64 protein-coding genes and 1 tRNA gene (1 of these 65 running past the window's edge) are annotated in these 55384 nt (G+C 50.3%); 42 read left to right on the top strand and 23 right to left on the bottom strand.

Annotated elements, in window-relative coordinates; genetic code table 11:
- Positions 1-64 precede the first annotated feature (64 nt).
- From NYR02_RS00875 to NYR02_RS00855, 5 genes are all read left to right on the top strand, one after another.
- Positions 65-1075: a hypothetical protein gene (locus NYR02_RS00875; protein ID WP_260974508.1), complete on the top strand. Its 1011-nt coding sequence runs from the start codon at positions 65-67 to the stop codon at positions 1073-1075.
- Between the two features lie 2 nt (positions 1076-1077).
- Positions 1078-2070: a putative solute-binding protein gene (locus NYR02_RS00870; protein ID WP_260974507.1), complete on the top strand. Its 993-nt coding sequence runs from the start codon at positions 1078-1080 to the stop codon at positions 2068-2070.
- A 93-nt stretch (positions 2071-2163) separates the two neighbouring features.
- A complete protein-coding gene (locus tag NYR02_RS00865; RefSeq protein ID WP_260974506.1) occupies positions 2164-4290 on the top strand; it encodes a TRAP transporter large permease subunit in 2127 nt (708 codons plus the stop codon).
- A gap of 275 nt (positions 4291-4565) precedes the next feature.
- The gene (locus tag NYR02_RS00860) at positions 4566-6113 is read left to right on the top strand and encodes a hypothetical protein (RefSeq protein WP_260974505.1); all 1548 of its coding nucleotides are present in this window, start codon (positions 4566-4568) and stop codon (positions 6111-6113) included.
- Between the two features lie 116 nt (positions 6114-6229).
- Positions 6230-7897 (top strand): DUF2586 domain-containing protein, encoded by a 1668-nt coding sequence (locus tag NYR02_RS00855; protein ID WP_260974504.1) that lies wholly within the window; start codon positions 6230-6232, stop codon positions 7895-7897.
- A gap of 73 nt (positions 7898-7970) precedes the next feature.
- Here the strand turns inward: NYR02_RS00855 and NYR02_RS00850 are convergent, their stop codons facing one another.
- Positions 7971-8684, bottom strand: coding sequence for a cyclic di-GMP-binding domain-containing protein, MshE-related (locus NYR02_RS00850; RefSeq protein WP_260974503.1), 714 nt, complete (start codon positions 8682-8684; stop codon positions 7971-7973).
- A gap of 476 nt (positions 8685-9160) precedes the next feature.
- Between NYR02_RS00850 and trxB the strand changes: the two genes are divergently transcribed.
- Positions 9161-10114 (top strand): thioredoxin-disulfide reductase, encoded by a 954-nt coding sequence (trxB, locus tag NYR02_RS00845; RefSeq protein ID WP_260974502.1) that lies wholly within the window; start codon positions 9161-9163, stop codon positions 10112-10114.
- Between the two features lie 45 nt (positions 10115-10159).
- Here trxB and NYR02_RS00840 read toward each other — a convergent pair whose 3' ends face one another.
- From NYR02_RS00840 to NYR02_RS00830, 3 genes are read right to left on the bottom strand one after another with little or no spacing between them, the layout of a single operon-like run.
- A complete protein-coding gene (locus NYR02_RS00840) occupies positions 10160-11098 on the bottom strand; it encodes a M48 family metallopeptidase (RefSeq protein WP_260974501.1) in 939 nt (312 codons plus the stop codon).
- A 1-nt stretch (position 11099) separates the two neighbouring features.
- Entirely contained in the window at positions 11100-11555 is a 456-nt protein-coding gene (locus NYR02_RS00835) for a YbjQ family protein (RefSeq protein WP_260974500.1), read from the bottom strand.
- Positions 11555-11875 (bottom strand): YbjQ family protein, encoded by a 321-nt coding sequence (locus NYR02_RS00830; RefSeq protein ID WP_260974499.1) that lies wholly within the window; start codon positions 11873-11875, stop codon positions 11555-11557. Before NYR02_RS00830 ends, NYR02_RS00835 begins: the two co-directional genes overlap by 1 nt.
- A 414-nt stretch (positions 11876-12289) precedes the next feature.
- Between NYR02_RS00830 and NYR02_RS00825 the strand changes: the two genes are divergently transcribed.
- Genes NYR02_RS00825 through NYR02_RS00815 form a run of 3 tightly spaced genes read left to right on the top strand, consistent with a single transcriptional unit; the run spans position 12290 to position 14704 of the window.
- Complete coding sequence (locus NYR02_RS00825; RefSeq protein ID WP_260974498.1) at positions 12290-13528, top strand: hypothetical protein; 1239 nt, start codon at positions 12290-12292, stop codon at positions 13526-13528.
- Complete coding sequence (locus NYR02_RS00820; RefSeq protein WP_260974497.1) at positions 13521-14231, top strand: OmpA/MotB family protein; 711 nt, start codon at positions 13521-13523, stop codon at positions 14229-14231. Before NYR02_RS00825 ends, NYR02_RS00820 begins: the two co-directional genes overlap by 8 nt.
- The gene (locus tag NYR02_RS00815; RefSeq protein WP_260974496.1) at positions 14228-14704 is read left to right on the top strand and encodes a hypothetical protein; all 477 of its coding nucleotides are present in this window, start codon (positions 14228-14230) and stop codon (positions 14702-14704) included. Before NYR02_RS00820 ends, NYR02_RS00815 begins: the two co-directional genes overlap by 4 nt.
- 3 nt (positions 14705-14707) lie before the next feature.
- Here the strand turns inward: NYR02_RS00815 and NYR02_RS00810 are convergent, their stop codons facing one another.
- The 9 genes from NYR02_RS00810 to NYR02_RS00770 all read right to left on the bottom strand — a co-directional run bounded on the left by NYR02_RS00810 (position 14708) and on the right by NYR02_RS00770 (position 24061).
- Positions 14708-15565 (bottom strand): LEA/WHy family protein, encoded by an 858-nt coding sequence (locus NYR02_RS00810; RefSeq protein ID WP_260974495.1) that lies wholly within the window; start codon positions 15563-15565, stop codon positions 14708-14710.
- Between the two features lie 228 nt (positions 15566-15793).
- On the bottom strand, positions 15794-17155 hold the full coding sequence (locus NYR02_RS00805) for a hypothetical protein (RefSeq protein WP_260974494.1): 1362 nt from the start codon (positions 17153-17155) through the stop codon (positions 15794-15796).
- A 92-nt stretch (positions 17156-17247) separates the two neighbouring features.
- The gene (locus tag NYR02_RS00800) at positions 17248-18294 is read right to left on the bottom strand and encodes a hypothetical protein (RefSeq protein ID WP_260974493.1); all 1047 of its coding nucleotides are present in this window, start codon (positions 18292-18294) and stop codon (positions 17248-17250) included.
- Between the two features lies 1 nt (position 18295).
- Positions 18296-19483 carry a tyrosine-type recombinase/integrase gene (locus NYR02_RS00795; protein ID WP_260974492.1) on the bottom strand — a complete coding sequence of 396 codons (1188 nt, stop codon included), beginning with the start codon at positions 19481-19483 and terminating at the stop codon, positions 18296-18298.
- Positions 19461-20789 carry a hypothetical protein gene (locus NYR02_RS00790; RefSeq protein WP_260974491.1) on the bottom strand — a complete coding sequence of 443 codons (1329 nt, stop codon included), beginning with the start codon at positions 20787-20789 and terminating at the stop codon, positions 19461-19463. Before NYR02_RS00790 ends, NYR02_RS00795 begins: the two co-directional genes overlap by 23 nt.
- A gap of 49 nt (positions 20790-20838) precedes the next feature.
- On the bottom strand, positions 20839-21273 hold the full coding sequence (locus NYR02_RS00785) for a hypothetical protein (RefSeq protein WP_260974490.1): 435 nt from the start codon (positions 21271-21273) through the stop codon (positions 20839-20841).
- A 22-nt stretch (positions 21274-21295) separates the two neighbouring features.
- Positions 21296-22105, bottom strand: a complete 810-nt coding sequence (locus tag NYR02_RS00780; RefSeq protein WP_260974489.1) for an HNH endonuclease — start codon at positions 22103-22105, stop codon at positions 21296-21298.
- 26 nt (positions 22106-22131) lie between these two features.
- Positions 22132-23487 (bottom strand): SIR2 family protein, encoded by a 1356-nt coding sequence (locus NYR02_RS00775; protein ID WP_260974488.1) that lies wholly within the window; start codon positions 23485-23487, stop codon positions 22132-22134.
- 43 nt (positions 23488-23530) lie between these two features.
- Positions 23531-24061, bottom strand: a complete 531-nt coding sequence (locus tag NYR02_RS00770; protein ID WP_260974487.1) for a S24 family peptidase — start codon at positions 24059-24061, stop codon at positions 23531-23533.
- A 344-nt stretch (positions 24062-24405) separates the two neighbouring features.
- Here NYR02_RS00770 and NYR02_RS19565 point away from each other — a divergent pair, with 344 nt between their 5' ends.
- The 8 genes from NYR02_RS19565 to NYR02_RS00735 all read left to right on the top strand — a co-directional run bounded on the left by NYR02_RS19565 (position 24406) and on the right by NYR02_RS00735 (position 29050).
- Positions 24406-24621 (top strand): helix-turn-helix transcriptional regulator, encoded by a 216-nt coding sequence (locus NYR02_RS19565; RefSeq protein WP_420864285.1) that lies wholly within the window; start codon positions 24406-24408, stop codon positions 24619-24621.
- A gap of 1 nt (position 24622) precedes the next feature.
- Complete coding sequence (locus NYR02_RS00765; RefSeq protein ID WP_260974486.1) at positions 24623-24883, top strand: hypothetical protein; 261 nt, start codon at positions 24623-24625, stop codon at positions 24881-24883.
- 12 nt (positions 24884-24895) lie between these two features.
- Entirely contained in the window at positions 24896-25213 is a 318-nt protein-coding gene (locus tag NYR02_RS00760) for a helix-turn-helix transcriptional regulator (RefSeq protein ID WP_260974485.1), read from the top strand.
- A gap of 2 nt (positions 25214-25215) precedes the next feature.
- On the top strand, positions 25216-25497 hold the full coding sequence (locus tag NYR02_RS00755) for a hypothetical protein (protein WP_260974484.1): 282 nt from the start codon (positions 25216-25218) through the stop codon (positions 25495-25497).
- A gap of 146 nt (positions 25498-25643) precedes the next feature.
- Positions 25644-25898, top strand: coding sequence for a hypothetical protein (locus tag NYR02_RS00750; protein ID WP_260974483.1), 255 nt, complete (start codon positions 25644-25646; stop codon positions 25896-25898).
- A 6-nt stretch (positions 25899-25904) separates the two neighbouring features.
- Positions 25905-27779: a replication endonuclease gene (locus NYR02_RS00745; RefSeq protein WP_260974482.1), complete on the top strand. Its 1875-nt coding sequence runs from the start codon at positions 25905-25907 to the stop codon at positions 27777-27779.
- 9 nt (positions 27780-27788) lie between these two features.
- Positions 27789-28079, top strand: coding sequence for a hypothetical protein (locus tag NYR02_RS00740; RefSeq protein WP_260974481.1), 291 nt, complete (start codon positions 27789-27791; stop codon positions 28077-28079).
- Complete coding sequence (locus NYR02_RS00735) at positions 28076-29050, top strand: hypothetical protein (protein WP_260974480.1); 975 nt, start codon at positions 28076-28078, stop codon at positions 29048-29050. Before NYR02_RS00740 ends, NYR02_RS00735 begins: the two co-directional genes overlap by 4 nt.
- Before the next feature lie 406 nt (positions 29051-29456).
- Here NYR02_RS00735 and NYR02_RS00730 read toward each other — a convergent pair whose 3' ends face one another.
- On the bottom strand, positions 29457-29759 hold the full coding sequence (locus tag NYR02_RS00730; protein WP_260974479.1) for an addiction module antidote protein: 303 nt from the start codon (positions 29757-29759) through the stop codon (positions 29457-29459).
- A gap of 97 nt (positions 29760-29856) precedes the next feature.
- Positions 29857-30159 carry a type II toxin-antitoxin system RelE/ParE family toxin gene (locus NYR02_RS00725; protein WP_260974478.1) on the bottom strand — a complete coding sequence of 101 codons (303 nt, stop codon included), beginning with the start codon at positions 30157-30159 and terminating at the stop codon, positions 29857-29859.
- A gap of 72 nt (positions 30160-30231) precedes the next feature.
- On the opposite strand from NYR02_RS00725, the gene NYR02_RS00720 reads away from it, so the two are divergent.
- Positions 30232-30864 carry an AbiU2 domain-containing protein gene (locus NYR02_RS00720; protein ID WP_260974477.1) on the top strand — a complete coding sequence of 211 codons (633 nt, stop codon included), beginning with the start codon at positions 30232-30234 and terminating at the stop codon, positions 30862-30864.
- A 9-nt stretch (positions 30865-30873) separates the two neighbouring features.
- Here NYR02_RS00720 and NYR02_RS00715 read toward each other — a convergent pair whose 3' ends face one another.
- From NYR02_RS00715 to NYR02_RS00705, 3 genes are read right to left on the bottom strand one after another with little or no spacing between them, the layout of a single operon-like run.
- Positions 30874-31218, bottom strand: a complete 345-nt coding sequence (locus tag NYR02_RS00715) for a hypothetical protein (RefSeq protein WP_260974476.1) — start codon at positions 31216-31218, stop codon at positions 30874-30876.
- Positions 31219-31237: 19 nt separating this feature from the next.
- Positions 31238-32293 (bottom strand): phage portal protein, encoded by a 1056-nt coding sequence (locus NYR02_RS00710; RefSeq protein WP_260974475.1) that lies wholly within the window; start codon positions 32291-32293, stop codon positions 31238-31240.
- On the bottom strand, positions 32293-34164 hold the full coding sequence (locus tag NYR02_RS00705; protein ID WP_260974474.1) for a terminase large subunit domain-containing protein: 1872 nt from the start codon (positions 34162-34164) through the stop codon (positions 32293-32295). The genes NYR02_RS00710 and NYR02_RS00705 overlap by 1 nt, the downstream gene beginning before the upstream one ends.
- Positions 34165-34388: 224 nt before the next feature.
- Here NYR02_RS00705 and NYR02_RS00700 point away from each other — a divergent pair, with 224 nt between their 5' ends.
- The 23 genes from NYR02_RS00700 (at position 34389) to NYR02_RS00595 (ending at position 51416) form a co-directional block, all read left to right on the top strand.
- Positions 34389-35273: a GPO family capsid scaffolding protein gene (locus NYR02_RS00700; protein ID WP_260974473.1), complete on the top strand. Its 885-nt coding sequence runs from the start codon at positions 34389-34391 to the stop codon at positions 35271-35273.
- 58 nt (positions 35274-35331) lie between these two features.
- Positions 35332-36402 (top strand): phage major capsid protein, P2 family, encoded by a 1071-nt coding sequence (locus NYR02_RS00695; protein ID WP_260974472.1) that lies wholly within the window; start codon positions 35332-35334, stop codon positions 36400-36402.
- 64 nt (positions 36403-36466) lie between these two features.
- A complete protein-coding gene (gene gpM, locus NYR02_RS00690; protein ID WP_260974471.1) occupies positions 36467-37231 on the top strand; it encodes a phage terminase small subunit in 765 nt (254 codons plus the stop codon).
- A 114-nt stretch (positions 37232-37345) separates the two neighbouring features.
- The gene (locus NYR02_RS00685) at positions 37346-37822 is read left to right on the top strand and encodes a head completion/stabilization protein (RefSeq protein ID WP_260974470.1); all 477 of its coding nucleotides are present in this window, start codon (positions 37346-37348) and stop codon (positions 37820-37822) included.
- Positions 37819-38277, top strand: a complete 459-nt coding sequence (locus NYR02_RS00680; RefSeq protein WP_260974469.1) for a phage tail protein — start codon at positions 37819-37821, stop codon at positions 38275-38277. The genes NYR02_RS00685 and NYR02_RS00680 overlap by 4 nt, the downstream gene beginning before the upstream one ends.
- On the top strand, positions 38274-38963 hold the full coding sequence (locus NYR02_RS00675; protein WP_260974468.1) for a hypothetical protein: 690 nt from the start codon (positions 38274-38276) through the stop codon (positions 38961-38963). Before NYR02_RS00680 ends, NYR02_RS00675 begins: the two co-directional genes overlap by 4 nt.
- A gap of 13 nt (positions 38964-38976) precedes the next feature.
- Positions 38977-40146: a DUF2586 domain-containing protein gene (locus NYR02_RS00670; protein ID WP_260974467.1), complete on the top strand. Its 1170-nt coding sequence runs from the start codon at positions 38977-38979 to the stop codon at positions 40144-40146.
- Between the two features lie 4 nt (positions 40147-40150).
- Entirely contained in the window at positions 40151-40615 is a 465-nt protein-coding gene (locus tag NYR02_RS00665; protein WP_260974466.1) for a phage protein, read from the top strand.
- Between the two features lie 15 nt (positions 40616-40630).
- Positions 40631-41110: a hypothetical protein gene (locus NYR02_RS00660; RefSeq protein WP_260974465.1), complete on the top strand. Its 480-nt coding sequence runs from the start codon at positions 40631-40633 to the stop codon at positions 41108-41110.
- Positions 41097-41351 carry a hypothetical protein gene (locus NYR02_RS00655; RefSeq protein WP_260974464.1) on the top strand — a complete coding sequence of 85 codons (255 nt, stop codon included), beginning with the start codon at positions 41097-41099 and terminating at the stop codon, positions 41349-41351. Before NYR02_RS00660 ends, NYR02_RS00655 begins: the two co-directional genes overlap by 14 nt.
- A gap of 9 nt (positions 41352-41360) precedes the next feature.
- Entirely contained in the window at positions 41361-41606 is a 246-nt protein-coding gene (locus NYR02_RS00650; RefSeq protein WP_260974463.1) for a hypothetical protein, read from the top strand.
- A gap of 19 nt (positions 41607-41625) precedes the next feature.
- Entirely contained in the window at positions 41626-41895 is a 270-nt protein-coding gene (locus NYR02_RS00645; protein WP_260974462.1) for a putative phage tail assembly chaperone, read from the top strand.
- Positions 41892-42080: a DUF6890 family protein gene (locus NYR02_RS19560; protein WP_420864288.1), complete on the top strand. Its 189-nt coding sequence runs from the start codon at positions 41892-41894 to the stop codon at positions 42078-42080. Before NYR02_RS00645 ends, NYR02_RS19560 begins: the two co-directional genes overlap by 4 nt.
- Entirely contained in the window at positions 42077-43975 is a 1899-nt protein-coding gene (locus tag NYR02_RS00640; RefSeq protein WP_260974461.1) for a phage tail tape measure protein, read from the top strand. Before NYR02_RS19560 ends, NYR02_RS00640 begins: the two co-directional genes overlap by 4 nt.
- Before the next feature lies 1 nt (position 43976).
- On the top strand, positions 43977-44306 hold the full coding sequence (locus NYR02_RS00635; protein ID WP_260974460.1) for a DUF2590 family protein: 330 nt from the start codon (positions 43977-43979) through the stop codon (positions 44304-44306).
- The gene (locus tag NYR02_RS00630; protein ID WP_260974459.1) at positions 44306-45517 is read left to right on the top strand and encodes a baseplate J/gp47 family protein; all 1212 of its coding nucleotides are present in this window, start codon (positions 44306-44308) and stop codon (positions 45515-45517) included. Before NYR02_RS00635 ends, NYR02_RS00630 begins: the two co-directional genes overlap by 1 nt.
- Positions 45517-46059, top strand: a complete 543-nt coding sequence (locus tag NYR02_RS00625; RefSeq protein ID WP_260974458.1) for a phage tail protein — start codon at positions 45517-45519, stop codon at positions 46057-46059. The genes NYR02_RS00630 and NYR02_RS00625 overlap by 1 nt, the downstream gene beginning before the upstream one ends.
- A gap of 2 nt (positions 46060-46061) precedes the next feature.
- Complete coding sequence (locus NYR02_RS00620) at positions 46062-47909, top strand: phage tail protein (RefSeq protein ID WP_260974457.1); 1848 nt, start codon at positions 46062-46064, stop codon at positions 47907-47909.
- A complete protein-coding gene (locus NYR02_RS00615) occupies positions 47909-48304 on the top strand; it encodes a phage tail assembly chaperone (RefSeq protein ID WP_260974456.1) in 396 nt (131 codons plus the stop codon). The genes NYR02_RS00620 and NYR02_RS00615 overlap by 1 nt, the downstream gene beginning before the upstream one ends.
- A 325-nt stretch (positions 48305-48629) precedes the next feature.
- Entirely contained in the window at positions 48630-49136 is a 507-nt protein-coding gene (locus NYR02_RS00610) for a hypothetical protein (RefSeq protein ID WP_260974455.1), read from the top strand.
- The gene (locus NYR02_RS00605; protein ID WP_260974454.1) at positions 49133-49684 is read left to right on the top strand and encodes a baseplate complex protein; all 552 of its coding nucleotides are present in this window, start codon (positions 49133-49135) and stop codon (positions 49682-49684) included. The genes NYR02_RS00610 and NYR02_RS00605 overlap by 4 nt, the downstream gene beginning before the upstream one ends.
- A 137-nt stretch (positions 49685-49821) precedes the next feature.
- A complete protein-coding gene (locus NYR02_RS00600) occupies positions 49822-50418 on the top strand; it encodes a hypothetical protein (RefSeq protein ID WP_260974453.1) in 597 nt (198 codons plus the stop codon).
- Positions 50415-51416 (top strand): hypothetical protein, encoded by a 1002-nt coding sequence (locus NYR02_RS00595; protein ID WP_260974452.1) that lies wholly within the window; start codon positions 50415-50417, stop codon positions 51414-51416. The genes NYR02_RS00600 and NYR02_RS00595 overlap by 4 nt, the downstream gene beginning before the upstream one ends.
- A 559-nt stretch (positions 51417-51975) precedes the next feature.
- Here the strand turns inward: NYR02_RS00595 and NYR02_RS00590 are convergent.
- The 5 genes from NYR02_RS00590 to flgA form a co-directional block, all read right to left on the bottom strand.
- Positions 51976-52051, bottom strand: a tRNA-Arg gene (locus NYR02_RS00590).
- A 46-nt stretch (positions 52052-52097) separates the two neighbouring features.
- Positions 52098-52838, bottom strand: coding sequence for a flagellar brake protein (locus NYR02_RS00585; protein WP_260974451.1), 741 nt, complete (start codon positions 52836-52838; stop codon positions 52098-52100).
- Between the two features lie 22 nt (positions 52839-52860).
- Positions 52861-53331: a flagellar protein FlgN gene (gene flgN / locus NYR02_RS00580; RefSeq protein ID WP_260974450.1), complete on the bottom strand. Its 471-nt coding sequence runs from the start codon at positions 53329-53331 to the stop codon at positions 52861-52863.
- Positions 53332-53345: 14 nt separating this feature from the next.
- The gene (gene flgM / locus NYR02_RS00575) at positions 53346-53672 is read right to left on the bottom strand and encodes a flagellar biosynthesis anti-sigma factor FlgM (protein ID WP_260974449.1); all 327 of its coding nucleotides are present in this window, start codon (positions 53670-53672) and stop codon (positions 53346-53348) included.
- Between the two features lie 63 nt (positions 53673-53735).
- Positions 53736-54446 carry a flagellar basal body P-ring formation chaperone FlgA gene (gene flgA, locus NYR02_RS00570; protein WP_260974448.1) on the bottom strand — a complete coding sequence of 237 codons (711 nt, stop codon included), beginning with the start codon at positions 54444-54446 and terminating at the stop codon, positions 53736-53738.
- A gap of 97 nt (positions 54447-54543) precedes the next feature.
- Between flgA and NYR02_RS00565 the strand changes: the two genes are divergently transcribed.
- A protein-coding gene (locus NYR02_RS00565) for a chemotaxis protein CheV (RefSeq protein WP_260974447.1) crosses the window boundary here: on the top strand, positions 54544-55384 show its 5' portion. Its footprint extends 86 nt past the window's final position; 841 of the gene's 927 nt are visible here — the first part of the coding sequence; its start codon is at positions 54544-54546; the stop codon falls past the right edge of the window.

The following is a 55384-nucleotide window of genomic DNA, read 5'->3' as shown; positions in this document are numbered from 1 at the left end:
CCCATCAGGATGGCTGCCATCCTGAACAGAATAAAAAAAATTACTCATCAGAAATGGGGGCGTCATGTCTTTCCTTGCGCGTATTACGCTGGCGGTGCTGGCGATCAGCAGCATGTCCGGCTGCAGTATGATCTACAAAACAACCGGCTGGTTTGCATACGATTACACCGAAGAGTATGCGATTCCCTATACCATGAAAAGCAGCGACCCGGAGATGGCCTGTGGCATGACAACCGCCATGGCACCGACGCTGATGTCGTTCTCTGAATTAACCTTCCCACCTGACCGCGCCGCCGTGACCATGTACATGATGTCCGGCTCCTGTGCGGAAGAAAAAGCCCACGAAGAAGCACTGACCTATGTGCGCGCCTTCAAAAGCCAGAACATTGCCGAAGCCAAAGATGCGCGTATTCGTGAGAAGCGTGCCTTTGCCGTCGCCGCCAGCCGTCAGTACATGGCGTATCAGCACATGGTGGCCGAATTCGGTGAGCCGGGTGACGAGTGCCCGGACCTGAGTGAAAGCGAAGAAGTGTATTGGGTCCTGGGTTCTATCGCTGGCATGCAGTCGGTGATGAGTGATCTGCGTTCACAGAGCAGCGTTAACGTACCGAAAGACATCGCCATGAAAGCCGTACGTGGTCTGCAGTGTGTGGATAACGTGCGCTGGTGGGGCCTGCCGCAGGCGTTACAGGCCGGTATCTGGGTGATGATGCCGGATACCGCGCCGAAGGGCACCGATCCATGGCAGGAAATGGCTAACGCCAGCCGTATTGCCACTGCCTCTGGCGTGCGTATGGCCCATGCCATCGAAGTGGTGATTGCCGACGGTTCTGGCAACACCGAGCAGCTGCGTGATGCTATCCGCCGCCATGCTGCGTCGCTGAAGACCACTTCGAGCAATCCGGATTACCGCATGATGGATATTATGGCCAGCCGTCAGATTACGGCGGTATCCGACCGTCTGTGGACGGAAGCAACCGGTGCGCGCACACCAACCGGTGGTCTGGGTACGTTCTGGGACGATGTTCAGCCAAAAGCGAACACCCTGGACATCGACGATTTGTTGGAGGATTGAGTATGTTGCGGGCATTACTGCTGATCGCACTGAGCGCCAGTCAACTGGCCTGGGCTGAGCTGGAAAAACGTACCTTCTGTGTGTACGACCCACTGGGTGCCAATGGGTCTATTTACGGCATGACCAAGGACTACAGCACCATTGCGCTGGAGTGGGGCGTTGATTTTCATCTGCGCGCGTATACCGACGAAAAAATCGCGGTGGATGATTTTAAAGCTGAGCAGTGTGACGCGGTGCTGATGACCGGCGCGCGTGCACGTCCGTTTAATAAATTCACCGCCACAGTAGAAGCGATTGGTGGTGTGCCGAGCGATGACGTGATGCGTACTCTGGTGAATACCATAGCCTCACCAAAAGCGGCAAAGTTTATGACCGAGGGCCGTTACGAAGTGGCAGGCATTCTGCCGGCGGGTCCGATATATCTGTTCCTACGTGACCGTACGGTCGATTCTGTGGAAGAACTGTCGGGTAAGCGTATCGCCACCATTGAATATGATGAGCCGTCGATGAAGCTGGTTAATCATGTCGGTGCATCGGTGGTGCCGTCTAACTCGGCGAATTTCTCCGGCAAGTTTAATAATGGCAGTGTCGATGCCGCTTATGCACCGGCGGTCGCTTATAAGCCGCTGGAAATGTACAAAGGTCTGGGCACAAAAGGCGGCATCCTGCGTTTTAATCTGGCGTATCTGGATTTCCAGCTGATTTTGCACAAGGATCGTTTCCCTGCCGATTTCGGCCAGAAATCTCGCCTGAAAATCGCCAGCGTATTTGATCGTATGCGCGGCTTTATCGATAAAGACACCGCTGAAATTGATCCGAAATACTGGGTTGATCTGAGCAAGGATGATCACGACAAATACAATCAGATGCTGCGCAATGTACGTATCTCTTTGCGTGATGAGGGTGTTTATGACGCCAATATGCTGCGTCTTATGCGCAAGCTGCGCTGTGCTGAAACGCCAGCCGCCGCTGAGTGTGTAGAAAAACTCGAATAACAATAAACAGCCGGCAACACCGCGGCTCCGTCCGGATCTGCGGTTGCGGATACCCTGCGCGCCGGCAGCAGTAATTTTCAGAGGTATTCATCCATGGAGCAGACAGTACGTGTAGGCAACCGCACGGCGTACGAATGGCTCGCCGCGTTACCCGCATTTCTGGTGTTGGTATTTGTTGTCATCCTGAACAGTAGTCACGCGTTGCATGCTCAATTGCTGCAATTAGGTGAGGGTGTTTGGGATGGGTATTTCCAGTTGCGTACCGACCCGGTGCTGCCTTCCTGTAACCCAACCATGGATATTGATGCGCAGCTGGCGCGTCTGGTGGCGGAAGCCAATGCTCAGCAGGATGATGAGTGGGATTTATTTGAAGAAGAGCCCGCCGATCCGGCGGTTATGCGTCAGTCGTTGTTGGCGGCGCAGGAACAGTGCCTGCAGAAACATGCACTGTATGAAAGTACCGTTGACCGGGTAACACCGGCCGTACGGGTGTTTCGTGCGATTGAATTAAGCGTGGCTGAGTTCGGTGAATTTGGCTTAAGTGCCCAGCGCATTATGCTGGCGGTGCTGGTACTGATTTGTGGCCTGACCGCGCTGTTCCGTCGACACCATATTGCTCTGCGCCCCATGGAAACGGCGATGGATTACCGCGTCGCTTCCGGTGCACAACTGCTGGCCAGTGCGATTCTGTTTTACTCGGTTTACAGCTTCCGTGAAGTGGCGTTTTCGGCCGGTGTGGAAGTCACCACCCAGCACAGCATTCTGCATCATCTGTGGATTGTGGGTTTTGCCTTTATTCTGCTGCTGAGTCTGTATCAGTTTCTGTTTATTCCGAAAGACGCCAAGCCCGGCGGCAGCTTCCTGAAAGCACAGCTGGCCGTACCGCTGTATGCCACCATGTGCATTATTTCCGGTGTCTATTTTATTTCCGCCGGACACAGTGCTGGTATTGGTATTTACCTGAACCAAATGATGGAACTGTCGCAGCTGTTCCTGAATGTCGGTCTGTATGTGTGGATTGGTATGCTGCTGAAGCGCACCGAGCTGGCTCAGGTGGTTTTTAATCTGTTCCGCCCATTCAATCTGCCACCGGAAATGCTGGCGGTGGCGGTGGTTGCCGTGGCTGCGATCCCGACCGCTTATACCGGTGCTTCAGGGATTTTCGTGATCGCCGTTGGCGGCCTGATTTATAACGAAATGCGCCGCGCCGGTGCCCGTCGTCAGTTGTCACTGGCAGCCACGGCGATGTCGGGTTCATTGGGTGTGGTTCTGCGTCCTTGTCTGCTGGTGGTCATTATTGCGGCACTGAATAATGAAGTGACCACCGATCAGTTGTTTGGCTGGGGCGTGAAAGTATTCTTCCTGACCACGCTGCTGTTTGCACTGATGGCGCTGGCGACTCGTCAGGGACCGATGCGCCTGGATACTCCGGATAATGTTTTTCCGCAGTTTTTACAGGCCCTGAAACCGCTGGTTCCTTATGTCTTTATTATCGGCATTACGCTGATTATTTATGCGGTTGCTCTGAACGCTTATCTGGATGAGTTTTCTGCACCGTTTATTCTGCCGGTGCTGCTGCTGGTGATTCTGATCTATGAGCGTCTGGGGCAGGAAAAAGCGGCGCTGAAACGCGAAAATCTGAATATTGAATACGTCGAAAACCGTCTGGAGCAATCCTGGAGTGATCTGCGCCGTGGTAACGATTCCATCGAAAAAACCATCCGCGAAGCGACCACCGAAACGACTGGTCATATCGGTGCACTGCTGATGCTGATGGGCTTGTCGGTGAGTATCGGTGGGGTGGTTGAGCGTGCCGAACTGATGAGCATGGTGCCAACCAGTTTTGAATCGATCTGGGTGGCGATGGCGCTGCTGGTCGCCATTCTGGTGGTCATCGGTATGGTGATGGACCCGTACGGTGCAGTGATTCTGGTCAGTGCCACCATTGCCACTATTGCCTACGACAGTGGTATTAATCCGGTGCATTTCTGGATGGTTACGCTGGTGGCCTTTGAGCTGGGGTATCTCACACCGCCGGTGGCGCTCAACCACTTGCTGACGAGGCAGGTGGTCGGGGAAGAAGAGGTTCGGCTGGCGAAAGAAGAAAGCGCCGGTATGAGCTTCTGGTATCGTCACGAGCGGATTCTTCTGCCGCTGACCACCATGGCCATTGCCCTGACTATTGTTGCCTTTGTGCCGCTGGCTATTGGTTACGACTGAGGGCGAGTTGTAAACAATCAAGAACAGAAGAACGGGAGCAACAGCTCCCGTTTTTTTATCCTCTTGTGTCTGTGCAGGTCAGATAATCCGGCAGTAAACAGCCATGAAGAATTCATCTGTCAGTCGCGCTTTTGTCATCTGATTCTGCGCTTCAGGTGGCTCTTCAGGCCAGTTGGCAATTGAGTACCACATCGGCCCGAATCGTTCACTTTTCACGCTGTACTATGGTTCCAGTATTGTCTAATCTCAGGCGCTCTCACCTGAGGATAATAACAATGAAATGGATCCGCTGTTTGCTGGCTCCGCTGTTCCTGGCAGCTATGACTGTTCAGGCGGCGACCGAAACGATGACGCTGGCGGCTGATGCCGATGCTGGTGTGCAATTCCCTATCAATATTCAAACAGTCACCGGCCAGGGCAGCGATGGGGATACGTTCCTGTCGGTAACCGCGGATGTGTTCGGTGCGGTTGAATCGGCCATTAACACCACCGTTGCCGATGTACAGGCAAGCTTCTTTGAATGGAGCTACAACCGTGGTGTCGGCACCATCCCCAATACCTGTCCGGCTGGCTACGACGCCAATGCCGGTCTGTGTGCTGAGCAATGCCCGGCGGGCTTTGATTCAGTGGCCGGCGTGTGCTGGGAGCAATGTCCGCAAGGCTGGTCAGATGGCGGTGCCCTGTGTACCAAGTGGGGCTGGTTACCGGAAACCCGTGCCAAGCAGTCCTGGGTTCAGCCACGCATTGCTATGCAGTGTGCGTCAGGTTCTGTGAACGAAGCCGGTCTGTGCTACGAGCCTTGCGCTGATACCTTTACCGGTGTTGGCCCGCTGTGTTTTGGCCGTTTTGCCAATAACGACAGTGCCGGGCGTATACGCCAGCAGGCGGATGCACAGCAGGCCGAAATATTGGCGAATCTCGGTGAAAGCGGCATTGTGGTGCCGGAAGGTCAGCAGCCACAGCTGAAGACCGATATGTCGTTTGCGCCGATCGTCTGTGGTCTGGAAGCGGTTGAAGGTGCCTTCGGTCTGCCAGTCCCTGATCCGGTAAGCATTGGCGGTCTGGCTGTGGATGCAGCCGGTGATGCGATTGTGAATGCGATCTCTGATTCGGTCAGCAGTGGTGCCTGGTTTGTGCCCAGTCTGGCACAGACGGTAGTGCTGGATTTCTCTGCTCAGGCTGGCTGTGAAGATGATGGTGTGGTTGCAAAAGCGTCACTGAATTTCAAGCCCAGCGTGACGGTAAAAGCCAGCACGCGCATGTTCGACAGTGTGCTGCACAATATGGCCGGTGTGGATCTGGGTATTATGAGCGTGTCTGTGTATGAGCTGATCCCGTTCCGTGTGTACGGCACCGTGGGCAGCACCATGAGCACCGATGCGACGCTGACCTCGGTGGTTGACCGCAGTCTGCCACCGCTGATGATCGATGGTAAGCAGCATGCCAACAGCACCGCACTGGCGGTCACTCCGGGTATGGATCTGTGGCTGTCGGCGGAAGCATATCTGCGCGTGACCAGTATTCTCAGCTTTATTCCGGATCTGCTGCAGCTGGGCGCCGAATTCAAAGTCTGGGTGCTGGAACTGGCCATGCCATATCAGCTGGAAGAAGGCCTGCGTAATGGCACGGAAGGCTATGAAATGTACAAGCAGGAATCGCTGCACAGCCTGCTGTCTTCCGGCCGGGGTTATGTCGATACGTTCCTGCGTGTCTTCGGTATCGAAACCAATGCCTTCGGTGATAATGCCGATGTGCAGTGGGACGGTTACCACGAAGATAAAACGCTGTTCGATAAAGAAGCCAGCCGTCCGGTTGCCTTCTGATCCGCGTGTTTTACAGACGTTTATAAGCGGTCTTTTATAAACGAATCCTGAGGCCCTTCCTGTGAAGGGCCTTTTGCTTTGCCGAATGAGTTTGTTGTTATGGAGTGCCGGTTCTGATGCGTTGGTTGATCCGAATACTGTTGTCTCTGGTCGCTTTGCTGATATTAGCGGGCGCGGGGTTTTATTTGTATGTGCAGAGCTTGCCGACCAAACCGCCGGCTTTTGTCAGTGCCGCTGATCTGCAGAGTGGTCAGGCCTCAATGCCGCTGAATTGTGCAGCCGGCAGTGCGCTGAATGCGGCTTACCGGGTGCGGGTGGAAGTTCAGTCGCGTCTGAATGGACAGCCGGTGTATGCCTCCAGTCTGAGTTTCCGTACGCAGTTACAGCAGGCCAATGCGGATCTGATCCGCGCTGTGGCTACGGATATCCGCGTCGATGAAGGCGACGGTGCAGAGGCATTGCCAGACCTGCCGTACCTCAGCCGGGTAGAAAGTGGTCAGGGCGCTGTGTTTGTGGCGTTTAATGATCTCGGCTTGATGGAGCAGCATCCGTTGGCGGTGATCAGTCAGTTACTGAAAGGGTTGTCGGTGGGCAAGGAGGGAGAAACTTACCGTTACGCCTACGATTCATTACAGCGTTTATACCGTTACCGCCATACGCCGTCGGCAACCGAGCGGGCAGTATTCAGCACCGGTACCGGCTTATCGTTGCTCAGCCGTGATTTTGATGCTCATCGCAGCGACTGGCGTATTGTCAGCGATGGTGGTTGCTTGCCGCAGCAGCTGGTCTCCACCGAGCGTCAGGCGTTACAGATTGCAGGCCAGCAGGGCTTTATTGAATTCCGCCTTCAGGCCGAAGGGATTCCGCTGTATGCCGATCTGAGCCGTTATGTTTTCAGCGCCAGTGCCAATGCAACGCAGCGCTGGCAGATGCGTCAGGTCAGTACGGCTGATTTTGCCGCGCCGGTGACATCTGCTGAGGATATGTGGTCGGTGTTTGCCGGATTCGCCGAAGAGCGTAACAGCGCGCGCCTGATCCGTGCGGCGGAATATCTGCTGGATCATCTGTCGCCCTACGAACTGGCGGAGGCTTTACAGGGGGTGGGGCCAGAACTCAGCGATGAAGCGGGGCGTGATCTGATTTTCGCCCTCGGTATTACCGGTCGGCCGGAAGCAGAAGATTTTATGCTTGATGTGCTGCAGGCGTTACCACAGGGCGCCGGTGAAGCGGCAGACATGCAGAAAGTACGTTTAATGGTAGCGCTGTCAGGCAATGGTCGGGTTACGCCGCGGGCGTATTCGGCTCTGGATTCGTTAGCGCGTAACGCCCAGGAAAGCGTTAATGTGCAGGCTAATGCGCTGATCAATATGGGCAGTATGGTGCGTCAGCTTGAGCGTCAGGGCACGGACAGCCGCAGCCAGCAACAGCAGTTGAGTCAGCTGTTGAGTGAACGCATGGACGGGCCGCAGGCGGCATCGGCCATTATGGCCGCCAACAACGGCGGGCTGACGAATCTGGATGGCGATATTATTGCGCATCTGGCTTCATCCTCCAGTCGTGAGCGTTATGCTGCCGGGATGACGTTAAGCCGTAATCCGCAACATTACCCACTGCTGCTGGAACACCTGCAGGGGGAATCATCCAATCTGGTGAACCAGACCATTCTGGCGAATCTGGATGTCAGTAAACTCAGTCAGGTGCAGCGCAATCAGCTCGATACCCTTGCCAGTCGTAGCGCTGACGCCGACAAAGCCAGGCTGATTCAACAGTTTCTTTCCCGCTGACGGTTGCCCTGCGTAGCCTGATTGCCATAAAAAAACGCCGCAGATGCGGCGTTTTTTGTTGCTCTGCTTGTTATCAGCGCAGCTGAATTTTTACGCTGGTGCCAGCACCAAAGCTGATGTCACGGATAATCACATCGCCCATATGCTGGCCTTCCGAGCCAGCAACCCTGACATTGCGGAAGGCAATCTGTTTAATGCTGGTGGGCATTTGCACCTGCAGTGAACCGTCGGCATTAATCGTTGTGCGCGGACCGGCTTCGTATTGAACACCGGAGACTTCCATATCGGCATCCAGCAGATTGGTACCTGGAATTAACGAGGAGGCCAGTGTTTCCAGTGTGGTGATCGCGGCGTCATCATCGCTGCCAAGATCGGTATTCACGATATCGAGCAGGCGCTCGTAGTTGGTCATGGCGCCCTGAGCGGTAATGTCAGACATTGCACTGTCTGACATCATTTGCATGCCGCTGCGCTCTGTAATCTGCTGCTCAGCAATGGCGGTGTTGTCATCGACGGCGGCATTAGCGTTAGCCATAAACGGCTGAATCGGACCAAGTAATACGGCACTGATGGCGGCAATCAGACGATAACGGGATTGTTTCTTCAGTGCTTTGCTGAGCTGACGTTCGGTTAACCAACCGTTGTTGACCAGCACTTCACCAAGACGCATACCACTTTGGGCCTGCAGGGTGAGGGCTTCATCCAGTTGCTGGCGGGTGATCATGCCTTTATGAATGAGCAGGGTGCCCAAGCGTGAACGTTGCTGTATTTCCTGGCGCTTTTGCATACTAGCCGACCTTTTATGGGTTCTTGTTATTCCGTACCCCGATATGCTGCCCCAGTGACTCAGGCGGAACAACAAAAGGACTTTGACGGAAACGTGTTTCGTATCAGGTGGCCTCTGTAACTTATTGATATACAACAAAAATACAAAAGCAGGCCAAATTGTAACTGAACGTTATCGGGAGAGGTTGGCGCCTTCCCCCATAGTGCGAGTATAGACACGATTAACAGCGCTGCCGGAGATCGGGCTGGCGATAGGCAGGATGGATCAGGACATTGACAATATTTATTTAACCCAGGGGCTCTTTACCGCTACTCTGCGTGCAATTGTCGTGGCTGGTCTGCAACAGTAGGGTTATCGTGGTCAGGTAAACACTCTGTATCGGGCATTTAAATCGTCCATTGATTTATCCCGGCCGCATTGCTCCCTATAATGGCCCACCATTGAACATCGAATACTGATATTGGAGACGCATCAGCATGAGCGCAGCACGCCACGTAAAGTTATTGATTCTGGGTTCCGGCCCTGCCGGTTACACCGCTGCGGTTTACGCCGCGCGCGCTAACCTGAACCCGGTGATCATCACCGGCATGCAGATGGGTGGTCAGCTGACCACAACCACCGAAGTCGACAACTGGCCAGGCGACGCTATGGGCGTTCAGGGACCAGAGCTGATGGAGCGTATGAAAGCCCATGCCGAGCGTTTTGAAACCGAAATTGTTTTTGACCAGATCAGCGAAGTGGATGTGCAGCAGCGTCCTTTCCGTCTGAAAGGTGACAGCGGTGAATACACCTGTGATGCGCTGATTATTGCTACTGGCGCCAGCGCCAAGTATCTGGGTCTGGACAGTGAAGAAGCTTTCAAAGGCAAAGGTGTTTCTGCCTGTGCGACCTGTGATGGTTTCTTCTACCGCAAAAAACGCGTCGCCGTGATTGGTGGTGGTAACACCGCCGTGGAAGAAGCGCTGTACCTGTCGAACATCGCTTCTGAGGTGGTGGTGATTCACCGTCGTGAAGGTTTCCGCTCAGAGAAAATCCTGGCCGATAAACTGATGGATAAAGCGGCTAACGGTAACGTGACGATTCACTGGAACAGCGAGCTGGACGAGGTGCTGGGTGATGACATGGGCGTAACCGGGATGCGTATCAAAAACCGTGAAACCGGCGCTACCCAGAACATCGACCTGGAAGGTATCTTCGTAGCCATCGGTCATTCACCAAACACCGGTATTTTCGAAGGTCAGCTGGAAATGAAAGACGGCTATCTGGTGGTACAGAGCGGCAGTAATGGTAATGCGACCCAGACCAGCGTCGAAGGCGTATTTGCGGCCGGTGATGTGTCCGACCACATTTATCGTCAGGCCATTACCTCCGCCGGTACCGGCTGTATGGCGGCACTGGATGCGGAGCGTTATCTGGATAACCTGAAGTAATTTTTAACTTCTGATCGTATAAAAACCCGGCTTCGGCCGGTTTTTTTATGGCTGCGTAATCTGATCTGGTTCTTTGCTGCCAGCTCCGTCATTTAATTGCAGCAGTGTGGGCAGTGGCGTCGGTTGGCTGGTAGTTACAGACGCGGCGGCTGAACCGGCCTGGCTGATTTGTTGCAGGCGTTCGCTGGTTAATGGGTGGGTCTGGAACATCAGCGCCCAGCGGTTCTCGTCGCGCTCGGCCAGCATATTGCGGAAGAATTCATCCGCGCCCAAACTGTGGCCATAATGGCGCTGCAATATCTCAAGCGCGCGCTGATCGGCGCTGCGTTCCATATCCCGGCTGAAACTTAACAGCGTCAGCAGGCTGGTGTGCTGGCCAATCAGGCTGGCGGCACCTTCACCGCCGATTACGCTGCCCAGTAACGAGATCGCCAGTTGTTCCAGTGCCAGCGTTATCGGGTGGCGTTGCTCTACGTGGGCGTATTCATGCGCCAGTACCATGGCCAGCGCATTTTCTGACGACACCTGGGTTAACAGGCCGCGGGTCACGAAGATATGACCGCCGAGGGTGGCAAAAGCGTTGGGTGTGTCTTCATGCGCTAACCAGTGCAGCCTGACTTTTAATGGTGAGCTTTGTTGGCTGAGCAGTCGCTCCAGCAGTTGTTGCAGTGCTTGTTGGCGATCTTTTGCGCTTTCTGTGAGCGCTGACCCGCTGTCGGTTTGCGGCGGCAGAGCGGTGGCAATGGCATCGGGTGTTGCGGCGAACCAACGACTCTCCCAGGAATAAGGGATTTTTGGCCCCAGCCACTGTGCGCCCCAGCCCAGCAGTAACGTCAGCACAAACATCAGGGCCAGCAGTGCGCCAGCCAGCAACAGGAAGTCTTTTAACGGATGTTCGTTACGATTATTAATATGCTCCGGCAGGCGAGGGTTGCCTGGTGGCAAGCCGGAGCCGGTGGATATGCGTGGGCGCGGGACGCTCATTTCAGCGTCCGTGAACAGGAATCAACGCGGTGCCATAAGCCAGTACTTCCACCGACCCTAAGCCCTGACCGGCATTTTGAGCGATACGGCTGGTCTCGAATTTGAGGTTAAACACGGCTTCGGCTCCGAGATTTCTGGCGTCTTCCTGCATACGCAGAATGGCTTCGCGGCGGGCTCGGTCGAGCAGACTTTCATAGGCGCCAACGCGTCCACCAAACAAGCCACGCAAGCCTGCGGCTACGGTTTTAAAGTAATCCACCGAGATCACCACAGAGCCGGTAACCAGTGTGCTGCCATGGTTCTGAAAATGAATCGGCGGCATGCGGTCAGGCATGACCAGTAAACTGCGCAGCGCATCCTCACGGGCAATAATGCTGCGATAGTGGCGGGATTCTGCCAGCCGGCCAAAACCGTAGCCCAGCGCCAGCAGCGTCAGAAAAACAAGCAACTGACCCATCAGCGATCCTCCACAATGACCGCTGTACCGTAGACGAATATTTCTGAGGCGCCGGCGGCAATGGATGAGGTCGAAAAGCGCACATTGATGACGGCATTCGCCCCTAACGTGCGGGCCTGTTCGCTCAGGCGTTGCAGAGCCTCATCGCGGGATTCGGACAATAGCTCGGTGTAACCTTTGAGTTCACCACCAAAAATATTCTTCAGTCCGGCCATAATGTCACGGCCTGCGTGTTTGGCGCGTACCGTGCTGCCCTGCACCAGTCCCAGGTGCGTGGTGATCTTTTTACCCGGCACGACTTCCATATTGCTGATCAGCATACTGATTCCTTGTTTCAGAAAGGCCTTATTAAGCCCTGCGTAATGTAAAAAGGGAATATAGGGATACTCTGAATAACTCTGCACAGCTCTGCGCGAGTCCCGCAGCTCTTCAGAACAAGGCGGCGAATGCAGCGAAATGACGCGTCCTTTTCAAATTCGCCAACACCTTTCTGGTGGGCTGCAGGCCGCGCCCATTAGGGATTGCGGGGTGTCCCTGACTCTTCGTCGCCTATTTTTGACTTGACCCGTCAGGCCTGCAATCCGGCTTCGTGATTCAGAAACACCCCGCAATCCAGAGCGGGTAACGAGTTCTTCAGAGGGTCCCTGGTGGTTTTTATAGCCGGGAAGCAAAACAATCAACATGAACTAGACTTGTTGGGAATAAACCTCACTCTGGCCAGAGAGCAGATACTCATGATGGAGCAGTTTTCCGGATGGACCTTAGGGCTGATGATCGCGATTGCGGCGTTGTCCTTGTTCTTCCATTTTTATCGCTATTCCAACCGCACCGCTGAAATTGCCCCCAATATTCTCACCAGCATCGGTATTTTCGGGACATTCCTCGGGGTTGCACTGGGCTTATGGCACTTCGACACCACCGATATTCAGGGCAGTGTGCCGAAACTGATGGATGGCCTGAAAACCGCATTCTGGTCTTCTATTGTGGGACTGCTGGGCGCCCTGACGCTTAAGATCCGCGCGGCGCTGGCACAGACCGGACGGCGTGAAGTGAATCAGACCCGTGTCGCGACGATTGATGACCTGGACGCCTCGCTGAAACACATCGCCGATCAAATGAACCCAGAGCAGGAAAACGGCCTGCAGCATCTGTTGCAGCGTCAGCATCTGCAGACTCTGGAACGCATGAATCAGGTGATCGGCGCCCTCGACAGTTATCAGGAACGCATGGCCGAAGCGAACGCCAAAGCGCTGGTTCAGGCGATTGAAGCCGTTATGCGCGAGTTTAATACCAAAATTAATGAGCAGTACGGCGACAATTTTAAACGCCTGAACCAATCGGTTATTGCCATGCTGGAATGGCAGCAAAATTACAAAGACCAATTAAATACCCTGATTACCGAACAGGAGCGTACGTCGGGTTCCATGCAGGAAGCCAGTCAGGCGTTTGAGTACATGGTGAAGCATGCGAATGCTTTTAATGGTATTTCTGAGTCGCTGCAGGACTTGCTTAATGGCCTGGAAGCGCAGCGTTCTAATCTGCAATCACAGCTGGGCAGTCTGGCGGATCTGGTTAATCACGCCGCAGACGGTTTACCAAAACTCGAAGACCGCGTGGTCGCACTGACGCAAGGCATGGCCGATGCGGTACAGATGCAGCAGCGCTGGGCAGTAGAAGAACTGGGCAAAATGCAGCAAAGCATTGAGCAGCAATTACAGCAGAACCTGACTGACAGCGGGCAGCGTTTACAGGATCAGCAGCAGCAGAGTCTGCAGCAGTTACAGCGGATTGGAGAGCGGGTTGAGCGTCAGGTCGTTGTGCTTGATGAAAGCATGGAAGAAGAACTGAACAAAGCACTGAAATCCTTTGGTATGCAGCTCACGGCATTGTCGGAAAAGTTTGTCAGTGATTACTCACCACTGACCGATAAACTGCAACGACTGGTGAAAATGGCAGAACAGATCGATGAATGAAAATGAACTGGAACAGCTGAAAGAGCAGGAAGGTCATTGGGTTGCCGTATCTGATTTAATGGCCGGCCTGATGATGGTATTTATGCTGATCTCCATTGTGTTCATGATTAATGTCGAGCAGGAACGCGATAAAATCCGTGATGTGGCGATTCTGTATGATCACCTGCGGGTGCAGTTGTACGAAGATTTAAAAAGCGAATTTGCTGACGATATGCAGCGCTGGGGAGCCGAGCTGGATAAAGATCTGACCTTCCGCTTTAACAATACTGAAGTCTTGTTTGATAAAGGTGCTGCGGATCTTAAGCCGGAGTTTCAGTCGATTCTGGCCGATTTTTTTCCGCGCTATATCGGTATTATTACCCGCGAAACATACCGCGACGATATTCTTGAAGTGCGTATCGAAGGGCACACGTCCAGTGCCTGGTATGGTGCGCTGAGTGAAGATGATGCTTATATCCGCAATATGGATTTATCGCAGAAGCGCACGCGTTCGGCATTGGGGTTTGTACTCGAACTAGCCGATGTCAGCACCAATAAAGACTGGCTTAAATCCCATCTTACGGCGAATGGACTGTCATCGGCCAAAGTTGTACGGGACGATAATGGGGTAGAAAATGACGAACGTTCGCGTCGGGTGGAGTTTCGTGTGCGCACCGACGCCGAAGGTCGTATCGCGACGATTCTGGATCGGGTCTTACCGTGAAAATAGCCGATTTTTACCAGGATGAAAGCTTCAACCATTTGCGCAAGCGCATGGGCGCTGACGAGTTGGGGCATTTTGAATTATTCGATCCGGCGCGCCAACTGACGTACGCCGAACGTGAAGCGCTCGACAGCGGTATGCTGAGCACCGAAGGTCAGGCATTGCGTATTCTGAAAGATAAAACCCTGGCCTTTAAAAATACCCGGGTCTGGTTGTTTTATGAGCAGGATTATCATCTTGCCTATTGTCAGAAAGTGCAGGCGTTGCGCCATCATCAGGATCGTTTACAGATTGGCACCGGAGCGCTGTCGGCTAAAAAGGCCGAAGGCGTATGCCTTGAGTGTTTGTCTGTGCTGCAATATCAGGGCGTGGATGCACGCCGCTTACGGCGCGCAGAGTTCTCTGAACAGATCCGGGAGCAATTCTCGCTGGAGCTGTTTAAACAGGAATATCCGTTTTATCCTATTACCTGAGCGTTAAAGGCTCAGGCTTTTCTCCGATTTAAACGTCAGCGGTTTGGGGTTCCACGCCTTTAAATCCGGTGCAATTCCCATTTCTCCGTTCAGTGTGTACGTGACAGCGGCTTTTCCGGTCAGCAAGCGCAGCACGCTGCTGCCTGCCTCAGACAAACTCAGTGACAACGGTACCGACAGCGTTTTACGCTCACCTGTATTCAGCTTCAGCGGTTTAATGCTGCTGCTGGTCAGGGTTTTTCCGGCAGCCGATAATTGATAATTCAGCGTGTTTATATTCAGCGCAAAAGAATTCGGATTGCTGATGGCAATATCGACCGTCAGACGCAGGCGGGTGAAACTGGCTTCCTGTACGCTGATTTTTTGCAGACTGACATCCGGTAACTGCGGAATCGGCAGTGTATCTTTGTGGCTCAGAGGCAGGCTGACGTCACCCAGTAACGGCACCTTCATGTTAATGCGCCCGGTTATTTCATAAGCAACGGATGATGTATCTTTAATGCCCGACACCGTTCTATATAAATCGGTAAATTTAAGTGTAACCGGCAAAGTGATGTCACGACTGCCTTTCGCAGGCAACGAAATACTGCTGTCGGGCTGCACAACGGTTACGATCTTTTTGTCACCAATATTAAGATCCAGTGTCAGGCCAACCCCCGGCAGCTTAATGGGATTAGGGTTTTTAACTGTCACTTTAGCCAGCAGAGTAACCTCTGTTAAGGACAGTTGACTGACGGTTACCGATGAAATCTGCGCCTGAGGCTTCTGTGCTTTGGCCATGTTCTGCAGATTACTGCAGCCAGTCAGCAGCAGGGTCATTAAAATGAGCAGTAAGGGGAAGCGGGTTTGGTTTTTCATCATCTATCTCCGGTCATCAGGTCGCAGTGTAACACGCTGTCCGGGCTTTAAATGGGATGTCTGGCGGGAAAAATTGAGGTGCAGATGGCCTCCCCACAGGGACTCGAACCCCGATCGTCCGCTTAGGAGGCGGTGGTTAATTTTAATTAAGTTATTGAAATATAAGCAATTTATATGGACGCTTTAGTTTTTGACACTGTTTTGACACGAATGGCAGAACCGTGCTGAGTTTTACAGTGGAACAAATTTCTCGTTGTGGTTGGAATCAATGCTTAATCGTAGTCTGATCCTTTCACTTAGTGATATGTTTGAAGTGATGATATCTAGTTGTGTCTGTGCAGATGTGAGTTGGTAAAAGCGCACGTAGTAATCAAACAATTCATCATCAATTTGCTCGGTAGTATCCCTTGCTATATCAACTAGAAAGTTATCCACATACTCGGCTACGAGACCTGGAAGGAGCGATGAGTGCTCTGGTAATTCACCAAGCTTGTAAGATAGATACATAAATATGCTGCCAAGTTTTTTAGTTTCACAGTCTTTATATGAATGCAGCCCGAATTCCACCATTATTTCATCAACAGTGCATTTAGAGTGAACCATGCTCCACCGCGACAGAGCACTAGATTCTAAGGGTAGGGATAAGCAGGATTGGGATGCTATTCTTATCATTTCAATAACAGTTTTTGCTGCATTTAGAAATATCAAAGGTTTGAAATATGAATGCGTATGCATTAGCTCGGGAGTATATAATTCATATCCAGAAGACAGTATTTGAGGGAATGAAAAAACATCCCTGTATATGCTATCTTGACCATCTGAGTGTGGATTTTTTAAGATAAATAGATGACGGTATTTTTTGTATAAATATTCGACCTTTGGGTTATCTAAAGAAATGTTTTTTGGGGTCTGGTAACATATTTTTATTAATTGGTTGTCTTCCTTGATTTGCTCGTTAAATTCTTCGCCGTAGACTTGAATTTTTCCTGAAAATATTTTCTCTTTATCATATATAGTTGCATGAGGGTGGTAGTTGCCATGTTGTGCTGCGCTGAACAATATTGATGGATCGCTACTAGCCTTGTTTATTGGTGATCTAAACTCTTTAAGCTCTTCTTTTAGGTGATTTCGAATTGAATAGAAATTTGAAATCATATCGTTCTGAGTGTCTCTTTCATGACTTATTTGTGATAATTCTGAACGATGAATGGCAATTACTACAGCGCCTATTGCCAGAGATGCAGCGAGAATGTCAAATGGTAAGCCACTGTTTTTGAATGCTTGATACCATTCAAAAGGAAAGGTGTAAGCATTGGAGGGGGTTTGAAATATAAATAGAGCCACAAGTGGAATTTCAATTAAAATCGTAATTAAAAGCCACCACTTAAAGGGTCCGTAGTGGTAGATTTGCTGTTTACCTTCGTGGATTCTGTTCTTCATTAAATCTTTGAAGCGAACAGCGAGCTGAAATGATGGAAGGCTATTAGCCTTAAATGCTGATGAAAGAGACAGGAATAGTGCGACTATACCTATGACTGACATCAGAACTAAAACGAACAAAATCCCTTGTGGTATGGATATTGTTGGGGCCATTCTTAACTACTCCGTAGTGTCTCTATTTGTCCTGATAATTGCTGTAGGACATTCTCTGCTAGTTATGGTGATGCGCTGTTAACAGGACTCTGTTACTCGACATTCCTTTTTGAAATCAAATTCAAGACATCTTTGATCGATGGCATATCATCAGATGTTTTATTCCGATATATATGATCCAGTGGTGATCTATAGAGCATTTTGGTTAGTCTGTCGGTGATATTATCCCTAACGTCCGGATTGGTTATCTGATCCTTCATTGGATTCATGGTAATAGCTAATATTGACTTAAATTTATATTCTTCCATTATGTTTCTTTCCTTAATATATTGTCGGAAGAGGAAAAAAGTCATTAATGCTAATGGTATACCTTTTGTGAAGAAGGGTAGATGTGTTGTTGGTGAAGGGTTTACATATAAGTTGGATATGTCATATTGAAAATACAATGTGTATGCTGTTAATGCTAGAAATAAAAATGAACAGCCACCCCAGAATAATACCCAGTAAAATGATTTTTTAGCCCTGTCTGCAAACTCGGAAGAAAAGTATCGCTCAGTTAACTCTGATGTTAGTGCTCGAATGTTTTCATTGTCGCTAAGTATCTTATTGATTTCATCTGATAACGATTTAGTCTTTTTATCTAGAGATTTTATAATAAGATTGGCTGAGTTTATCTCTTGTTTTAATTCAGCATCGTTTAGCTGGTTCTTTTTCAGGAAAATGGCTATTGTCGATACGATGTAGGGGTTGTCACTTTCTTCAGGGTTTACTGAGATTCCAATGAATAATATATCCATGAAATGGCTTAGTATTGCGTCTATGAAATTCTTTTGTTTCAAGGAATCTTTGTAGTCATGGTTGATGTTATTTGCGATGTATATTGCCATGGATACTGAGTATAGTTCTTCAACATCGGCTTCCAATGAAAGCTGATCACTAATTGATCTTAATTTATCATGAGCCTCAATTCTGCGTTTTACAGATCTGAAGTAAAGCCTGACATTTTGAAGAATCGTTTCTGCGTCTCCAATTGTATATGTTCCCTCGTTGAAACCATCATAATTTTCCATGGCCTTCAATATTTGATCCAAAATATTAGAAGCATTATCTAATAATTCGTAAAACTCTTTTCTCTTCATGTTAAATCTCCGGCAGTCTTTCTACAGCATCCCGCTGGCTGGCTTCGCGGGTGTTGTAGTATTTCATAGTGGTTTGGATGTCCGCATGGTCCGCGAGTTGTTGGACCTTCTGCGGGCTTTCGCCGTTGTTGAGTAGCCAGGTGATCATGGCGGCGCGCATTGCCCAGTGAAAGGGTTTTACCTTTGGTAGGCCGCACTCGGCTATGGCTTCGCTCATTGCGCGGCTGATGTTGTCAGTATGGGCATACCAGGGTTTCCCTGTTCCATCATCAAGAAACCAGAACTCAGCAGGGTTTCTGTTTGCCAGATCGCTCTCCAGGTATTCGTAAAAGCGTTGGCTGATAGGTTTGTTCGGCCATTTGCTGCCTTTGTTTTTCCAGTCCCGTTCTGGCACGTCTCGTATTCTGATGAACATCCCCTGCATGTCTATCGCATCCAGTGGCAGGTGAGCAATTGGGCCAATACGCATCAGTGAGTTTGTTGCCAGCATGAAGGCACGGTAAAGGTTTACGGCATTTACCGTTGGCCTGCCTGGTTCAGCGGATTCTATCTTCTTCAGAAGGTGATTCTTTAAAATCCGGAGCTGATCAACGCTGAAGACTTCCATATCTTTCTGCGGAAGCTTTGGCTTTTTCAGGTTGTGGCGCTTATCTATTAACTCGTTATCGTATGCCCAACGCAGAAAGTTGTTCAGGTGGCGCAGGTGCATATGCTGAGTGTTAACCGATAGAAGACCGCCTGCTTTACCACCCGAAAGATTCTGAAGCTGCTCTATGAAGGCAATGTTGTGGTCCCGGCTGAAATCACGTAAGCGGTGATCGCCAACATGCTTAACATAGAGCGCGATACTGTGGCTGTAGTATTTTAATGTGCGGGGGCTATTGGTTACTTTTACATGCTCAAGCCAAGACTTTGCAGCATCAGACAGACTGATGTTTTTCTTGCGGTATTCCCGCTGGCGTTGCTTCTCATCGACAATGAATGCTGCCTCGCGGATTTCCTTTTCTTTTACGTCGTAACGCTGCTGGGCAATCTGCAGAGCGCGTTCAGGCGTCATGCTTGCCACTTCGTCGGCGTTCATCAAACGACGGCGCAGCCCACGGCGACTAGCCTGAAAACCGGCCAGTGGATCGTGCGGAAACTCGCCGATTAGGTTGCCTTGCTTATCAAAGCTGATTAACTGGCGCATCGGTTGCCTCATTTTTTTGATAGCATCTTTTCCATATATCAAAAATACAATTCGGCTTTTCCGGATTGAATGTATGAAATTGGGTAATATCTATCCGAGTATTATTGCTCTTTTTGCAGATTCCCATTGCAAGTATGTGTATTAGCTTTTCACAATCGTCATAATTTATCATCTGGTTAATATTTTTAGCTTTGGATATTCTCATTAATGCACTTTCATCGATAATAGGAATGTACTCTTTGCTTTCGTATGCGAATGCGATTAGTCTTTTTATCGTGACTAAATCGGTATCAACATTGTCTTTTGTTATTCTTCTTATTTCTTCAGTTCTGATGTCTAATGGGATCCTAATTTCTTCCAGAAATTCTTTTAGATAATTCAGTGTACTAATAATCGGTTCTTTTTCATGCTTTGATATTGGTAGTGAATTTGCTATCAAGCTTAAAGTTACCAGGAAGTGACTGTAGATGCATGCGGCTTTAAATACTTTAAATATACCATCGGTTTCACTTTCTATTATTTCGAAATGAAGTTTTGATATTTTATTTCTCGGAATATTATCTATTAGGTTGCATCTTGATAATATTTCGTCAATTCTTTCTCTGCTTTCATGCGTCTCTTTTAAATCGTAAATTTCAAATGTCTCTAAAAATTTTCGATTTTCCTTCAATATAGACTTTTCATTGTCGGTCAGGTCTGAGTAGTTTTTCTTGAATGCGTTTGTGTCTTCTTTGAAGTTAGATTCGTTTATGACCTTCTCGGCTGACTGTATGAAAATTTTAACATCTCTGTGTAGTGCTTGGTTTAGTGTGAATAGACCATTTTCAGGAGCTTGGAATAGGTATTGAATTATCGGTCCGAATCCGTCTTTTGGCTTTATTTTGAAGCTAAATGGATCTTGAGATTCTTCGCTGAATCTATCTATGTTGTCAGATATATACTTCGACATGGAGAAGTAATTAGTAATGTTTTTTGTTGAGACCTGTAGTGAGCTTTGAAAGCTTGTTACTAACGATCTGTGCCAAGCAGTGAAGAATGCGACAAGGGCCAGATAAACCCCGCCGATTTCATATATGAACTTGTGTTCTTTAAGAGCAGTGTATGCTGCTTTTATATTTGTGGATTCAATGGGGTAGCATATTGCGAAAAAATAGTATATTTCCAATAGCACGAATACTGCGGTAAGAGCTATCAGTGGCCTGAAGGTGATTAGGTTCGAATCTTCGGAAATTGGTTTCCCTTTGATAATTACGATTGCTTTTCCTAATAGTTCATTGATGCGGGTCATTTCTTTTTTAATTCTCATATTGTCGCAGGCCCCGTTTAGCTGGAGCCTGCTGTTCTTGTTTCTTGGTCTATTCCTGCCAGCTGATGGCATTCGGCAGTGGGACGGTTTGGTTCAGTGACAGCGTGTTGTCTAATGCGCTGCCCAGTTCTTCCAGTTGGCTGGTAACCGTGAGCGATTTGATGTTTCCAGCGGTTTGGCTGATTACTGTCAGGTGGCTGTCTTCGCCCTGCAGTTCGTAGAGTTTGCCGTTCCAGGTGCAGTCGATCTGTGCGAAGCGGTCGCTTGTTGCATCTGACTTGAGCTGTTCGCCGGCTTCAAACTTTTTGCTGTCTACACCGATCCGGCAGAAGTTGCCGGGATTGCCTTTCAGCAGAAAGTACAGGTTAGGCTCTTCTGTGAAGGTTGGCTCGTAGGCGAGGAATTCCAGCTTTACAGGTTCTTCAATTGTTGTCTGGCACGCGGTGAGTGCGATGAATGGCAGTAGCAGGGTTAGTTTTTTCATAAGGAGTCCTTTCCTTGTTTGGTTAGTCTGTGCGTACCTGTTGGTTAATCATGTGGACCAACTCTTGAATGGTAAGCGTATTAGATTTTTTCCTATGGATTACAGAATGGCAATTTGCACATAGTGGAATCAGGTCTTTTTCTGGGTTGATAGCCTTCGGAGTATCAAACTCTGAAACTGGGTTTATATGGTGAATGTGTATAAATCCATCTGCATAATCGCCATAGAACTGTCCGAAATTGAAGCCGCAAGCCGCACAGTTCGTGCCGTGTATGGCTATAGCCTGTTTCCGGTACTTAGGATCGCGTTCGTAAACTGTAACGTATTGCTTCTTCTCTGTCCCTTCGCTGCCAGATTCAAGACTGATTTCTGTGTCGTTATAGTCGCCATCGTTATAGATGGCTTCTTGTTCTGAAATTTGCTCTGGCTTTATGTGAGAAAGAATTAGGTTGTAAGTCTCTCTTGTTATTTCCCGAACACCATTGCGCCAGTAGTTGCTTCTCTGTGAATCTGGGATTACTTCTAGGAATTCTTCATTCTGTTTGGCTAGGACCGGAATATTAAACGAAGCGTAGCCTTCAATTGTGGCAAAAAAATCACCTTTAGCGCTTTGTTTGTCTGGATATACTTTTCCGATGACGGCTTTGGCAAAGTAGTGGGGGTCATCAGAGAGGCGTTTGTCACGGAACTCGGCCTTCTTGATTTTCCCCTTGTAGTAGATGACCTCTGTACCTGGGGTTAAATATTTTCTATACCGCTTAGGAAAGTGGTACAGAAAACCGGTTTGGTCTTCCCAGATTGATTCGTCGTTTTCTGTAATTACTGTGTGCATTTACAGGTTTGTGTCCTGTGGGAGTGTTATATGTCGAATGTGTATTCTTCGCCTTGCATGACTTTTCGGAATAAATCTACAGCTGCCTGAGAGTACTTGTGTGCTTGAATTTTCTCTCCTGACTTGATTGCAATATGATACTTGTTGTCACTACTCTTAAGATTTTTACCGTGTATTTCTTCTAATTTTTTAATGATTTCATTCGCAAAGTGCCAGTAGTTAAAGCCAAGTTCTTTTGCAACGTTACTTAAGGAGTAAGGGTAGGTTGCGTTTATGGATGATGGATCGTCTAATGTTGTAATTCCGTATAACTTTGCGAATTCATCGTCGGTAGATACGGCGTGCTCTAGTATCTGGAAGTCTACTTCTATGGTTTTCTTAGGTATGTCATGTCTTACAAGCTTGTAAGTTCTGGCTAAAACAGATCTTAAAAGCTTAGGATTTATCTGTCTAATTGCTTCATTTGAGGATAATGTTTCATATATCCAATCAAAGGAGTTAGCTTTAATGCTTTTTACCCTGACACTCTTTTCATGGTCGATGGGGATCAATTTTTCTAAAGCATGCTGGCCAGTGTTTTCTGCATTCTCATCCCATTCAACTAAATATATGTTTGGAATGAGTTCGTGTTCTGGTGCCAAGATTTCATCTATGTCAGAAAGTATTGTTCTAATGTTCGGGTCTTGAGCGCTATACCCAAGAATTATAAGGGGGTGTTCTGCAAAAAATGTAAGAAGCTTTGCACTAAGATACTTTTTCTTTAATCCAAAATCCTCGTAATCCTGGCTTGTTAGTACTAGGCTCCTAGGGGATGAGCTGCAGCCGTGAATTTTAATTATTTCTCCAACTGATGCGTAATTTGCCCTTAGTATCTCTTGGCCAATGATGGGGGCGTAATCTGGGAACGTATTTTCTAGAAACGAATCATAGTTAGTGGTGATTATCGCATATGGGTTTATACTTTTAAGAATTCGTATTTCATTTTCGTATTTCTGTAGGCGTGTTTGTGCTTCAGCTGTTGTAGAGCTGTCTTGAAAGATTTCTGAAACTATATGTTTAATGTAAATGTTCGAAGGTTGATTGCCTTCGAATAATTCCTGAGGAAATTTCTCTTGCTCTTCCCATGCCCATTCCCGTATGAGTTCAGAGAACTCGGTGCCAATTTTTATAGGGTCGTCATGCTTTTGCTTATAGTAAGCTATCTTCTTGTCTATTTTTGGGCAGGTGGCAGCGAGTATTTCTAGAAGGCCATACCATGTTGGGGTTCCAATATAGCGTTGTGACATGCCTGATCCAAAAAACAGAATAGGCTGTACCCCCATGGCATCGAGGCAAGCTTCAAGATCGTCTTGAATTAATCTTCTATATTCGTCGTAATTCATTGTTAATCCCTTTAACGTGTAATGTCTAAGTTTATTCCGAGACTTACATCCGTCTTCCCGACCACACCACACGGCCGATGATGGCCAGCTCATCGCTGGCGGCTTCGTCAATTTTCAGTTCGAAGGGCTGGTAGGCCGGGTTGTCTGAGCTGATGCGCAGTTTTTGGCCGGGCAGGCGCTGAATGCGTTTTACCAGCAGGCTGTCACCCATGCGGATAACGTAGATGCCGTCGGTGGTGATGTTCTCGCCGTTGCGGCGGTCCACCAGTATTACGTCACCTGGGTGCAGGGTAGGGGTCATGGATTCGCCCTGCACGTTGATCAGGTAGAGGTCTGCCGGTGTTGCGTCCAGTGTCTGGCTGATCCACTCGCGTTTAAACGCCAAAGAGTCCACCACTTCTTCATGTTCAACCACAGCACCGTGTCCGGCGGCGGCCGATACGTTGTAAAGCGGGATCAGCGCATAGCGGTCTGAAAGGCTGTCTGCAGATGCTGTCTTGGTGGTTGCTTTAGCTGGAGCCTTAATGGCTGGCTCTGCTGTGCCATCGGCATACATCAAGCCTTGGCCAGTCATCAGCCAAATGAGGTTAACACCAGCTACTTCGCAGATTTTCAGCAAGTTTTCGCGCGTTGTTTCGCGGCCCTCTTCCTTAAGTCTGTGTAGCTGCGTTCTTGATATGCCGGTGGCTGCGGCCAGTTTTGGTCCGCCAAACTGCTCTAACAGCAGGGTCATTCTTTCATTAAATGTCGTCATGATCCGTCACTAATAAGGAATGTCATTCCTAAAAAGGATTGACATTCTTCTATATCCCTAATAAGTTACCGTTACGGATAGGGAATATTGTTCTATGTGTTCGCAAATACCCATAGTACACAAACTCCCTGATTAGTCACGCCTTAGCGATATAGGGGTCAACTATGGATTTTCTGTCAAAGCCGCGGGTTTCGTTGGCTGACTTGTCCCGAAAACTGAACATTAGCCAGAAAACACTGCGCTTATGGGAACAAAACGGGACATTACCGCGAATGAACCGCATAGGGTCTGTGAAGTTCTGGACGGAAGACCAGATTGCCGACTGGGAAGCGCGGAACGTGGTTCCCGCTGATGTCACCACTGCTCAAAGTGGAGCCTGATATGGGACACAACCAGCCGGCCGCAGAGGCCTTTATCACCATTAAGAACAAACCCGTTTTGTTGCGCGTTGCGAATGGCTTTTTTGGCATTGCCTTTGGCAGTGCAGAAACCGCCGCCGTGATTTCTGTTGAGCTGACTGACATCAGCCTGACGCGCTGCAACAACGAAAGTTATTTGAACGCCGGGCTGATGCTGTTTGGCCCACTGGATGACGACTCGGCGCGCACGATTGCCGGGCTGATTCAACCCACTTTGCACTGAGGGACCATGACTATGGCAAAGAAACCTGAAGCCGAAGGCAGCCGCGTTATCAGCCTGCTGCGGCAGAAAAAACTGAACATGACTGAAGCGGCCGATGTTATCGGCGTGAGCCTCACCACGTTTAAGCGCTGGAAGGCGCGGGGGGATTTACCGCGGCCAATCAGCATTGGCGGCAAAGAGCGTTGGCTGGAGTCGGATATGGAGCAGTGGCTACTGGACCAGAACCCACACCTGCGTGACCGGATGGAGCTGGAGCGGCAAGCGCGCGTAGCCATTATGAAACAGCGCGAAATTTTACGGCAGAGGGGCGTAGCCCTGGTGGGGGATTAAGCATGGCAACTTTAACGCTGAGTAATATCACCAGCACTCAGGACGCAGGGCTGAGCATTAAAACCGAAGGCAGTGGCTTTGTTGAAATTAAGGGCAATGGCTTTCGTGCGGTTGGCTGGCCTTGTGATGTGGTGCTGAGCACGAGCAATAACCTGTTGTGGTTTCTGGAAGTTGGCCAGTTTCAGTTTGGGCCTATGGGCGCTGGTATGGCCAAAGGCGTCAGCGATTTTCTGGCCACTGAGCTGGCAGACGTTGGCATTGACTGGCAGAACAGCAGCCTCTGAGGTGCATGATGAATTCTGTTATTTGTCGGGATTGTGGGCGGGAATCTTTTTCGCGTGAATTTGTTTCCTGCTGCCCGCACTGTAAAGGTTCGGTTGATTTAATTTTTGCCAGCCAGGCGCAGCCGGAGCAAACCCGGCTAAACCGTTTGAACGCTGCACTTGAAGTTGTGAAGCGCGATGAAAAATACGCCTATGAGCGTTACCACGCATTAAAAGCGGATGCGGCCACTGCACCAGATGTTGTGCAGGCCGCGAAAGTACATTGGCAGGAGCTGGACGAACTGATTGTGCAGCTGATGATTTTGATTGATGACGAATCTGACCTGCAGGAGCTGCTGAATAATATTCTGCAGTCTTCATCTTCCTTTACTGAATCTATTCCTTTAGCCAAGAGCGCGTAATTAACAATGCTTTCCGAATTTGCATGGGTTGGGGGAACTGCGCCCAAAAAACGACCTTACTGGTTAGAACAGGCGGAAATAACCGCCAGTGGCTACCCATTATTTGAGCGGCCATTAATGCATGACTGGCAACGGGTTGTGCGTGATACCAAGGTGAATGGCATTCGTAAAGCGAACCAGCGTCTGGATGCTATACGCCGCCAATTTAAGTTTGGTGATTTTCGTATAGACCAAACCGATGACACGTTGGTGAGTGACTACGCCAAATCTAAATCGCAGCAGTGCATTAAGTTGCTGGCAGGCTGGATGCTGGGAAGGACAGAGCAACAGGAGGCTGCAGCGGCTGTTGCTGGCCTGATTAATCACCACGGTTTGTATTACAACTGGGACGACCTGCTGGAGAAAAACAAATTGCAGCCGCTGCTGATGCGCTTTCAGGATCAGGCCTGGTGGCGGCGGAAAATTCGCCGGGTGGCGGCACAGCGTATTGAGGCCATCAGCCGTGAGCTGGGTTTTGTTAATCGTGCCCGTGGCATTTATTGCAGCGATATTGGCCGGCAGGAGTTTAAGCGCCGTAAGCAGCTGAACCTGACGATGATGGAGCACACCGTGCTGGAGAATGAGCTGGGCGAGCAGTTTACGCTGGCCGACCTTGCGGCACTGAGTAATGCGAACCCGGTTATTCGCCGTACCGAATTAATGGTCCGCATTGCGGGCTTTGAAGCGTATGCCAAAGAGCTGGGTTATGAAGGCTGGTTTTTTACCATTACCTGTCCGAGTAAATACCACGCCGCGCACCAGTTTGGTGGCCGCAACGATAAGTTCTGCGGGTTTACCCAGCGCGATGCGCAAAATTATTTGTGTGATTTATGGTCGCGCTTCCGGGCTAAGGCAAAGCGTAATGAGTGGCGCTCGTTTGGCTTTAGGGTTGCGGAGCCTCACCACGACGGTACACCGCACTGGCATTTACTGCTGTTTATTCACCCGGACGATGCACTGCTGTTTGCTGGTGCGTTGCGCCGCTATGCGTTGAAGGAAGACGGCAAAGAGCCGGGTGCATGGCATGCGCGCTTTAAGGCCGAAAAGATTAAAGAAGGCATTAACCCAGACACCGGCAAGGAGTACAGCGCGGCGGGCTACATTGCCAAATACATTGCTAAAAGCATTGATGGCGAACACGTAGAGCAGGATTTATACGGCGAGGATGCCAAAGCCTCTGCGGTGAATATCTGCACCTGGGCGAGCCGTAACGGTATTCGCCAGTTTCAGCAGCTGGGCGGCCCCAGCGTAACGGCATGGCGAGAGCTGCGCCGCCTTGGCCGGTTGAGTGAAGAAGCGCTGGCCGAACAACCGCCACTGATTAAAGCAGCGGTAGAAGAGCTGGAGCGATTGAATCAGGAAAGTGCCGCCAGTGCCTGGGCGTGGTTTTGCCGCTTTGCTGATGAGAACGGAAAAATCAGCCTGTGGCGCATTGTTAAAACCGCTGAAGAAACGCTGGAAGCCATCGACGAAGACAGCGGCGAAATTTACGAAATAACCAGCCCCAAACCCCTTATTAACCATTACCGCGAGCTGCTGGAAAAAGATCACGGCATTCGCGTTATGGGCATTAACGAAACGCTGTATGTGCAGACCCGCTTTCATACCTGGGAGGTTGTGAGCGCCACGCCTGCCGAAGCTGAGGCTATTCACCAGCGCCGTACCGAAGAACGAAACAGCCGCGCAGCGGCCGCCGCCCTTCGGCGCGCGGAGCGTGACGCCGGTTGTGACGTTGAAGGCGCGCCAGCGCCGCCTTGGACTGGTGTCAATAACTGTACGGGGGGCACGGAGCCGCCCGATAAACCAGAGCCAGCACCGCAGCAGATTTTATTAATTTCGTAGGAGGCCAGTATGAATCAACAGACAGAACGGACCGAACTGACGGATAAGCAGCGGGGTTATGCACGTTACCTGCTGAAACTGAATATTGGCCGCCGTAATGATGTGCTGGCGAAAATGCGCCCGCCGTTGCGGGAAAAAATGCGCGGCTTTATGCGCGATGTCTGGGCGCAGCAGGTGGCCGGGTTTGAGCCGGATGTTAAGCGGCTGTATCTGGAGCGGCTGCGCAATGAAAACCGGCTGGAATATAACGCGCTGCTGCCGCTGGTTGCGGCCTTTGAGGTTGTGGGGGTTGGGGTATGAAAGCCATTTTTCCACTGATGCTGCTGGCCGTTTTTGGCTGTGGCATTTCTGCGTGGGCGGAATTCTCGCTGTTTGTGTCGTTTGCACCGGATGCCGATGATCTGCTGGCACCGGTAACGGCGGCCCTGGGGGCGTTGGGTGTTTTGTTTGTGGTGGGGCAGTTTGTGCTGGCCGATCAGGCGGCCCGGCGTTACCGCAGTGGTCAAATTGTTTTGGCCAGAGTGTGCGCAGCTGCCTGTGCGGTGTTGCTGGCGGTGAGTATTAGTGGAACGGCCAGCTGGTTTGAGTCGGCTTATCAGCAGGGGGAGCAGGTGCTGGCGGCTGAGACTGAGCCAGCACCAGCGGTGGCGCTGGCCATGGCCGTGACCGCGCAGGATATTGCTACCGCAGGCGGACTGTTGGCGACGGCCGGGGCTGAGGAGGAGCGGGGCAATCATTGGCGTGCCGGTGAGCTGCGCCGCCAGGCTGCTGAAATTAACCAGCGGGCTGCGGGGGCGCTCAAACAATTTGAGGGAAGTGGCAATGAGCGACAAATCCCGGCCGCGACGCAGGCTAGTGTTACCGGCCGGGTGTTAGGTGACCGCAGGGGCTGGCTGTGGCTGGCGATTGCCACACTGACGGACCTGATTCCGCTGTTGGCGGTGGTGCTGATGGCATTGCCGGCAGAACAGCAGGCCGGAACTGATGAGCATAACGAACCAGCGGCCAGACCAGATTGCAAACCACAGGGCGAACCAGTACAGACCAGCCCAAACAAACCGAACCAAACCGCCAAACGATTTGTGGTACCGGGCGGTGGTGTGGTTCAGACCATTGCTGACCATATTCAGCGCACCGGGCAGGTGCCGACCAAACGCCAGGCGCAGGCTATGGGGGTTGGGTACACTCGCTATAGTAACGCGCTGGCCGAGTTGGCGGGGCTAGGCGTAGTGCGGCCGCGGGGCAGTGGGCGGGGTTATGAGGTGGTGTGATGATGGATATTGAGAACCCGGCTAAGGCCGGGTTTTTTGTGGGCGCTCGGCAGAGAGGCGGTGGCGGGCATGAGTTGTAAACGCCCCGGATACAAATTGCGCCGCTTTGCCAGAACAGTAATTTGAAAAAAAATTAAAAGGGACGCTAGCGTCCCCAGACAGGGCATTTGTGATCCAGTAAGGTGAGTTTCAGTTGGGATGTCCCTGCTCGGCTATATATGAGTGAACCACGTGGTTCTAAATCTCTGAAGGAGTTACGCATGATCGAAACCTATACGTTTTTCGTAATAGTAATTGTTATTTTGGTTGGTTCCGGTCGCCGTTGGCGGCTAAAGGGACGTGGATACGGACTGGAGGTGGATATGCAGATGGCGTAAAAAGAAAGCCCGGCATTGCCGGGCTTTCTTCATGCGTGACGGTGTGAATCGTCCGGGGTAATGCTGAGTTTACAGCCGAATACGCCCAGCACTTTGCTGATGGTGTCCAGCTTAGGGTTGGCGCCTTCTTCCAGCGACTTGTACAGGCTGGCACGGGTGACGCCGGCTTTGGCTGCTACTTCGGTCATGCCTTTGGCGCGCGCTGCAACGCCCAGGCAGTGGACCAGATGTTGTGTGTTGCCGTCTTCTGCGGCACGGCTGAGAAATTCCCGGATATCGTCTTCGGTTTCCAGGTACTCCGCCGCATCAAATGCTTTGGTTTTAGTGGTCATGTTGGGCTCCTTGTTTAGAACCGTCCCTGTTGGGAACGGCTTTGGGATGCACAAATGGCCTGCTCTCCGGCAGGCTCATCTGAGTTCCCAGAACTGCTTACTTAAGCAGTTCTTGTAGTAGTTCGTTCGCTTTCTTAATGTCTCTATCCTGGGTGCTTTTGTCGCCTCCGGCCAGCAGGATTACCAGTCTGCCGTCGCGGATTGTGTAGTACACCCGGTACCCAGGGCCGATAAACAGGCGTAGTTCGTGCAGATCGCTGCTGATAACCTTGAAGTCGCCAAAGTGGCCGGTGCTCTGGATTTTGGTGATCCGTTCCAAAATTGCGATACGTGCGGAACGGTCCTTGAGCTTGCGGAGCCACTTATCAAAATGATCTGTCGTTTCTACGTTATAGTTCACTGGCTTCCCTGAGTGGTAAGTTTAGATTGTATCCTACAGGATACAATTTTGCGAGTAAAGGAGAATAAGTACATGGCTAATAAAACACCTAAAAAAGAACAACGACCAATGAGTCGAGATGAGTTTGAGAGGATTTTTAAGCGCTTAGATGAAGTGGTTGCCGAACTCCACTACATTTGGAAAGAGTATCGGAAAGTGTTTACGGGAAGGCCTGAAGATGTCGCGATACTGAATCAGTCTGGAAGCAATTTCTTGTATATAGTTCAGCACAGCCTGTTAGATCAGGTCGCTTTGATGTTCTCAAAACTGACAGATCGAAATAAGCAGAGATCTGATGAGAATTTAAGCCTTGCTCAGGTGAATGTGTATGCATCAGATAACGGTGACTTGGATCTTGTAAAAGACTTGAAAGAACTGCTGGATCATTTAAAAGAGGGGTGCGAGAGATTCCGGGTCTTAAGGAATAAACGCATAGCACACTCTGATTTAAACCATGAGCTTAATATTCATGAAACACCATTAGAAGGAATTTCAATGGCGTATGTTGAAGAAGCTCTTGATAGATTAGACCGGTTTATGAATAGGGCAGAGGGATATTATTTTAATAGAACTACAGCTTATGGAATGACAGCGGGCCCGGTAGGCGCGGGTGGGCAGCGCTTTATGTCTGTTCTTGATGCTGGAGTTCAAGCATTAGAAAAATAAAATTTTATTTCATTGATACTGCGCCAGCACCTGCCGCCGTTGGTCGGCCGGCAGCTGGTCCAGCATAAAGGTCAGTGTTAACTGCAGGGCTTCGTCTTTCGGGTTTATCCAGTGGCTGAATGCTACATGGCTGACAAAAGAGTTATCGAATTTTTCGCACTGGTGATTGGTGCAGCGGGCATATACCGAGTTGATGTCGTCTGCCGTATTGGCGCGGCTATACACCGTAGCTTTCTGCTGGCAGGCAGGGCATTTAATACGCATGTCGGTAACCTCGGTAATAAACTGGCAGGCAAGGGCATCTGCCCCGTCCTGCAAAGTATAACCACTACTGTATAAAAACTCAGCATTCATTCCGTTACCCTTTTATCGGTCAGGCTTGTGTGTTTACGCCGGTATCAAAATCAAATTTAAAGATTGGGCGGCCAATAATATCGTTCAGCTCTACAAAGGGTTCTACCTGGGCGCGCACCTCGTTCTGGCGGTAGAACCGCTGAATCTTTTCAATGTCACCAAAGCCGCCGGCATTGTCCGGTGCCATGCCGGCCAGTGCCGGTTGCATTCCGTGGGCGATCAGAATTTCATTTTTTGAAATGGTTTTAATTGTATTGAACTCATCTTTCTGCCCAATATCGCCAACCGGGATCAGCTTCACCGCGTCTTTATCACCACCCGGAATATTAAGGTACATGCTGCGGAAATTGCCGGGGCCTTTACTCTGGCGCACTGCTTCTGAAATTTTCTTTTCCAGGTCTTTGTCCATGTTCTTGTCGGTGGTGTACAGGATGTACCCCATGTGCGAGCCGTTCAGGAAATAACGTCGGCGGAACAGGGTACTTTCGCTGCTTAAAAATACGTCCTGCAGTCCGCCAATCCAATCCGGCACGCCGTAGATGCTTTGGCCGGTGTCGTACTGCATGCCCATGTGAATTTCACCGCGTTCAAATTCAATGCGGCCCTGCGAGCCGTTAACCAGCATCAGATGCTGGCCTTTCGGGCGCACACGCATATTCAGCGCCGGTACATGGCGGTAACCCAATGTATTGCCGAGTACGCTGCGGATGTCCTGAAAAAAGAAGTAACCGAATGTCTGCAGGTCACGCGCACAGCGGGCGAAATCGCGTTTCGGCATGCCGTTTGTCTGCGGCTGATAGCAGATGCTGGCCTGTTGTACTTTGAAGTTAATACAGCGGCGGTGAATGCCGTTTTTACGCGCCAGAGTATCTAACCCGCTGGGCAGCAGGGGCGGGGTGTAATAATCGGCGTCTTCGTAGTAATACACGCCCAGAATATCGGCCAGACCGTTTACAACGGGTTCCGGATCGCCGAACGAAAACCCAACGGCACCGGCCGCCGCCTCTGCCGTGTGCTGCTGATTTTTTGCTGGCTGTTGTGCGGTTTGTCGTGCTGGTTTACGGCGCTTGCTCATTACGCGGCCTCACTGATGATAACGGTGGTTTTCTTGTCGTTTGGGGTGTCGGCGGTCAGGTCTTCAACCTGCAGTGCGTGCATGATTGCCCATGCCACATCGGCGTGGCCTATCTTGCTGTCACGGGCGGCCACATAGCTGATGCCGCTGCCAGTGGCCTGACGGCGGATGGCCATAAACGCCATCGGAATGTCTACATAGTCGGCTGACCAGCGGATGCGGTCTTTTGAAATAACTGCCTGGGCTTTCAGCACAAGGCGGGTTTTTGCGTCCACGCTGTAGTGAATCGGCGTTGCAGACGGATAGAAGTTCTGCACCTGTTCAAACACACCGTTACCGGGGCCGGTGCAGTCAATGCCAATAAACACCACGTTGTAGTGGTCACACAGCTCTTTAATGCTCTGCGCCTGGAACTGCCAGTTTTCGTTTTTCATGCTGATGCGTTCCAGCAGCGTAAAGCGGCCACCTGCGGTTGTCGGTATCGCCAGTACCACCACCTCGGCCCAGTCGCGGGTCCGGCTGGGATCGTAACCAATGGCCACCGGGCGGTTACCATAGGGGCGTGCTGCGCCGGGCTTGAAGCCGTGCCAGCGGTCATCATTGGCGGCGCAGCCCAGCAGCTGATTAAGATTAAAGGCGCTGTTCTGGTCGTCGATAAATTCGCATTCATACAGCTGCCGGAAAACGTCTGGTACGTTCTCAATTTCGAGGTCAGACAGTTTGAACAGATTGCAGCCACCGGACATTGCGTCGTGAATGGTGATGACTTTGCGATACATGCCATCATTTGCCGCATGGCCAAGCTGTAATTGTTTTTTGGTCGGCATTTCAAAGGTTGGCAGGTGCGGCCGTTTTTCTTGTACCTTCTGATATTCTTCACCGCTCCAAAGGAAATAGGCGTCGTGCGATTTAACGGACGGCGTAGAAAAATACGTTTTGCGGTAATGCTTGTGTGAGGCGATAGCACCGGCCAGCTTGTTCAGCTTTTCAAAGTCCCGAATCCAAAACACTTCATCAAGATACACATCACCGGACGGGCCTTGTGATGTGCTGCTGTTGGTCGATAAAAACCAGAACGTCACCGGGCCGTGGTCGGTGTGGATGGTGACTTCATCACCGCCTTTTACTTCAACGCCGAACCATTCCATTGCGAACGCCAAAATATAGCGCTTAAACAGGCGTGACTGGTTTTTACTGGCGGATAAAAAGGCCTTATTGCGGCCTTCCAGCAGCGCCAGGGCGAACGCTTCGGCAGAGCAATAAAACGTCCAGCCGATCTGGCGCGATTTTAAATAAAAGCGGCGGCGGAATTTTTCGTTGTCGGGGTCGTTAAGCAGCTTCTGAAATTCTGCCCACTGGTATGGGAACAGCTTGCTTTTCAGCTTTTCCAGAATTTCATCACGGCTGATGCCGCTGAAATCATTCTTCTGCCTTTTCTTTTTACGGCCACCTGTCACTTCAGCATTGTGCTGTGCTTTAACAGCTGCCTGGTGGTCTGCATCCAGCGGCAGGCTGGTTTGCAGGTGGTGGGCCTGCATCTGAATGGGGTCCGGGTCGCCGGGCAGGGTTACTGCTGCAATGCGGCCCTGAATTTTCTGGTGCTTGGCCAGCAGTGTCTGCAGCCGCTCTATTTCATTCAGCTGGGCTGGGCTTAACGTGTCTTTGCTGTTCAATATGGTCAGGATGCGGCGGTTATAGGCTTCTTCAATGTCGTCTGTCTTTACCAGGTCGTGCCAGCCGTCTTTTTCAATCCAGTCATAAAGTGTGCGGCGGGGGACGCCGGTTTCCCGCGCAATATCCGGAACCGTTACCCGCTTTATAAACAGGGTGCGCGCCAGCGCTTTGATGTCGTCTGAATATCGTTTCGCCATATCTGCAGAATTCTGTGCCGGTTAATGCGGTTATTTTCTGCAGTGTATAAACCCGGCGATATAAAAACGCGGAGAATATTTTTAAAGGCTTCTGGATATAAGCAAATAGAAAAATAGCGAATTTTTGCCGCTAAAAAACCGCGTTTTAAATGGCTAGTCTGCACATATCGAAAGGCACTGAGCCGAACGCAGAAGCGAAAACGAATAAAGGGCGGGGATATGTAATGCCGGTAATTGATCAGTGGTTCACGTTAGCAACAGCAGGCGAAACCGTAGACGGCCGCGTAATTGAAGAGCAATGGCTGCGCGACATGGCGGAACGCTATGACCCGAATTATTACACCGCTGTTATTGATGCTGACCATGAGCTGGATTATTTCGGAGCCTATGGCCATGTTGCTGAAGTTCGACTGGGTGAAAAAGTTGGGCGAGTGTCACTGGAAGGAAAACTGAACGCTAATTTCCGGCTGATGGAAATGAACCGGATGGGGCAGCGCCTCTGGTTCAGCATCTGGCCGAAAGAAGTGGAAGGTAAGTGGTATTTGTTCCGTCTCGCGGTTACCGATAAGCCATCAAGCATTGGTACCGACATGATGAAATTCAGCGCGCTGCCTAATGGTGAAAAGCCGCTGTTCACCGAACCTAAGCCGCTGGAATTTACCGTGCAGGATAGCCAGAGCGATAAGTTCACCAGCTTTATGGGTGGTCTGCGCGGTTTGCTGGATCGCTTCAGCACCAATCAATCGATTCAACAAACTGAAGAACCTGAACAGGACGAAGACGCTATGACACCTGAACAACTGAAACAACTGACCACCGCTTTTACTTCAGCCATTGAAGCCCAGGGCGAAAAATTCACCGCAGCCATTGCTGAGCTGAAAAAGACACCGGAGACGGTGACGACTCCGGCAACACCATCGGCTGGCGATGATGGCGACGATAAACAATTCAGTGCTGCTGAAGTCGCTAAAACTCTGAAAGCCATCCAGGAAGGCCAGAATAAACTTGAAGAGCAGTTCGCAGAGCTGAAAAAAACACCGGGCAATAACACTCAGTTCACTGATTTAACTGGCCCATCTGAAGACGAAGATACTTCTTGTATCTGCTGATTTAAAAAACCACTGAACGCAAGCAAGGCTGAACAGCTGAAAGAAAAGGGAAACCGATATGCGTAATGAAACCAAAACTAAATTTAAAAAACTGCTGTTCGCCATTGCCGTGGCAAATTCCGTTGCAGCCAGCGGCGTGGTTGCAGGTGAACAGTTTGCAGTTTCGGAGCCGATTGAAACAAAGCTGAACGACAGTGTTCAGGCGTCGTCCGAATTCTTGACAATGATCAGCATGCACCCGGTTGTTGATATGAAAGGCCAGGCGTTGGATATGGCCGCCGTTGGCATGATTGGTGGCCGTACCGATACCAGTGGCTCTGGTGAGCGTTCTGGTACCGAACTGGGCGCACCGGATGGCACCACCTGGGAAGTGGCACAGACAGACTTTGATGTGTACATCAAATATCCGACTTTGGATATTTGGGCCCGCTACAAAGACTTTTACAGCCGTTATATGAAGGCAGTGTTTAAAGCCATTGCGCTGACCCGTATCACCATTGGCTGGCACGGTACTCATGCGGCGGCGACAACCAATAAAGCAACCTATCCGCTGGGTCAGGATGTGAATAAAGGCTGGCTGCAGGTCATGCGTGACCAGGTACCAGAAAATATTATTGGTGAAGGTAAGCACCCTGGTATGGGGAAAATTTTTATCGGTCAAAGTTCATTTAACGAGGATTACCAGAATCTGGATGCAGCAGCGTATGACCTGTACCAGATGATTCCTGTCGAGCGTCGTACCGGTGATGAAGTTGTGATTGTTGGTGCCGCTCTGGTGGCAGCTGACATCGGAAAGACCCTGACTGAACATGCGGGCAAACCTTCTGAAAAGAAACTGGGTATCACCACTCTGTCTGCAACCTATGGCGGTCTGAAAGCCGTGCAGGTGCCGAACTTTCCGGATAACGGCCTGGTGGTAACCGACCTGAAAAACCTGCACCTGTATTACCAGGAAGACCGCACCCGTCGCCAGAATCAGGACGAGCCGAAACGTAACCGCATTAACGACTGGATCAGTTCGAACGATGCCTATGCAATCGGTGATCGTTTTGCAATTGCAGCGTTTGAGCCTGCATCTGTAGTTATCGTTAACGAAAAGACCCCGGACACGGTTTTTCGCACGACTTGATAACGGAATAGCCACTTAATCGTGGCTATTAAATACACCAAATAAAATGCACAGGATAACCACCATGACCACACCAGCACGCCTTTGGGCAGAGCGTAAACGTAAAGAACGTGAGCAGGCGCAGACACGCGCTGCCATTGAATCTGCTGACGCAAAAGCCGTTACCGAACTGACCACGACAGCGACAGGCTTTGAAAGCCTGTGCATGAATCTGGAACAGGATCTTGTGTTGTTGTCGGGTAAGTCGTTGGAAGAAAAAGCGGCGTTAAAATCTGAGCGTTTTAAGGTGTATATGGCGCACGTTATTGAATACATGAATCAGGGTGAGGTTTATGCCAACCCTGTTCTTGTAGAAATGATGATCTGGTGCTTTGACCTGCTAATGGCAAAACATCCGGCAGGTAATGCCGTACTGTTTGAAAAACTGGCCATGCAGTGTGTTGACGAAGGCCAGAAGCTGCCAGCGCGTTTTACCAGTAAGAACATTGCCACTTTCGTGGCGGATTCTGTGATGCAGTGGGCGCTGCAGCAGGTGAAGTTAAAACACAGCCCTGATCCGCTGTTTACCAATGTATTTAATGCGCTGCCGACCTGGACGGTACCGCAAGCTGTGCTTATGAAATACCACAAGCTGGCCGGACAGCTGGCTACGGATAACGGTGAATGGGAAGTCGCATTTGTGCAACTGACCAAGGCCGACTTACTGAGCACGCCGAAGCATCCGGCGAAAGTAACCACGCTGAAAAAACAGGTGGTTAAAGAACTGGAAAAGCAGGGGATTCCCCTGCCCAGTGTGGACAACGACAGCAAGGAAGCTGACACCGAATAACGACTCCTGCACCACCGGGTGGCCCTTAACCTTCAGCAGCTCAGGCAGAGGCCTGTCTGAAAGGGTTAAGTAAGCCGCCTACCTATTTAAACCGGGCAGTTAACAGCAGGCCAGATGATGAGTGATTACAGCTTTGCCCCAAAAGCGCAACTGGTACGGGATAACAGTGACATTCCGAACGGGGCTTTTTGGCCTGCACTAAATCAGGCGGATTTTTGCGAGCAGTACGCGATAGATGATGACTTGCCCAATGCCATGATTAAAAACGCGCTGGTTATTGCCGCCGCGCGTACTAACCGGCGCCTGAACAGCTTTCGTCACCAGGTGGAGAGCAGCGGCGCGGTAAGTTTAGAAAATGCAGATAGTTCAACCGTGGCGGAATTATCGGTTGTTGTGGCGCTGTACCTGCAGGCAGTTTACAGCGATGCAAAAGCACAGCTGATTACCGACAGCATTACCACCGGGCGACGTGTTGATGCAGAAAACTCAGCACGCACGGGTGACGAGCTTGCGACCCATTATTTTGCCCAGGCTACAGGTGCGATTGCTGAAATTCAGTGCGTAAGTGCAACCGGGGTTTATCTGATATGAAAACCCTTAATTCACTGAATGAGCTGATTTATCAGAACCGCAAAGTTCTGAACGTATCGCTTAACAGCTTTGATGTGTTTATGGAGTCGGGAAAGCTGGAGGCAGGTAGCAACAAAGAAGATGACAACGGCCTGCACTATGCCGATTACCGTTATCAGGTGGCGCTGCAGATCGAGAATATGCACGCCGACCGTGGCGGCATTTTACTGGTGCTGCTGCATCAGTGGGTAACCGCACTGGAATACCGCAGCGACCTTGACGCGCCGGACATTGTGACAACGGTACTGACCGGCCAGAAACTTGACGTTGAAATGACACTGGAAGTACGCGACCCGATTTATTTAACGCGGGATGACGAAGGCCCGATTGTTATCAGAGGGCAGAAGTACAGCTTTGGTGACCATGTGCTGAATGTTGCTGAAAGTGTGACGGTGACCGGGAGCATAAAGCTGTGATTACAACCCGGATGCAGGGCGAGATGAAGCTGATGAAGCAGCTGCAGGCTCTGGCAATGCCAGCGGCAAAGCGGAAGAAGTTTCACCGTGAAGTGACGCGCCTGGTTATCCGTGAGGCCAGAGCGAATACAAAAGCACAGCGGACAGTAACCGGTGAAGCATTCGCACCGCGTGTAAACCAGAAGAGAAAAAAGCCGCTGCTGAAAAATGTGGCGAAAGCTAAAAACCTGAAAGCCTATGTCGGGCCAAATAGCGGAAAGGTCACATGGCCTAATAGCCTGAGCGGGAAGATAGCCAGGGCGCAGCAGGAAGGCCAAACAGAAACACTGACCGCCGGAAAAATGAAAAAGATTCGCGGTGTTCCGGACTATGACTCACCGGCTACAAAAGCGCAGGCCAAAGCCTTGCTGCAAGCCGGGTTTAGACGACCGACGGGTAAATATAAATCCGGCGTTAAGAAAGGCCAGACGAAAAGCCGCCGGGTTAGTAGTAAGTGGATCATGGAAAACATGACGCTTGGAAAAGCTGCTTTGGTTCTTCGGATATTGCTGGATAAGAAAACCAAAGCGTCATGGCCGGTAACGGTAAAAGCGCGGCCATTCTTCGGTCTGCGTAAAGCTGATGTGAACGAACTATCAGACAGATTAATTAAAAACATTTTGACGGACGTAAAACGTGCCGCTTAAAGGAGCCTGAATCATGGCATATCCAGTTGTTTCTATTAACCAACAAAATAACAGCCAGGGCGGAACCAGTGACGTGGAGCGCACGGCGATTTTTGTCGGCCTGAATGACGAAAATGCAGACAGCGCAGTCACCAGTACCGTAAGCGGTACACTGCACTCCATCGGGGCAAGTACAAACCTTGATGACATTCTTGGCGCGGCTGACAGCAATCTGAAAGACCAGATTAATGCCGCCCGCAATAATGCTGGCCCTAATTTTACTGCCTGGGTTGTGCCGCTGTATTCGGTGCTGGGGGACGGTGAAACCGGAACGCCGTATGAAAACCCATTCACGGCAGTTCAATTTGCGCTGGAGCCGCCAAACAATATTAGTCCGGAGATGGTTGTCGTAACAGACCCGGTAACAGCAGACGATTTGGACGACATTCAGAATTCCTGTCTCTTGGCCATTAATGCGCTTAGTAAATACATCACGATTCATGCGGCGGTGGCGGGTATCGCTGATCAGAGCTGGTCTGAATACATTGCAGCGACGAAGGCCATTAGCGGCAATGGTGTGTATGACCGTGTTCATCTGGTACCGCAGCTGCACGGCAATAATCTGGGTGTGGTTATTGGCCGCCTGATGAGCGAAAGCGTTTCGATTGCTGACAGCCCTATGCGGGTTAAAACCGGCGCTGTTCAGTCGCTGGGTAATGCGCCAAAAGATAACACCGGGGTGGCTTTAAACCTTGAACATCTGAAAGAACTGGCTGGTGCGCGCTTCAGTGTGCCGTGGTGGTACAACGGTAAAGACGGCATTTACTGGGCAGATCACATCAGCCTGGATGCCAGTGACGGTGATTTTTCTGTTTACGAAAACCGCCGCGTTATTGATTACGCAACCCGGCGTGTGCGCCTGCTGGCAATTAACAAAGTGGCAGATCGCACGCTTAACGCCAGTGAATCGAGTATTGCTTACCACGAAAGCTACTTTATGCAGCCACTGCAAGACGCAGCTAAGAGCGTAACGCTTGCCGGTGAGCCAACTGCGGGCATGGTGCAGACGCCGGCTGATGGCGATATTGCAATCAACTGGCCGAACACAAAAGAAGTGCAAGTTGCTATGCAGGCGGCACCGAAAAACAGCCCGAAAAAAATCACTGTATATATCAGACTCGACCTGACACGACTGGAGAGCTAAGGCAATGAGCACAAACCGTATTAATGGCAAATCGTTTGATATCCGGGTCATGGGCTTAATGCTTCATGTGGAGTCGTTCAATCTGTCGATTGAAGACAACAGCACGACGGCAAAAAACAAAGGTGTGCCGGATGGCACGCTGGCCGGTGATGTGGCGGCAAGCGGTGAAATTGAATTGGATATTGCCAATTTTATGATTCTTTCGGCTGCCGCCCGTGCTGCAGGATCGTGGCGGAATATTCCTACGTTCCCGATTGATGCTTACGCCAGTGGTGAAAGTTCACGCGGTGACGAGTTGATGCACGTTCGCGCTCATGGCTGCAAGTTGCGTATCAGTGAAGTGTTGAGTATTGACCCGAACAGTACGGATAAAAGCAAAGTGAAATTGCCGTATGACGTGACCAGTCCGGATTTTGTCTGGATTAACGGCACGCCTTATGTGCCGGGTTCTGAATTCGAACTGTTCTGATTTTAAGGGGGAAGTATGTCTGTAAGCGTTCAACAGATTGCGCTGAGTTTGCGCACCACGATTGAGGCGGCACTGACCCGCTTCAATCTTCCTGATTCTGAAGCGGCGGTTCGTCTGTTGCTGATGATTGCTGCACATGAGAGTGGCGGCTTTATGTACTGCAGACAGAAAGGTGGCCCAGCGCTGGGGCTGTTCCAGATGGAACCGGCAACCTATGAATTTTGCCGTGATTACCTGGCACGGACAGGACGATTTATGGCTGTGCCAATGAATTACCCGGCCAGCCGACTGGTAACGGATTTGATTCTGGCTGCGGGCATGGCGCGGGTTTATCTGTATACGATACCGGAACCCTTACCGGATGCAGATGACCTGCAAGGGCTGGCGGAGTACGCAAAAAAATACTGGAACACAGAAGCCGGTGCCGCCACGGCAGAGCAATATCTGAAAGCATTTAAGCAGCATGTGTGGGGTGATGAACATGAAAGCGATTAAAGCACTTTTGGCCGTGCTGGCGGGAAGTACAGGCCTGAGCTGGAAACTGGTGCTTGATGTGCTGGCTGCTGTGCTGGGCCGTATTGCTTGGCCGATTATTATTGAACGGTTATTTACCCGCATTGCTGTCAGCCTGCTGGAAAAGCTGGCTTCGATGAGCACCAACCGTCTGACTAAAGAAACCGTGGCCGACTTTAAAGCCCAGCTGCTGAAAGACGGGCTGAAAAAAGCGCTGGAATAAGGACTGGCTATGGACCCAACAGAATTGCAAAGGCTGGTGCGCGAAGCGGCCGAGGAAGGAACCGAAAATGTCTTGCTTCGGTTGGGTCTGGATGCGTCTGACCCGCTGAAGGTTCAGAAAGACTTCGCTTATATTCGTCAGCAACGCGAAACGTCAGAAAAAATTGGCGGTTTTATCCGCTCATCTTTGATCGCAATTGCGCTGACAGGACTTGCGTCTGTGTTGGTAATGGGCGTCAAAGAAGCACTTAAATAATTAACTGTGGAGTAAGAACATGTCTGAAGAAACCGGTAAAAAAATTGGGCTGACCATTGGTGAAGACGAACTGCGCTTTAACGTAAGCCTGTCGGCATATAACAACTGCCTGAACTCGATGACTGAAAGCAACAAAGTAGCGCCGAGTTTTAACTTTGCGATTGCAACGGTTCATCCGGAAGACAAAGAAAAGCTGATGGTCTGGTTAGACCAGGGACTGGCCACTGATATTGCTGGCCACCTGATGACCGAGTTCCGGCCAAAAGTGCAGATCACCGTAAAGGCATAAGCCGCGCAGCAGAGCGGCTGAAAGAAAATTCACTGGGGCAGGCGCTGGTATTAGCCAGACTGTTTTTTAAGGATGAAAACCCCAGTGAGCAGACCCTTGCTGATGCTGTGTGGCTCTATGGCGATCTGCTGGAAAACATGAGTAACGCAGTTAATAACGGAATCGCCAAGGCATTTAAAGAATGAGTGTTTCAGCTCTGGAAAAACTTCAGTTTGTAGTAGGAATGACCGATATGGTCAGCGCACCACTGAAGGGAATTAATAAAAATCTGACAGGCATTAAGAACAATGCCAATGCCGGGTTTGATTCTATTCGGGGAGGGGCCATTGGTCTGGGTGCGTCATTTCTGGGTGTTAAAACCCTGATGCAGCCAGTGTATGACATGCAGGAAGCGGTCGGCGAAGTTCGCAGTCTGAATGTTGCAGAAGGCGAGTTGAAAAAACTGCAGGACGAAGCGCTGAATTTCTCGGTGGCTTACGGTGAAAGCGCGGCTGAGTTTGTGCGTTCATCGTATGACATTCAATCGGCTATTGCCGGGTTACGAAATGGCGAACTGGCAAAGTTCACTGAAGCCAGCAACGTGCTGGCTAAAGGCACGAAGGCAGACGCCGGCACGATTACCAATTACATGGGCACCATGTATGGCATTTTCTCTGACCAGGCTGAAGCCATGGGAAAAGCCAAGTGGGTGGAGCAGCTGACCGGCCAGACCGCAGCTGCTGTGCAGATGTTTAAAACCACGGGGCAGGAAATGAGCAGCGCCTTTACTTCGGTTGGGGCGAATGCGACCGCTGCAGGTATTGGTCTGTCTGAGCAGATGGCCATTCTTGGAACGCTGCAGTCCACCATGAGCGGCAGCGAAGCGGGGACAAAGTACAAAGCGTTTCTTGCCGGTGTTGCCAATGCCCAGGATAAACTGGGTATGAGCTTCACTGACAGCCAGGGCCGAATGCTGCCGATGCTGGATATTCTGAACAAGCTGAAGGGCCGGTTCGGTGACACGCTGGAAGTTGCGGAAAGCAAGCAGCTGAAAGAGGCGTTCGGCAGTGAAGAAGCCGTTGGCCTGATTAATCTGCTGATGAAGCAGACTGACGGCCTGAGCGCCAGCATTACCAAGCTGGGCCGCATTAAGGGCATGGACAATGCCCGCGATATGGCCAAAGCGATGGTTGACCCGTGGGAGCAGTTCAGGGCGGTTACAGAAGGGCTGCGGATTGCTTTTGGCACAACGCTATTGCCAACCATTAATGACGTGCTGAGCAGCATGACAAGCGGCCTGACCGTGGTAATGGCATGGACAAGGGAATTCCCGCACCTGACCAAGTGGGTGGGCCTGCTTGCACTGGGAATTATCCTGCTGGGTGGTGCGGTTGGTCTTATGTCGGTGATATTTGGTATCGGGCGGGCTGCGCTTGCAGGGTTCGGAATGCTGCTTTTACCTTTCCGGGCAGTGGTCATGGCTGCTATGTGGGCGGTTAAGGGTTACAGCTTGCAGCACATCATTATGGCCACACTCTTTAAGTTGGGCTCTGTCGCTGTGTTTGCATTTTCAAAGGCGATGATGGTTCTGAACTTTATTCTGAAAGCAGTCAGAGCCGCGATGATTTTTATCACAAGCCCGGTCGGGATTTTAATCGCAGCCATTGCCTACGGAATTTATAAGCTGGGCGAATATTTTGGATGGTGGGACAAGCTGAAGAACCTGCTTAACAGCACTAAGTGGGGACAGGCGCTGATGGCATTCCTTGACAAAGTTTTTGAAAAACTGGGTCAGGCTTGGGAGTGGGCAAAAGAGCTGTTCGGGTTTAATGAAATTGAGCTGTCAGCCACTCAGAATTTTAAGGTTAATAAACCAGATATGCCGGATATGTCGTCATGGAAAGACGATATTCCACAAATCGAAACACTGGGTATGAATAAAGCCCAGGTAAGTGGCCCAACAGCCAGGGAAAGTGTTACTCAGATGCTGAAAGGCAGTGATGGTTCTAAAAGTAATTACTTTGGCGGGGTTACTTTCAACGTGGATCAGATGCCAACTCCTGAGCAGCTGGAAGCCTATTCACTGTTAGGGGCGGGTTGATATGAGTACTTATATTGATCTGCTGATTGAAAACGATGACATCGTAACGGATGACGCCGGGCAGCCACTGCTGATAACGGATCGTGATGTTATTGCACAAGACATTAATCACGCTATCCGTGAAAGCGGGTTGCTGTCTGACTTGATCGGTGAACGAAACCAACAGCGCCGGGCGATGATTCGCAAGAAGCTGCGCACAGTCGTAGAGAATGACAGCCGGGTAACACCCGGCACCAGTTCAGTATCTGAGACATTGAGCAGTACGAAAGAAATTTATCTGGTAATTACTGCCGAAACAGAGTTCGGGCTGATTACGATAGGGGCAAACTGATGGCTGATATTGAACGGGCGTCTCTCGATAGCACGCAGCAGTATTTTTATGATCAGGCAAAGGATGCCGGGCTGCCAGTGACAACGGCAGATATAGAGGCCGAATTTCAGAGTAAGGCTGATGCTGCCGGTCTGAAATTTAACAATGACAGCAAGTTTTCACCGTTCTGGAAGTTCTTGCGGTCGGTGGCTGTTTATCCATTTCAGCAGCTTATTGCTTTTGTGATTACTGGTGTTATGCCGAATCTGTTTTTGAAAACAGCTGCAGGCGTCTATCTGGATATGATCGGCTGGAGTCGTAATGTAGAGCGGAAAAAGAAAAAGGTGCTGAATGGGGTTATTCAGTTTAACCGCGATAGCACCGGCTCCAGTTTATCGGTTAAAGCCGGTACTTTGATTAAAACAGCCGCGATTAACGGTAGGGTTTACCGGGTTATTACGACGGCAGAAGGTATTTTTACCAGTTCAGATTTAAGCATTGATGTTCCGGTTAAAGCTGAAAATCCCGGATCTGAATACAACCTTGCTGCGGGTTACTTCTCGTCTCTGGTTACCCCTATCACCGGAATAACCAGTGTAACGAATACAGAGAACTGGATTACAACACCAGGAACGGACGATGAAGAAGACGACGATTACCGCGAACGGATCAGGGCGCGTTTCCCGTCGGTTTCTGACTGGCATGTAACAGCGGTTTATAAGTCGATCATTGCTGAACAGATCGGCATTGATTACAGCAAAATTTATATCGAGTACAACACCGCGCCACGGGGGGCAGGCAGTGCTGATGCTCTGGTGGTTTTTGATGATGGCGTTTCGAGCAGCGAATACCTGAATAAAGTGAATACGTATATTACTGACCAGGGCTATCACGGTCTGGGTGATGACCTTCGCGTTAAGCCATTTCCGGAGACGCAGCACAATATTGTGGCCGCTCTTTATGCTGTAGCGGGTACCAGCGCTGCTGATATGACGGCTGCTGCAGATAAGGCTGAACAGATTATACGTTGTGCATTTCGTCAGAATTCCGCTTATGAAGTTGAAAAGACCTGGTATTACAAGCGCTTTTCTATGTCAAAGCTGGCTTCAGAAATTATGAAGCGGATTCCGGTGTTAACGTCGGTTGAATTTAATATCGGCGATATTGTCAGCGAAGCAAATATTCCACGACTGCAAACGCTGACGGTATCCATTACTGAGGATGCAGCCTGATGGATAAAATCAGTCTGGTGTTCTGGCAAAAAGGAACAAAGGAAAAAGCAGATGCGCAGGGGTTTGCCAGCTTTCTGGATGAATGGTGGCAGCAATGCAGAGAATGGCTTGCGTGGCCTCTTAAAGCTTTGAGCCCTGAAAATGCGCCTTTGTTTATGGTCGATCTGCTGGCAGATGAATGCGATGTTCAGCGTTATAGCGGCGAGCCAGAGAGCCTGTACCGGTTACGGGTAAAAACGGCTTACGCCAATGCGAAGGATGCCGGAACTAAGGCAGGGCTAGAACGAATCTGGGCGCGGCTCGGGCTTGGGTATATCGAGATCAGCGAACGGGAAGACGCGGAAAACTGGGATATTGTCCGGATTAACGTGACAGAAAGCATTATTTCAGAAAAACCGGAACTGCTGAAAATCATTGTTGAAAAGTATGGGCGAACTTGCCGCCGCTATGAATATACAACTGTGGCCAATATTGACTTAAACATTCTGTCCGCAAGCGTGGAACACTTTACCGATAACATGACGGCAAAACTGGAGCTTTAACCATGGCTGTTATCACACATGCAGGGGAAACCCTGATCAGAAATAAAATTCAGGCAGCGGAAGCACTGAATATTGATTCGGTGGTATTCGCATACATTCCGGGTCTGGACCACACTGCAACACCGGACAGGGCGGAAGGAATGCCGGTGCTTCTGGATACACTGCCGGTTACCAGCGCTGCAAATGTGAATGAAGATACCGTTGTTTATTCAGTGACTATGCCGTCTTCGCTGGGTACCTGGACGTTTAACTGGATGGGGCTTTATTCCTCTGCAGATGACACGCTGGTTGCAACTGCTTATTTGCCGGATCAGGAAAAGCGTGCAACCGTTGGCGACAATATCGGTAACGTGCTGACTAAAAACTTTGCAATTGAGTTTAACGGCGCTGCTGATGTTACCGGCATTACGATAGCGGCTGAAAGCTGGCAGCTTGATTACACCGGGCGGCTGCGCTCAATGGATGATATTCAGCGCAATGCGATGAAGGCTGTGTTCGGTAATGAAGCGTTTGAAGGCAATGCATTTAAGGTTGTGTATTCGGACGGCGCTTATCAGGTTTCAGCAGGTGTCGCCGTGGTCGGCGGCCTTAAAACCGTGCTGTCTGAAGAGCTGATCGTGACAACAGGTACACTGCCCCAAACTGTTTGGTTGGATGTGTATCAGCAGCGAACCATGGCAGGAATTGAAAACGTATGTGACGTAATTCTGAATGATGGTGCCCTGTTGCCTGATTATATGGACGGCGATATGACCCACTCTTTGGTAAAGGTGGGTGTCATTAATTCAACGTCTAATATTGTCGATCACCGTGGAATTGTTGTTGACAGTCTTTCACGGCTTTCTATGGCAACTGAGAACAGCAGGGGGTTAATGCTGCTTGCATCTGCTGCTGAAGTCTTGGCCTACGACAATGCAGAAAAAGCAATTACGCCGGCCACTCTTGGAGCTGCGGCTAAAAGTACAAATTCTGCCGGTAAAATTGTTAAGCGGGATGCGTCCGGAAATTTCAGCGCAGGAACTATTACAGCGGATTTGAACGGTAACGCAGCAACAGCCACAAAACTGGCGACAGCACGAACCATTGGCGGTGTGTCATTTGATGGTTCGGCCAGTATTGATCTGCCAGGTGTTAACAAACCTGGTAATCAGAGCACCACCGGTAATGCAGCAACGGCCACGAAACTGGCAACAGCGCGCACCATTGGCGGTGTGGCGTTTGATGGTTCGGCCAGTATTAATCTGCCAGGTGTAAATACGCAGGGTAATCAGAACACCACGGGCAATGCAGCGACAGCCACAAAACTGGCGACAGCGCGGACTATTGGCGGCGTGCTGTTTGATGGCTCGGCCAATATTAATTTGCCGGGTGTTAATGCTCCAGGTAACCAGAATACTACGGGAAATGCAGCAACGGCGACGAAACTGGGGGCGCCGCGCAACATTGCATTAACCGGCGATGTAAGTGGAAGTGCATCATTTGATGGCGGTTCAAATGTGTCTATTACGGCCGTTGTAGTGGACGACTCGCATAACCACAGCGCCATGCGAATCTCATCTATTTACCCTGCTGTTGCAGGAGTTGCTATTGCAGGAATCTCTGCCGGTTCAAAGGGCGCACATGTTTACGCCAGGCACGCTACTGTAAACTCGGCTTCTATTACTTATGGCGCAAATTATTCCGGTGCCAGCCTGTATACATCAGGGGTTTCCGTTTTTTTAAGCGGTGATCAAAACCAAGCCGGTGTCGGGGCCGGTGGGCAACTATCTGGCACGTGGCAGGCAAGAGGAAGTTGTTCGGCTATGGGCGGATCGCGTTATGCATCGACTTTATTTGTGAGGATTGATTAATGAATGCTTTATGTAAAAACCCAAAATACAACGCTAATGGCAGTATCGATGTTGATGTAAACCACCCTATTCATGGCTGGATTCCATTCACCGCTTCACCAACCGATACGGAATCACACGGACTTTTAATTTATCAGGCGGCGGTATCGGGGGCTTATGGTGATGTCGCGCCTTATATTAAAAGTCAGGAAGAAATTATGTCCGAAGTGTTGGCAGAGCGTGACCGCCGGGTTTATTCCATTGATCAGGTTGCCATGAATCCTATTCGCTGGGGTGCGTTAACCGATGAAGAAAAGGCCGCAATGTCTGAAGCCCGCGACAGCTTACTTGCTATTGAACAGCAGGCAGGATTTCCGGAAAACATCATCTGGCCGGATATGCCGGTAAACATCTGATAAATATTAATGGTGTCTTATGTGGCGTTCGGCTGTTAGATCATCACCGTTATGGGCTTTTGATTCTGCTACTTTAGCGAGTCAGAGCGGCGCTCTTTCTGCGGTCGTTCTGCCTGAAAATATTGCTGAATCAGGCAGCCTTCAGGGCAGTATTGATATAAGCGCCAGAGCAGAATTAAACGCATACCGTCAGACGATGGACACTATCTGCATTACGCCATGGAATGCCGGAATTCCTGACCGCTCTACGCTGTCGATGGCGTCAACATTAACGCCAGAAACCGCGCAGAGTATTCTGGCTGACCATGCAGCAGGCTTTGACGCAGTGCTGGCATTTTTAGTACCTGCCGACAATGCAGGGCAGTTGGCTGATGGTCTGCGGGTGCTGAATTCTGCAGTGCCTTCTGCATCGTTACAGCAGGCGCTGCGTCATGCTGAGGCACTGATTAATCACGATAAGAAAAAAATATTTATCAATCAGGATGACGCGAATCTGGCATGTGAAACCAATGGTCAGATGACTGGACCAGGTAATCAGTTGAATGATGCCAGCATGGTTGTGTCCCTGGGGGAATCCGTGGCAGGAGACACTGACCCTGTTGCGATACTGCAGGACTTTTTGTCCGCAAGAAGCAGCAGGCACCAGGAACAGGCGGCAGCGATGGCTGCACATGGTGGCTCCGTTGATTTGGCGCTGTATTTAGCCGGTGATATACCGGCACAGCTTGAATCTGTGACTGTTCCATCTCCAGAGGCGCCGCTGTGCGTGTTATTCGCTTATATGGGCAGAGCTGATGCTTTGGCACCATTGAAAGCAGAGGTTGGCTTATGATTTTGGAAAGAGACGGGAAGACGACAGAAATTAAGCTGAAGGACTTGGCCACGTCGCTAAAGCTGCCGATTAAAACTCAGGATGCCAGCGGTAACAGCAGCGCTACAACGAAACTGAACACAGGGACAAAGGCAAAACAGATTAGTGTTAGTGGCCGGATTGGTTTTAAAGATGCTGGTGATTTAACAGAACTGATTAAATTAGCCGAAGCGCTGGAAGATGACGGCAGCAGAGCGGTGTATACCATCGTGGATGAAACCGCAGACGCAGCCGATATTACCCGCGTTATTTTTGATGGCGATCTGGATGCGCGGAAGGTTCCGGATTTACTGGCGTGGGCTGTTACCTTTTCATTCTCTGAATATTTGAGTACTGCGGAACGGGCAGAGGCAATCCGTAAGGCAGGGGCTGCTGCCGTTGTAACAGATAGCATTTTGGGTGAAGAAGTATCCGGAAGTTCCGAATCTGATTCGGCGATAGATAAAGACGGATTTGTTTATAAAGCGCTGAAGAAAGTGGAAGGCTTTTTAAGTGGGTTTGATTCCTGATGCGTATTGACCACCGGTTAAAAATTAATAGCGAAATGGCAGAGCGCATAAATCACATGGTAAGGCTTGAGGTGACAACACCGGGCCGGGGGATCATCACTGCGAAGCTGAATTCTGTGCCTGCTGTAGGGCAGGGCGTGGAGCTTGAATCAGTTCTCAATGACTCAGGCTGGCGGCCTTTGCTTTGGGGCTTTATTGAGCGCGTTTCTCAGATTAATAACGATGTATGGCAGTTAGCTGTGCGCGAATTATCCGCGCTGGCTAACCGTCGAACTCCGCTTAATCTGAGACATTGCTTGCCTGCGGATGTGTTGGCAGAAATCGGTACTCAGACCGGCCTGACGTTTGTCTTACCAGATCAGCCGTGGACAAAGCAGCAGATGTCACGCTTTCAGCATATTGGCGGTGGCTATGGTGCGCTGGATAACATTCTGAGGGTGTGGCAGGTAACGTCCGGCATCTGGAGTCAGCAACCGGACGGACGCGTTTATATTGGCGAGCGTGCGCAGAGTCTGCAGGGCAGCAAAACCATACAACTAGACCCGGCTATATTTTCAGGATTAACAGCAACCGGCGGCACTATTCCGCTGCTCCCAATACTGCGCCCAGGTGCAAGTATTCAGGTCGGAGAGGGCAGCACACAGGTACTGCATAGCATTGATATTACAGACGATAAAATGCGCCTGCAGTGGCAACCCACGTTAAGCAGCAGTTATATCAGGGCGATTGCATGAGCGATGATTTAAGGCGTCAGATAGTGCGCCAATTCCCAGAGCTGGCAGCCGGTTATCATTTGCCTATGATGGCAGAGGTAACGGCAATACCTGATGCACCGAAGACCGGCGGCGTCAGCGATAATTACCGGCCGCGTCTGGCTGTTGATGTGCAGCTATTAAACAGCAGTTACCAGGAAACAGGAATCAAACTGGATGCTGTGCCGGTGGGGATTGTTGGCGGTGGTGATGAGCGCGGATTTTTTGCGCTGCCGAAAAAAGGAACCATCGTGGAACTGGCATGGCTGAACGGATCACCGGAACGGCCTTTTGTGCGTAGCATCCTGGGAGAACGTCAGGCGCTGCCGCAAATGGATGCGGAAGACATGGTTTGGCAACAGTCGCAAGCAGCGCGGCAGTCTGTCGATAAGGCAGGCAACTGGATCAGGGAAACAGACCAGAAAATAACAGACAGCTGCCATACGTTGGATCAGGTTATTCAGGAAGTCATCCGCACAATTGGTACCGAAGCAAGCCGGGTGCTGGGACACAGCCATGAGGATATTGCCGGCACAAAAAAAGTAGAGGCTGCAGCAATCCTTTTGCTGGCTGAAACGGTTGTTAATATTCTGACGGCAGGAAATATCAATCAGGTGGCCGGTGCCAACATCACGCAGAGCGCAACCGCAGAACTGCGTCAGGCTGCATTAAAGATCATCGCAAAAGCAGGGGCTGATATTACGGCGGAAGCCGGGGGAAGTATCACACACCAGGCTGCCGTAAATTTCAGCGCGAAAGCAGCAAAGGTTCATATCGGGCCAGACGGCAATAACGTACTGAAACTGATCAGTGACACCATGGCCCAGGTATCAACAGCAATGCAGCAGATAGCGCTGCTCACAGTCACCTGCACAGCTCCGGGTAGTCCATCGTCGGTACCAGCAAATGCTGCTGCATTCGCCGCTGTGAAGGCCAGCGTGGACAGCCTGAAAACAACGCTGGACAGCATCACGCTGTAACCAGAAAACTATCCGCACACCAGCCCGCCGGTAAGCACATTACCCGCGGGCTTTTTTATTGTTCAAAATCCGGAACAAAAAAACACACAAGGGGGCAGCCCAGCCAGCTACGGCGCGCCTTCCGAATATTTTCCCCTGATGAGATACCGGCCAGCCCAGTAACCACGAGTAAAAAGCCTTCCAGCAAAAAAAAGCACTCCTCCTCACCACACCTGCGGGCCTTTCTCAGCGGATTTGTGCGGTTTTATTGTGTGTGCAAATGGGACAAAAGCCGCGCCAGCACTGGGGCTGATAGGGGGAGTACTCAATTGCACGAAGTGCGGAAAAGTGCAAAGCAGTGCGGATGCTGGAAAAGAGAGACGCGAAGAACGTCAGGGAATACGTGGGGTTCCGGTTAGTTTAGCGAATTGCACAAGTGTGCGGATGAAAGCGAATCAGGCGGGAATTGTTGACACAAAATTTGACACGGAAGGCCTGAAAAACCTGATTTGACACGCTAATGACACATTCGGTTTTTGTTGGGGTCTTTCTGTAACCTATTGATTTATAAGAGGTTGTTTGGCCTCCCCACAGGGACTCGAACCCCGATCGTCCGCTTAGGAGGCGGATGCTCTATCCTGTTGAGCTATAGAGAGAGGCGGGCATTTTAACGGCTGACAGCAGCGCTGTCAGCCTTTGTTGTTAAACGTCGCCCAGAGATTCTTCTTCGAGATCTTTATGGTGGCGCTCTTCCCACTGGAATTCGGTGATCAGGCGGTCGAGATAACGCTGTGCGGTGGCGGATATCATGGAGAAGGCGAAGCCGCAGATGGTATTGCCTTCCTCATCATTAATGATGTGACGGGCTTCTAAACTGCAGTCCATGGTGTTTTCTTTATTAAAGCGGACTCTGGCGATGGGGAAGTCGCGCTGCTCTTCCAGGCGTTTTTTTACATTGGCACTGAAATGGGCTTTAAAACCACTGGAGGACAAATCAAGCAGTCGCCCCAGTAAATCGCCTTCGCCATCGTTCATTTTGATTTTCAGCAGAATGTTGTGCGCAGGAGGAACGGCAACGCGATACGCGGTGCGTCGTTGCAGATAAAGCACCTGCTCTGGAAATTCGGCGCGGTATTGCTCTTTTTGTGGCTGGTATTTCAACCGGCCGGTCATACGGAATTCAATCCGGACGCCTTGGCTGTCGCATTCTATATGGAAGCGCTTTCCTGCACGGATAAGGTCATTCCCTTGTTGCGGGATCACTTTATCCATAAAAAAGCTTCTGCTCTTAAAATCCGTTTGCGGAATAGCGGATGTGAATTCTTCGTCACTGCCATCAATTCGTACTTTAACGGGTGTCCCCATCAGTACGATTTTACGCAATGCTCCGTAAATATCTTCTGCTTCATCGAGCAGATATTCTTGATTGTTTTCCTCAGACATTGCCCTTGGTTCCCAGACATGATCAGACCTGAATGTACCCTTGTCCCTGCTTCAGGCTGCTTGCTTTCCCTTTATCGTTATATAAGTGTGGATCATTCTGCTGACCACGCAAGATTTTAAGTTTTTGCAGGGTGCGATGACGGGCATGAAGGACGATGTCCGATAATTGAATGGATAATGTCTGATTCTTTTTATATTGCTTTTCCAGTCCGAACCACAGGGGGCGAATACTTGCCGCTGCGGCAATGTCCGGATGCTTCAGGCATTGCGCTGATTGAGGCAGACCGGAGCTTTTCATCCATTGCAGGCGCTTGGTAGCCTGTTCTTGTAACTGGCGGAGGCAGAGTGTTTTTTCTTCTTGCAGGCTTTGCAGGCTTTGAATATCGCTGGCTGACAGAGCATCCCGTTCGCTCTCAAGAATCGTGTGGATTCCCGTGACCAGTTCCAGCTCGGTTTGCAGGAAAGCTGAAAATTGTGCGATGTCTGTGCTCATAGGAGTTCACTGCTTCAGTTGAGACGATCCTCAAAATCAAGCATTTTTCCTGCCAGCTTTTCATAGTCAATTTTGTATTCGCCTTTATCAATGGCGCTGCGGATGCGTTCAACGGTAGCATCGTCGACGTCCGGCATTTCACGGATTTCGGCTTCAACCTGCTGAATGCTTTTGCTGCTGGCGCTCAGTTTTACCTGATCGGTAAATCCTGCGCTTTCCTGCGCTTTGGCGGTAGGGGCCGGATCTTTGCTGGCCGGTTCGTTACGGGTGCGGGTATTGTTGTCCACTCCACCAGTTAACTTATTGATATTCATAGATAAATCTCCAAGCCAGTTAGGCATTTTACACTCCTGCATAGGTGTTATCGGCGGCTGTTATTGGAACTTTAGCAATTTTTTGAAATTTTATTCGACTTGTACTAAGCCGCGACCGGCTACCCGTCCGAAGACGATTTTCTGGGATTGCTCGTTGCGCACGCGGATACGCTCATCCAGACGGCCGTTTTCCAGCGCGGTACCGTTCATCTGTATCTGAATACCCGGCCGGTTAACCCGGATTTTAACGCGTTCGTTGCGGCTGATGATGATTGGCGGATCCAGCATATCCGGGCTGAGCACGGTGCCGGCACGCTGGCTGCGACGCGAAACCTGCTCATTTACATCCTCTTTGCGGATGTAGTAACCCTTCGTCAGTTCGCCAATGTCATGGCGAACCATGGATATATCGGCCGATGTTAATGGTTGATCAGCACTGACTGCCTGTCGGAGCACCGCCACCGGTTTATAGATATGGAGTTGCAACGCCAGATGTTGTTTCCAGTACGGCGCGCTGCAGCTGAGTTCAAGCCCGTTTCGTCCTGCCTGTAAGGGCTTAACCAAGGCAAGTTCAAAACCTGCGGCGCAGTCCGGCAGTTGGTAGTTTGCCTGTAAGCCGGGAAAAGAGATGGCGCTGTCGGCTTTATCACCGCTGATTTCCTGCCAGCGTTTGAGCAAGCGTTGTTCAACCTCTTTTTGCCAGTCGGAAGCCTGAGCCAGCGGCGCGCAAAGCAGCGCTATGCCGGCAAGGAAAATTGCAGCAAATATCCGACGATGGCGCAGGTTCTCTACTATGCTCATAAACACGTGATACTGAATGTCATTTATCTGGCGTTGAATCTAAGGGTTCAACAGGTACAGCAAAGGTCGTGCCGGATCGTTTTTTTGGGAGCTTGTTATGGCAGGTGTGTTAGACACAGTGAACCAGCGCACACAGCTGGTCGGTGAAAACCGGCTTGAGTTGTTGCTGTTTCGCGTCAATGGACGGCAGGTTTATGGCATCAACGTCTTTAAAGTTAAAGAGGTTTTGCAATGCCCGAAACTGACAATTCTACCGGGCAGTAACCCGGTGGTTCGTGGTGTGGCGCATATCCGCTCGGGCACGATTCCGATCATGGATATGAGCATGGCTACAGGTAACACGCCGTTGCAGGACCTGAAAACGGCTTTTGTGATCATCACCGAATACAACCTGAAGACCCAGGGGTTTCTGGTTGCCGGTGTCGAACGCATTATCAATATGAACTGGGGTGACATTCATCCACCACCAAAGGGGACAGGCCGGGAGCATTATCTGACCGCCGTTACCGAGGTTGATAAGCAGCTGGTGGAAATTATTGACGTTGAAAAAATTCTGGCTGAAGTGTCACCGGTTAATGAGCAGATCAGTGAAGGTGTGGTCACCGACGATGTTCAGCAAAGAGCACGTGCCCGAAAAGTACTGATTGTTGATGACTCCAAAATTGCCCGTAAACAGGTCAGTCGTTGTCTGGAAAACATTGGCGTTGAAGTTGTCGCTCTCAATGATGGCCGCCAGGCATGGGAGCATCTCTATGGTATTGCCGAAACCGGAGAAAATATCAGCGATCATTACATGATGATGATTTCTGATATCGAAATGCCGGAAATGGATGGTTATACCCTGACAACCAGAGTACGGGGAGACAGCCGGATGGCGGGTTTCTTTATCGTGCTCCATTCCTCGCTCAGTGGTGTCTTTAATAAGGCGATGGTGGAGA

This window comes from Thalassolituus pacificus, from assembly GCF_025318105.1.
GTDB lineage: Bacteria > Pseudomonadota > Gammaproteobacteria > Pseudomonadales > Oceanobacteraceae > Venatoribacter > Venatoribacter pacificus.
Note: the sequence above shows the minus strand (reverse complement) of the source record. Positions and strands in the feature narration are given on the sequence as shown.

Coding starts and splice junctions, on each gene's coding strand:
- NYR02_RS00850 (WP_260974503.1), bottom strand. CDS start 8,684: ATGCAAAAGCGCCAGGAAATACAGCAACGTTCACGCTTGGGCACCCTG.
- NYR02_RS00710 (WP_260974475.1), bottom strand. CDS start 32,293: ATGAGCAAGCGCCGTAAACCAGCACGACAAACCGCACAACAGCCAGCA.
- NYR02_RS00870 (WP_260974507.1), top strand. CDS start 1,078: ATGTTGCGGGCATTACTGCTGATCGCACTGAGCGCCAGTCAACTGGCC.
- NYR02_RS00820 (WP_260974497.1), top strand. CDS start 13,521: ATGAATGAAAATGAACTGGAACAGCTGAAAGAGCAGGAAGGTCATTGG.
- gpM (WP_260974471.1), top strand. CDS start 36,467: ATGACCACACCAGCACGCCTTTGGGCAGAGCGTAAACGTAAAGAACGT.
- NYR02_RS00745 (WP_260974482.1), top strand. CDS start 25,905: ATGCTTTCCGAATTTGCATGGGTTGGGGGAACTGCGCCCAAAAAACGA.
- NYR02_RS00640 (WP_260974461.1), top strand. CDS start 42,077: ATGAGTGTTTCAGCTCTGGAAAAACTTCAGTTTGTAGTAGGAATGACC.
- NYR02_RS00735 (WP_260974480.1), top strand. CDS start 28,076: ATGAAAGCCATTTTTCCACTGATGCTGCTGGCCGTTTTTGGCTGTGGC.
- flgN (WP_260974450.1), bottom strand. CDS start 53,331: ATGAGCACAGACATCGCACAATTTTCAGCTTTCCTGCAAACCGAGCTG.
- NYR02_RS00705 (WP_260974474.1), bottom strand. CDS start 34,164: ATGGCGAAACGATATTCAGACGACATCAAAGCGCTGGCGCGCACCCTG.
- NYR02_RS19565 (WP_420864285.1), top strand. CDS start 24,406: ATGGATTTTCTGTCAAAGCCGCGGGTTTCGTTGGCTGACTTGTCCCGA.
- NYR02_RS00740 (WP_260974481.1), top strand. CDS start 27,789: ATGAATCAACAGACAGAACGGACCGAACTGACGGATAAGCAGCGGGGT.
- NYR02_RS00765 (WP_260974486.1), top strand. CDS start 24,623: ATGGGACACAACCAGCCGGCCGCAGAGGCCTTTATCACCATTAAGAAC.
- NYR02_RS00670 (WP_260974467.1), top strand. CDS start 38,977: ATGGCATATCCAGTTGTTTCTATTAACCAACAAAATAACAGCCAGGGC.
- NYR02_RS00790 (WP_260974491.1), bottom strand. CDS start 20,789: ATGAGAATTAAAAAAGAAATGACCCGCATCAATGAACTATTAGGAAAA.
- NYR02_RS00760 (WP_260974485.1), top strand. CDS start 24,896: ATGGCAAAGAAACCTGAAGCCGAAGGCAGCCGCGTTATCAGCCTGCTG.
- NYR02_RS00700 (WP_260974473.1), top strand. CDS start 34,389: ATGCCGGTAATTGATCAGTGGTTCACGTTAGCAACAGCAGGCGAAACC.
- NYR02_RS00860 (WP_260974505.1), top strand. CDS start 4,566: ATGAAATGGATCCGCTGTTTGCTGGCTCCGCTGTTCCTGGCAGCTATG.
- NYR02_RS00715 (WP_260974476.1), bottom strand. CDS start 31,218: ATGAATGCTGAGTTTTTATACAGTAGTGGTTATACTTTGCAGGACGGG.
- NYR02_RS00665 (WP_260974466.1), top strand. CDS start 40,151: ATGAGCACAAACCGTATTAATGGCAAATCGTTTGATATCCGGGTCATG.
- flgM (WP_260974449.1), bottom strand. CDS start 53,672: ATGCCTAACTGGCTTGGAGATTTATCTATGAATATCAATAAGTTAACT.
- NYR02_RS00650 (WP_260974463.1), top strand. CDS start 41,361: ATGGACCCAACAGAATTGCAAAGGCTGGTGCGCGAAGCGGCCGAGGAA.
- flgA (WP_260974448.1), bottom strand. CDS start 54,446: ATGAGCATAGTAGAGAACCTGCGCCATCGTCGGATATTTGCTGCAATT.
- NYR02_RS00865 (WP_260974506.1), top strand. CDS start 2,164: ATGGAGCAGACAGTACGTGTAGGCAACCGCACGGCGTACGAATGGCTC.
- NYR02_RS00615 (WP_260974456.1), top strand. CDS start 47,909: ATGAATGCTTTATGTAAAAACCCAAAATACAACGCTAATGGCAGTATC.
- NYR02_RS00875 (WP_260974508.1), top strand. CDS start 65: ATGTCTTTCCTTGCGCGTATTACGCTGGCGGTGCTGGCGATCAGCAGC.
- NYR02_RS00825 (WP_260974498.1), top strand. CDS start 12,290: ATGATGGAGCAGTTTTCCGGATGGACCTTAGGGCTGATGATCGCGATT.
- NYR02_RS00720 (WP_260974477.1), top strand. CDS start 30,232: ATGGCTAATAAAACACCTAAAAAAGAACAACGACCAATGAGTCGAGAT.
- NYR02_RS00855 (WP_260974504.1), top strand. CDS start 6,230: ATGCGTTGGTTGATCCGAATACTGTTGTCTCTGGTCGCTTTGCTGATA.
- NYR02_RS00660 (WP_260974465.1), top strand. CDS start 40,631: ATGTCTGTAAGCGTTCAACAGATTGCGCTGAGTTTGCGCACCACGATT.
- NYR02_RS00625 (WP_260974458.1), top strand. CDS start 45,517: ATGGATAAAATCAGTCTGGTGTTCTGGCAAAAAGGAACAAAGGAAAAA.
- NYR02_RS00830 (WP_260974499.1), bottom strand. CDS start 11,875: ATGCTGATCAGCAATATGGAAGTCGTGCCGGGTAAAAAGATCACCACG.
- NYR02_RS00810 (WP_260974495.1), bottom strand. CDS start 15,565: ATGATGAAAAACCAAACCCGCTTCCCCTTACTGCTCATTTTAATGACC.
- NYR02_RS00655 (WP_260974464.1), top strand. CDS start 41,097: ATGAAAGCGATTAAAGCACTTTTGGCCGTGCTGGCGGGAAGTACAGGC.
- NYR02_RS00680 (WP_260974469.1), top strand. CDS start 37,819: ATGAAAACCCTTAATTCACTGAATGAGCTGATTTATCAGAACCGCAAA.
- NYR02_RS00785 (WP_260974490.1), bottom strand. CDS start 21,273: ATGAAAAAACTAACCCTGCTACTGCCATTCATCGCACTCACCGCGTGC.
- NYR02_RS00635 (WP_260974460.1), top strand. CDS start 43,977: ATGAGTACTTATATTGATCTGCTGATTGAAAACGATGACATCGTAACG.
- NYR02_RS00585 (WP_260974451.1), bottom strand. CDS start 52,838: ATGTCTGAGGAAAACAATCAAGAATATCTGCTCGATGAAGCAGAAGAT.
- NYR02_RS00645 (WP_260974462.1), top strand. CDS start 41,626: ATGTCTGAAGAAACCGGTAAAAAAATTGGGCTGACCATTGGTGAAGAC.
- NYR02_RS00695 (WP_260974472.1), top strand. CDS start 35,332: ATGCGTAATGAAACCAAAACTAAATTTAAAAAACTGCTGTTCGCCATT.
- NYR02_RS00835 (WP_260974500.1), bottom strand. CDS start 11,555: ATGGGTCAGTTGCTTGTTTTTCTGACGCTGCTGGCGCTGGGCTACGGT.
- NYR02_RS00595 (WP_260974452.1), top strand. CDS start 50,415: ATGAGCGATGATTTAAGGCGTCAGATAGTGCGCCAATTCCCAGAGCTG.
- NYR02_RS00770 (WP_260974487.1), bottom strand. CDS start 24,061: ATGACTGGCCAAGGCTTGATGTATGCCGATGGCACAGCAGAGCCAGCC.
- NYR02_RS00800 (WP_260974493.1), bottom strand. CDS start 18,294: ATGAAGAGAAAAGAGTTTTACGAATTATTAGATAATGCTTCTAATATT.
- NYR02_RS00780 (WP_260974489.1), bottom strand. CDS start 22,105: ATGCACACAGTAATTACAGAAAACGACGAATCAATCTGGGAAGACCAA.
- NYR02_RS00685 (WP_260974470.1), top strand. CDS start 37,346: ATGATGAGTGATTACAGCTTTGCCCCAAAAGCGCAACTGGTACGGGAT.
- NYR02_RS00755 (WP_260974484.1), top strand. CDS start 25,216: ATGGCAACTTTAACGCTGAGTAATATCACCAGCACTCAGGACGCAGGG.
- NYR02_RS00775 (WP_260974488.1), bottom strand. CDS start 23,487: ATGAATTACGACGAATATAGAAGATTAATTCAAGACGATCTTGAAGCT.
- NYR02_RS00840 (WP_260974501.1), bottom strand. CDS start 11,098: ATGAGCGTCCCGCGCCCACGCATATCCACCGGCTCCGGCTTGCCACCA.
- NYR02_RS00730 (WP_260974479.1), bottom strand. CDS start 29,759: ATGACCACTAAAACCAAAGCATTTGATGCGGCGGAGTACCTGGAAACC.
- NYR02_RS00620 (WP_260974457.1), top strand. CDS start 46,062: ATGGCTGTTATCACACATGCAGGGGAAACCCTGATCAGAAATAAAATT.
- NYR02_RS00605 (WP_260974454.1), top strand. CDS start 49,133: ATGATTTTGGAAAGAGACGGGAAGACGACAGAAATTAAGCTGAAGGAC.
- NYR02_RS00630 (WP_260974459.1), top strand. CDS start 44,306: ATGGCTGATATTGAACGGGCGTCTCTCGATAGCACGCAGCAGTATTTT.
- NYR02_RS00805 (WP_260974494.1), bottom strand. CDS start 17,155: ATGGCCCCAACAATATCCATACCACAAGGGATTTTGTTCGTTTTAGTT.
- NYR02_RS00795 (WP_260974492.1), bottom strand. CDS start 19,483: ATGCGCCAGTTAATCAGCTTTGATAAGCAAGGCAACCTAATCGGCGAG.
- trxB (WP_260974502.1), top strand. CDS start 9,161: ATGAGCGCAGCACGCCACGTAAAGTTATTGATTCTGGGTTCCGGCCCT.